A 57671-nucleotide genomic window follows, 5' to 3' on the forward strand; every position below is an offset into this window, starting at 1 on the left:
TTGCCTGGCGGCCATAGCGAAGTGGAACCACCTGACTCCATTCCGAACTCAGACGTGAAACGCTTCCGCGCCGATGGTAGTGTGGGGATTCCCCATGTGAGAGTAGGTCACTGCCAGGCTCCTATCCCAATCCCTCGTCCTTACGGACGGGGGATTTTTTATTGCCTGTTCGGTATTGCCATAATTCGCTAACTTTTAGCCAATTTCACTTGTGGTGCGCCGTCAGTTAGCTCTTCTGAGATCATCTCAAGTTTATCCGTAAACAGATTTAATCGCGTAAAATCAATGTGTTATTAAAAACAACACGATCTTGGCACGATACTTGTATTAATTCTAGTGAGATAGGCGCAAATGACAGTGGCGCTACATTGATCACATGAGGTAAATACAATGGGAATTTTTAATCGTGCTAGTGACATCATTCAAGCTAACTTGAATGCATTACTTGATAAGGCAGAGCAGCCTGAAAAAATGATTCGTTTAGTCATTCAAGAGATGGAGGAAGCCGTAGTCGAATTGCGCGGCCTTGCGGCCAATCATATTGCTGAGCAGAAACGCCTTGAACGCGAAGCGAAGCAGCTGCATAAGTCGATCGAGAGTTGGCAGGTGAAAGCAGAGCTTGCGCTTGATAAAGGGCGCGAAGATCTCGCTAAAGTTGCTTTGCAAAACAAATTGAAAGCAGCAGAAGAACTCGAAAAGAATGCTGAAATCAGCGCTCAAGTCGAGCAACAAGTAGAGCCGATTCGTAGCGATATCGAACGTTTGCAAAGCAAACTTGATGAAGCAAAACAACGTGAACGTCAGCTTCATCAACGCCTCGATTCGGTTGCCATACGTTTGCAGAGCGAGAAAATAAAAGCATCGAGCAAAGTCAATGATGCCATGCAGAAATATGAGAACTATGAGCGTCGCGTTGAAGATTTGGAAGCTAAGCTAGAAGCCTATGATATCGGTCAAAGCTCCAATCCAAGCCTTGACCAACAGTTCAAAGATCTTGAAGACGAAGGCAAAGTTGATGCTGAACTCGAACAGTTAAAAGTAAAACGGTCTGGTGCACCAGCCTAAGGAACTATGATGAAATCGTCGCATAAGTTTTGGTGGATTGTTGCAGCTGTTATCGGGTTAATGCTGTTTGGTGATGAGATCCTTGGCGCATTAGCTGAGATTGTTGGCACCATTATCGGTATAGGTGTAAGTGGCTTGGTCATGATTGCCATCGCTATCGGCGCCTTTGTGTTAGTCACCATGATCGGTGGCAGTATTGCCCTCGCGTTATTAGTTGCAGCAGGCGCAACCCTGTTTACCTTGTTTAGTTGGTTGTGGCCGTTCATTTTATTAGCCGCAATCATCTATTTTATGGTACGCAAACGACCAAAAGCTGTGTAAACTCGAGCTTATTATTAGCTTTGAGGAAAACAAGTCATGACGAAATTATTCACAGCAATGCTAACAGTTGGGATGGTGTTATGGGGTTCCGCGGTAAACGCGGCATCGGCGCAAGTAGAAATCGTCAACGCTTGGGTGAAAGAATCTATCCCGGGTGCAATGAACGGTGCGGGTTACCTTGAATTAACCAATACCGGTGACAGCGAAATGGTCTTAATTGGCGTTAAAACGCCAGCAGCGGGACGCAGTGAGGTGCATGAACATGTTATGGCGAATGGCATGATGAAGATGCAGCACGTCCACCATTTAGCCATTCCTGCACGCGAGACTGTAGTGTTTCAACCGGGTGGTTATCACTTGATGATGTTTGGCGTGAAACAGCCGCTGCGCGCTGGTGATACCGTGCCATTTGTGCTTGAGTTCGCCGATGGTGCAACCGTCGAGTTTGGTGCGAAAGTTGTTAAAATCCAATAATAAGGACACCCTAAAAGATGAAATTTAAGCCTCTTGCTTTAGTTGTCAGTTTAGGACTTATGACCGCGCAACCGGCCGTTGCCGATACTGTTTTTGGTGTTTATGCCGGTGCTCAAGGCTGGCAGACCGATGTTAGTGGCCGGTATGGTAGCCAACAAGATACTATGCAAGCCTTCAATTTCGACTCAGAACAGCAGACCAGTTTTTATGTTGCGCTCGAGCATCCTATTCCTTTGGTTCCAAACTTCAAAGTTCGGCAAAATGATCTCGCGACAGTTGGGTTAATTACCTTAGGCAGTGATTTCGTCTTTAATGGTGAGTTTTATGCAAGTGGCACCTCACTACAAAGTGCGGTTGATTTAAGCCATACCGATTATACGCTGTATTATGAACTGTTTGATAACGATCTCATTAGCTTTGATTTAGGTTTGACCGCGAAGGACGTCGATGCATTTGTTGCAGTAACCGATGCCGTTGGTCGCAATGAGTTGCGGGGGAGTGGCTACGTACCAACCGCGTATGGCCAGTTACGCGTGGGAATCCCAGCAACTGACTGGACCTTTTATGCGCTTGCTAACGCAGTCAGCATTGATGATAGTGAAATCCGCGACTTTGAACTTGGCGCTGAATATCGCTTGATCGAAAATGCACTCGTTGATTTCAATCTGCAGCTGGGTTACCGCAGTATCGTCATTGAGCTCGATGATATTGACTCGATCTCGAGTGATTTAGACTTCAGCGGCCCTTATCTCGGACTCGAATTTCACTTCTAATCTACTTAGTAGTAAGACGTAACCGTTGCGGCTTCCATCGCGTAGCCGACAACGGCGAGTTCGCCCTCGATACGCTGCACCCGAATGGTTCCTTCAACCCATACCGCATCGAAGGTATCTTCGTATTTAACGCCTTCAGGAAAGTCCACTAAGATGATTTGATTTGGTGGCGGCGGTGGCACATGTACACAAGCCCCGAAATATGGAACTAACAAGAATTGTGTGACTTTTTCAGCATCACCTTCTAGTTGCACGATATAACCCGGAATTTTCACTTTCTTTTGGTCGAGAGCTTCAACCATAGGCGCACCAATATCCGGTTGGCCAAATTGATCCGGGTTCGCATCGTAGTAGGCTTGGCTGCGAATCGGCGGTGGCGAATACCCCTCAGGGATTAATTCCTTCCAATCCGTTGGCTTATATTCAGATGCCTGTAGCATCGGAGCAAAAGCAACGAGCGCCAATAATATTGTGCTGAGTAAGATAAAACGTTTGATCATAATTTAACGGTTAACCCATCTGCGAGAGCATTGCGATAAGCACGCCATGCCGGAATCAGGCTCAAGCTTATCGCTGCGATTAAGACACTGCCCATTATTGTCCATTCAGTCGGGGATAATAAAGAGGCCCGTAATTGGAAACCAATACTCATTTGAATTGGCTCAGCAAAACCGAACAAAAGTCCATAGAGCATACCCACACCAACCGCGATTCCCATAATCGTCAGCAGTAAGGCTTCACTTACTAATAAGGTAAAGATGGTCACAGGACCTGCTCCGATGGAGCGCAGCACGGCAATTTCGCGACGTCTTTCGCGAAGGCTTGCGAGCAAGGTTGTGAGCATCACCAGTAAACCGGTCGCCACAACCAGGCTCGAAATCGCCAGTAAAGCGCGGTCAAATAATTGCAGTGAACGCCAAAACTCTTGCAGGGCGAAGCCTGGTAAGATTGCTGTCAATGGCTCCCCGGTGTACGTATTAATTTGGCGCTGTAGACGCAAGGCGAGCGGTTTTATCTCAAGCCCAATTAAAACGGCACTTAAGGTATAAACAGGTGGTGCCTGCTTGGCGTGATCATGATGAACGGCATGGTCATGGCCATGCTCGTGATCGTCCCCATGGTCGTGCTCTTCTCCGTGCTCTTCCTCATGCACATACTCGCCGTGGACCAGGCCTAACCCCTCAAGCGGGATGTAGATGGCTTGATCAACGGGTGTTCCGGTTGCTTGCAGAATTCCTTGAACTCGAAATGGGTGGTCATCATGGTCACTGAAACTGACGCCACCGGCGCCATGCGAGACCGTTAGTTCATCACCAACCTGCAGTCCCAGTTTAGTTGCCGCCTCTGCCCCCATTACTGCGTGATCAAGTTGAGCAAATGCTTGTCCTTCGGCGAAGCGCAGGGGTTGTCGGTTGCCGTATTTAAAATGGCTAAATAAATCAGCTGTGGTTGCGACCACAGGAAGGCCGCGAACGCTATCCCCCATGGCCATAGGAATGGTCCAACTTACCCGCGGTAGGGTCTGTAGATACTCATAACTTTGCCAACTTAAGGTTTGATTTAACGAGCCGATATGGAAAACACTTGCCAATAGCAGTTGGGTACTCCCGGTCCTGCCACCGACAATAATGTCTGTTCCAGAGATAGTATTGGCAAAGTTTTCTTGCGCTTGCACCCGGATCCGTTCAACCCCGAGCAACAGCATGACGCTGATAGCAATCGCGAGCACCGTCAAGATAGCGCTTGCTTTACGGTTCCAGAGACTTGCGAGCGCGAGTTTAAACATGCGTTGACTCCGCGGCTTGGTTGAGCTGCTCCAGTTCGACTACACGCGAAAAGTAGGGAGCCAAAGTCGCATCATGGGTCACGAATAACAAGGTACTTTGTTGCGCATCGCACTCTTGGAACAGCAGCTTCAGGAAATTATCACGATGCGCCTCATCAAGAGCCGAAGTCGGCTCATCGGCAATAATCAAAGCGGGCGCGCCAAGCAGTGCGCGAGCTGCGGCGACACGCTGTTGTTGTCCGACACTAAGGTGCTGAGCCAATTGCTGCTGGCTGTTGTGATCGAGACCCAAATGTTGCAACAGTTGTTGTGCTGCGGCGCGAACGGAAACACCGCGTTGCGCAAGTCGGGCCCGACGCGCAGGCGCAAACTTCACGGCTAATTCAACATTACCTACCGCCGTCAGGTATGGCAGCAGATTAAATTGCTGGAAAATATAGCCAATTTCGTTGGCTCTGAGCCGATCTAATTGGCGTTGTGAGAGCTTGCCGAGGTCATGCCCATGGACATTGATTTGACCTGGTTTAGATTTATGAATACCGGCGAGCAGGCTTAACAAGGTCGATTTACCACTGCCGCTTGGACCGCGCAGTAATACGCGTTCGCCGGTATCGATCTGGAGCTGAGGAATATCGAGTTGTAACCGCTGCGCACCCGGCCAACTGAACTTGAGTTGGTTGAGGGTGACGCAGGCGTTACTCATGTGCTGATTTAGCCTTGTGCACGCTGGAACGAAGAAATGATTTCTTCTTTGGCTTCAGCCGCTGTGCCCCAACCTTCTACTTTAACCCACTTGCCTTTTTCGAGTTCTTTGTAACGCTCGAAGAAGTGAGTGATTTGAGCTTTCAGTAATTCCGGCAGGTCAGCAATGCACTGCACATGCTCGTATTCTTTGGTGAGCTTGCTCACAGGTACGGCAATGACCTTGGCATCTTCGCCACTTTCATCGGTCATTTTCAATACCCCAACTGGGCGACAGGTAATCACAGAACCAGGCTGTAATGGATAAGGCGTAGGCACCAGAACATCAACAGGATCGCCATCAAGTGAGAGGGTTTCGTTCACATAGCCGTAGTTACATGGATAAAACATCGGCGTTGACATGAACCGGTCAACCCAGAGCGCACCTGAATCTTTGTCAACTTCATACTTAATCGGAGCCGCATTGGCTGGGATTTCGATGATAACGTTAACTTCTTCTGGGATGTTTTTTCCTGCAGAGACCGCGTTTAAACTCATTTTCGTGTCCTAAATGTAAAGTGCTCAATTGAGCAGATTTAAAGTTGATATTTTGCTCGGTATTATTTGCTCGATATTATACGAGCCTTTAGGCCGTTTGCGAACCCTCGAGATAATTCAAGCAGGCCGCAACCTCATTCTTAGAGCCCAGAATAACTGAGATGCGCTGATGAATATCATCGGGTTGAATATCGAGTATAGCTTCTTGCCCTGTGTGAGCGATGCCACCTGCCTGCTCAACCAACAGCGCCATCGGGTTGCCCTCATACAGCAGGCGCAGTTTATAGGGTTTTGAATGACTGCGGCCGTCCCAAGGATAGGTGAATAAACCGCCACGGCAGAGCACGCGATGAACATCAGCCACCATTGCTGCGATCCAACGCATATTAAAGTTTTTCCCACGTGGGCCATCTTTACCAAGTAGCAGGTCATCGATATAACGCCGCATTTCTGGCCGCCAGTGCCGATGATTCGACATATTAATTGCGAACTCTTCGGTATCTAGAGGAATCTGTACGTCCGCATCGGTGAGTAAGAATTCACCCACGGTTTGATCGAGAGTAAACATTTTAACACCGCGCCCCGTGGTGAATACCAGCATGGTGCGTGGACCATATAAAATGTAGCCAGCAGCGACTTGTTGGCGACCTGGCTGAAGAAACATACTGGCGTCGCCAGAGTTGTCAGCAGGGGTCGGTAAAATCGAAAATATCGTTCCGACCATACTATTAATATCAATATTAGAGCTACCATCAAGCGGGTCGAAGGCGACTAAATATTGACCTTCCGCTGCGCCAGTAACAATTCCATCCTCTTCTTCAGATGCCACCGCTCGAACGTGCGTAGACTCCAATAGAATATCCTTGAGTAGTTGATTCGAAAGGACATCTAATTTCTTTTGGGTTTCGCCCTGAATATTTTCATCTAAGGTTGAGCCGAGTACACCCGCGAGGTCGCCTTGTCCGACCCGAAACGAAATTTCTTTTGCACAAATAGAGAGCGAATTTAAAACTGAAATCAGTGCTTCATCGACTTGGTCGTTGCGCAAAGTAGGTATCAGACGTTGCATGCAATCCTCGATAGATGTTGGTTCGGTAGTAGCTGTTGAGAATGGCGCTAAGTTTACCGTAATTTTGAACAAAATGCCTGCACCTAGCGGTAATCGTTTGCAGAAGCATGATAAACTGCAACCGAGATAATGAATTGGTAAGGAAGTCAGCGTCATGCATCTACACATCCTGGGAATTTGCGGCACCTTTATGGGTGGAATTGCCGCGTTAGCGAAGGCTTTAGGGCATCAAGTGAGCGGGAGCGATGCGCAGGTTTATCCGCCGATGAGCGACCAATTACAGCAACTTGGGATCGATTTGTATGAGGGCTATGATGCTGAGCAGTTGGAGCCAAGGCCTGATCTGGTCATTATTGGTAACGCATTAAGCCGTGGTAATCCTGCGGTTGAGGCCGTGTTATCGCAACGTATTCCTTATACGTCAGGGGCGCAGTGGTTACACGATAATATTCTTCAAGATAAATGGGTGTTAGCGGTTGCGGGAACGCATGGCAAAACCACCACCGCGAGTATTTTGACTTGGATTTTAGAAGATGCCGGGCTTAATCCAAGCTTCTTAGTTGGCGGTGTTTTGCCGCAATTCGCAGCATCGGCAGCTTTGACCGACAGTAACTTTTTTGTGATCGAGGCCGATGAATATGACACCGCATTTTTCGATAAGCGCTCGAAGTTTGTGCATTACTGCCCGTCAACCTTGATTCTTAATAATCTGGAATTCGATCACGCCGATATTTTTCCTGACCTCGCTGCGATTCAGCGCCAATTTCATCATCTATTGCGGATTGTGCCGGAGCATGGCCGAGTGCTTTATCCAGCCACCGACCAGGCTATTAGCGAGGTTTTAGCACAAGGGTGTTGGAGCGAGACTGAAACAGTTGGTGCGGCGAGCGAATGGCAGGCGCAACTCATGCAACCAGCGGGGACTGCGTTTAAAGTTTTGCACCGTGATATCGAAGTAGGCCAAGTGGAATGGGCATTACTGGGCCAGCACAATGTGCATAATGCATTGATGGCTATTGCGGCCGCACATCACGTGGGTGTTCCCGTCCAAGTGAGTTGTGAGGCATTACGTAAATACACTGCCCCCAAACGCCGCCTTGAACATATAGAGCAGGTTGCGGGGATTGATTTATATGATGATTTTGCGCATCATCCCACCGCAATCAAAACAACCCTGGCAGGATTGCGCGCAGCGGTTGGTAATAAACGCATCGTGGCGGTATTGGAGCCACGCTCGAATACCATGAAGCAGGGCGTTCATAAAGATTCACTCGGCAGTGCGTTGGCCCTGGCCGATGAAATTGTCCTGTTGCAACCTGAGCAATCGAGTTGGTCATTAGCTGAGGCAGTACCTAAGGCCTATGTCGGCACGCAAACCAGTGAACTCATTGCGCATTTAGTGAGTATTCTCAAACCTGGAGATCAGGTCGTGATTATGAGTAACGGCGGCTTTGATAATATTCATCAGCGGCTCCTTACTGAATTACGCGCACTTCACTTAGGGGAGTCATAACATGCAAACTGCACAGCCTGCGATCACTTTGGCCCTGACCGGTGCTTCCGGTGCTCCTTATGGCATGCGGCTGCTGGAATGTTTATTAGCGCAGCAGCAACAAGTTCATTTACTGCTCTCGAGCGCTGCACGGGTGGTGTTGGCAACGGAGCTGAATTGGCAGTTACCGGCAAATCCCCAGGCTTGTGCAGAGCGCCTGCGCGAACACTATAACGTTAGCGCCGAGCAGCTTTTGGTGTATGGCAAGGAAGAATGGTTCTCGCCCGTTGCATCAGGGTCAGCCGCACCGCGCAAAATGGTGGTGTGTCCTTGCTCTACCGGAACGCTCTCGGCTATTGCTCAGGGCGCAAGTGATAACTTAATTGAGCGCGCTGCGGATGTGGTCATTAAAGAGCGAGGTGAACTTATTTTAGTTCCACGCGAGATGCCACTTTCGGCGATTCATCTTGAGAATATGCTCAAGCTTGCTCGACTCGGTGTCACCATTATGCCTGCTGCGCCAGGGTTTTATCAGCAGCCACAATCCATTCAAGACATAGTGGATTTTGTGGTTGCACGCATTCTTGATCATCTCGGCCTCGAACAACAGCTGGTTCCGCGCTGGGGCTACACACAGGAGACGTCAGCAAAATGAGTACTGCGTTAGCCATTAAAGGGTTAAAGAAAACATATAAAGGCGGCTTTGAAGCATTAAAAGGAATCGACCTTGAAGTGCAAGAAGGAGACTTTTTTGCCTTATTGGGTCCAAATGGTGCGGGCAAATCGACCACTATTGGGGTGATATCTTCATTAGTGAATAAAACCGCAGGCCAAGTCACTGTTTTTGGGTATGACCTAGATACCCAGTTGGTTGAGCTGAAAAAGCAAATCGGACTGGTCCCGCAAGAGTTTAATTTCAATCAATTTGAGACGGTTCGCCAAATCGTTGTTAACCAAGCAGGGTACTACGGTGTGCCGCGTGCGGTTGCGATGCAGCGCTCAGAGCACTATCTAAAGCAATTGGGGCTGTGGGATAAACGCAACAGTCCAGCGCGGATGCTCTCCGGTGGGATGAAGCGACGGTTGATGATCGCGCGCGCATTGTTACACGAACCTAAGTTATTGATCCTCGATGAGCCAACAGCCGGAGTCGATATTGAGTTGCGGCGGAGTATGTGGGATTACCTTGAGCAAATTAATAAACAGGGAATCACCATCATCCTGACGACGCATTACCTTGAAGAAGCGGAATCACTTTGTCGCAATATCGCCATTATCGATCATGGCCGAATTATTGAAAATACCAGTATCAAGCGACTCTTAGCGACCCTTAATATGGAAACCTTCATTCTCGACCTTGATCCTGAGTCGGTGCTGGAGAAACAAGTCGAAATCAGTGGATTTCAGTGGCGCCAAATTGATGAGCATACGGTCGAGGTCGATGTTGAAAAGAGCCAAGGTTTGAACCGAGTATTTGAGCAACTATCGAGCCAGCAGGTCCGAGTCTTATCGATGCGAAACAAAGCGAATCGTTTGGAAGAGCTATTCGTTAACTTAGTCGGAAAAGGAGCGTAAGCATGAGCACGTCGTATAACTTTACCGCTCTAAAAACCATTTGGATTAAGGAATGTACGCGGTTCTTACGAATTTGGGTGCAAACGCTGGTTCCTCCGGCGATCACTATGACGCTCTACTTTGTCATTTTTGGCAGCATTGTAGGGGAGCGCATTGGGGAAATGGGCGGTCGGCCGTATATGGAATTTATCGTGCCTGGGCTGATTATGATGTCGATTATTACGAACTCATATTCGAACGTTGCCAGTTCCTTCTTTAGTGCCAAGTTTCAACGCAATATCGAAGAGATGTTGGTGGCGCCAGTTTCGACTTCAGTGATTATTGCGGGTTATATCGGAGGCGGCCTGGCCCGCGCGCTAATCGTTGCGGTAATCGTCACTGTTGTCTCGTTTTACTTTGTCGAATCAGTAACCATCCATCACGGCCTCATTTTAGTTCTGACCGTCATTTTGACGTCAACTTTGTTCTCGTTGGCTGGCTTGATCAATGCGGTGTTTGCGAAGACATTTGATGATATCTCGATTGTGCCCACGTTCGTGCTGACCCCGCTGACTTATCTTGGTGGTGTGTTCTTTAGTATCAGCTTATTGCCGGGCATATGGGAAACAATTGCTCAATTTAACCCAGTGCTCTATATGGTGAATGCGTTCCGCTATGGGTTCTTGGGAATTTCCGATGTGGATGTTGGTGTCGCCATGGGTGTCATCGTGGTGTTTAACTTGGTGTTTTTCATCACCGCTTATCGACTATTACAAACAGGTCGAGGGATTCGTTCGTGACGGAATCGAAGCCGGTTACGACCAACCAACACGGCAATCATGACGATCTTGTCAGTGTGGTCATGCGTCATTTACGCTCGCCGTTTCAAAAGCCGATACAAGCACATAATCGTGAGGCTTTTGAGCAGGTGCAAGAGGAAGTCAAACAGTGGCAGGGACCAGTTATTTTGGATTCTTGCTGCGGTGTTGGTGAGAGTACGGCTTGGCTGGCGCAAGAATATCCCGATGCTTTAGTCATAGGGGTCGACAAGTCAGCGCATCGACTGAGTCGGCATGCCCATTATCAAACCGCGACCGCAGGTCAGCGTTATCTTTTGGTTCGTGCGGATCTGCAAGATTTCTGGCGTTTAGCGCTGGAAGCGGACTGGCAGCTATATAAGCATTTTATTTTGTATCCTAACCCTTGGCCAAAAGCTGCACATTTTGGTCGTCGTTGGCATGGCAGTCCGGTTTGGCCGCATGTGCTGGCGTTAGGCGGTGAGTTAGTGATGCGTTCTAACTGGCCGATTTATTTAACCGAAGTGGCCAGTAGCTTGGTACTCGTTAACTGTGCTGCAACGATAGAACCCTTATTGCTGTTGCATGAGCCGATCACGCCATTTGAGCGCAAATATCAACGCAGCAAGCAGCAGCTGTGGCAATTACGTGCGCAGTTACCAGATGATGTTCGCTATTTGCCGGCAATCGAGGCAGAATAGGCGGTCGTTATGTGCACTCGAGGAGAGATTGTTTGAGCGAGCAAGTTTTTGCTGAGGTAAGTCAAGAAGCGCTACTGAAGATTTTTACCTTACCGGAAGCGCCGGATTCAACCTTAGGAAAAATTGAGAAACACCTATCCGAAAACCTCATGGGGTTTTTGGGTGAGCATATTGTTGCCCGCGAAAAACCTCTGCACGAAATCGAACAAAACTTTTGTAGTAGTGCGATACCAGAGCAACCGCGCTATGTTTCGGACCATACTGAATTTTTGCTCAACAACTTGGTGGCCCACTCAGTTCATACCTCGTCGCCACGTTTCATTGGGCACATGACCTCGGCGCTGCCGTATTTCTTATTACCCCTCGCTAAGCTTATGGTTGGGTTAAACCAAAACTTAGTGAAGATCGAAACCTCGAAGGCTTTTACTCCGCTCGAGCGGAATGTCTTGGGGATGCTTCATCACCTTGTTTATGGTCAAGATGAGAGTTTTTACAAGCGTTGGATGCACAGTGCGCAACACTCGCTTGGGGCGATGTGCTCCGGCGGCACCGTTGCCAACATCACCGCGCTATGGGTGGCGCGTAACTTAGCTTTACCCGCCAGCAAAGGCTTCAGCGGTGCGGCCAATGAAGGTCTTGCTGCTGGGCTAGCACATTATGGCTATCAGCGTTTAACGATTATGGTCTCTGAGCGCGGTCATTATTCCTTGAGTAAGGCGGCGGATGTCCTTGGCATTGGTCGGCGCAATATTATTGCGATTCCCACGGATAGTCATAACCGTATTCGCACCGATAAGCTGCTTGAAGCTTGCACCGAAGTGGCTGAAACAGGGGGTAAGGTGCTTGCGATTGTGGGCGTCGGAGGGGCAACGGAAACTGGTCACATTGATCCGCTTAATGAGCTTGCCGATATTGCCGAGCAAGTAGGTGCTCACTTCCATGTTGATGCTGCTTGGGGTGGTGCGACTTTGCTATCGAAAAAGTACCGTTCATTGCTAGCAGGCGTTGAGCGAGCTGACAGTGTAACGATTGACGCGCATAAGCAAATGTATGTGCCAATGGGCGCGGGAATGGTGTTATTTAAAGATCCGAGTATGGTGCGGGCGATTGAACATCATGCCGAGTATGTTATCCGCCAAGGCTCTAAAGATCTGGGTGCCCACACAATGGAGGGCTCACGACCTGGAATGGCGATGCTGGTTTACTCAGCGTTGCATGTGATGGGGCGCAGTGGTTATGAGTTACTCATTGATCAAAGCATAGAAAAAGCGCAGCAATTTGCTGAGATGATTGCAGCGCAAGACGATTTTGAAGTGGTCACTGAGCCGGAACTGTGTATTTTAACCTATCGGTTTGTCCCAGCTCGTCTGAAAGCGGCCATTCAAGCTGCGAGCCCTGAACAGACGAAACGTTTAGTACCGCACCTTAATGCACTCACGCGGTTCATTCAGAAGCGCCAACGCGAGACTGGGAATTCATTTGTATCGCGGACCAAAATCAAACCGGATCAGTACCACCGAGAGCCAACAGTGGTCTTCCGAGTGGTGCTCGCCAATCCTCTCACAACCCCTGAAATGCTCGCGGAAATTCTGCAAGAACAACGTGACATTGCCAATCAAGCCATGAGCCTGCGGGCGGCGCTATTTACTGAAATGCGTGAACTTGGGTTAGTTCACGCTGTAGGTTAAGTGGCTAACGCTCACTTTCGTGTGAAGGCGAGATTATCAATTAGACGGGTACTGCCAAGCCGAGCTGCTGCTAATATCACAAGTTCACTATCGCTGGCGCTGATGGGCGCTAAATCGAGTTGTCTGCGAACGCTTAAATAATCAACCTCAAAGCCAGCTTGAGTGAGGGTCTTGGTTGCTGCGGCAAGCTCTGCATCAACTTCCTTGCCGGCACGGATGCGTTCTGCCAGTTGTTGTAATACCTGATACAAACGTGGCGCAGTAGCGCGCTCGTTTGCGTTAAGGTAGCCGTTGCGCGAACTCAATGCCAAGCCATCATCTGCCCGTTGAGTAGGAACGCCAATGATGTCCACAGGCATGCTCAAATCAGCCACCATGAGTTTAATGACTTGTAATTGCTGATAGTCCTTCTGCCCAAAAACAGCCACGTCAGGCTGCACCATATTGAACAGCTTGCAGACGACGGTCGCGACCCCAATAAAATGTCCCGGCCGACTCGCGCCACAGAGAATATCGGAGATATGCGGAACTTGAACTGTGGTTTGTTCGGTTAAGCCACGTGGATACATGTCGGCAACGGTCGGAGCAAAAACAGCAGCTACCCCGAGTTGTTCGAGCGCTGTGCAATCTTCTGCAAAAGTGCGCGGATAGGCGTCAAGGTCCTCGTTTTGACCAAATTGCATCGGATTAACGAAAATACTAACAACCACTTGGTCTGCGTGCTGCTGTGCAACCTTAACTAATTCGAGATGACCTTGATGGAGATTCCCCATGGTTGGCACAAAACCAATACGCGCAGTCTGTTGCTGCCGCCAAGCCCGAAATGAAGCAAGGTCTGTGAATACTAACATGGTTTCAGTGCGCCTCTTGGGTTACTTAAAAATATGCTCTGCAGCCGGGAAGGTTTGTTGCTTAACAGCCTTAATATAGGCTGTTACCGCCGCTTCGATCGAGTCGGCATCGTGCATAAAGTTTTTCACGAATTTGGGCAGGTAATCCGTGTTAAGGCCCAGCATATCGTGCATCACTAAGATTTGACCATCGGTTTCTTTGCCGGCACCAATACCTATCACTGGAATATCGAGTTGCGCAGTAATTTGCGCGGCGAGTTCGACCGGTACGCACTCCAAGACTAATAACTGAGCGCCTGCTTGTTGCAGAGTTAGCGCGTGCTCTAAGGTGCGTTGCGCGGCACTTTGCTCACGCCCTTGTACTTTATAGCCACCGAGAACATTAACCGACTGGGGCAGTAAACCTAAATGAGCGCAGACGGGAATACCGCGTTGGAAAAGCCCTTGAATCGTCTCAACAAGCCAGTCGCCGCCTTCGAGCTTGACCATATTTGCACCTGCTTGCATCAGCTGTGCGGCATTTGCATAGGCTTGCTCTGGGGTTGCGTAGCTCATAAAGGGCATATCGGCGATCACAAACGCGTGTGGCGCACCATTGCGAACGCAGCGGGTGTGATAGGCAATATCGTCAGTTGTTACGGGAACAGTAGAAGAGGCGCCTTGGATGACATTGCCAAGTGAGTCGCCAACCAGCATAAAGTCCATTCCACAGGCTGCAAAAAGCTTTGCGAAGGTCGCGTCATAAGCCGTTATAGAGGCTATTTTCTCACCATTTGCCTTGAGTTTATTTAAATGTGCGATAGTTGTCGCGACCATAGCAGTACCTTATCTGTGAAAGGGCTTATTAAGCTAAAACATGGCTCGATTGTATCAGTTAATTCGGACTAAATCATGATGGGTCAGCTTGCTTTGATAGGCACTCAGTTGCTCTCCATCAGGTAAGCGAGCTGTAGGCCAAATTTCAAGCAGGGGCAGTAGCACAAAATCACGCTCGAGTAGGCCGGGATGAGGCACGCTCAAACGCTCTGTACTGATGGTATCGTGACCAAACAAAATCAGATCTAAATCCAAGGTGCGTTCGCCCCAACGGCGCCCCCGAATGCGCCCCGCTTGGTGCTCCAAATGTTGCAATAGGTCAAGCAAAGTATGGGCATCTAAGCTTGTTTCAGCGGTCGCAACAGCATTGATGTAATCGGGCTGATCAGCCGGACCCATCGGGCTGCTTCGATACCACGATGAACATTGCACTGAATCAATTTGAGGGTGCTCCGATAGACCTTGCAGAGCTTGCTGAAACTGCGCAATAGGATCGCCTAAATTGCCTCCAAGAGCGATGGCTACTTTGGTCATGTCGCCTTATTCCGCGAGCTTGCCGAACGCTTCCGCCCGCCGCGACGACCGCGCCGTTTTTTCGTCGCAGCAGCTGGTTGCGCTGGCGCAGTGCCAGTTTGCTGCTGTTGCGTCCAGAACTGCGCTAATTTGCTCAGCTCTGCCTGTTCTGCAGCCGGCGCTGTTTTACTACGTAGCAATAAGAAATCATAGCCAGCGCGGAAGCGTGGATGGCCGAGCAATTGCTCGACACGACGGCCTTTAGCGCGGGCCAGACGTTGCTGCAACTGCCAGATTTCGCGGGCAGGAATACTAAAGCGTTTCGGGATTGCGATCGTTTGCACTTGTTTGCCAATGACATCTGCGGCGGCAATATTCATCGCGTCAACTGGCGGTAAGCCACTCTCCGCCATCAGCTGTTCCATCCGCGCTTGCAGTGGCCACCATAACAGCGCTGCATAAAGATATGCAGGGGTGATCCGCTGCTGATTACGAATTCTCTCATCAGTATCTTGAAAGGTTTGACGCACCATCTGGTAAGGTGCGGCATCGGTCAGTTTCAGATCATTTTTCAGGATCGGAAATAACTGCTGAAAGAGTTGATATTCACTCAGCATTTCAAAGTTTGCGACAGCTTTGCCAGCGGTAAATAGTTTTAACGATTCCTCGAACAGTCGTGCTGCAGGAATATGTTGCAATAGCGGTGCGAGTTCACGAATCGGTTGCGCAACATCGTCGGCGAGCCGCATTCCAAGTTTGGTTGCAAAGCGGACCGCACGCAACATCCGTACCGGGTCTTCTCGGTAGCGCTGCTGTGGTTCACCAATCATGCGCAAGATACCTTGCTCAAGGTCAGCAACACCGTTGGCAAAGTCATAGACCGCAAAGTCAGCAATATTGTAATACAGCGCATTACAGGTGAAGTCGCGGCGCTCCGCATCTTCTTCAATGGTGCCGTAAACATTGTCACGGACCAGCATACCTTTGGCATCCGCTTTGGCAATCTTGTCGTTGCTTTGTTGCGCTTCGTCATGATGACCACGGAAGGTCGCTACTTCGATGATTTCACGGCCAAAAACAATATGGGCCAGACGGAAGCGACGACCGACTAAGCGACAGTTACGGAATAATCCGCGCACTTGTTCGGGAGTGGCGTTGGTTGCAACATCAAAGTCTTTAGGTTCAATCCCAAGCATGAGATCACGAACACAGCCACCCACTAAGTAGGCTTCAAAACCGGCATCTTTGAGTCGATATAAAACCTTAAGCGCAGTTTGCGGTATGGCTTTGCGAGTAATCGGGTGCTTTGCCCGCGGAATAATGATGGGCTTTGACAAAATGTTGTTCGGACGGTCACTGCCAGAAGGCTTGCTAAGCGCGCGTTTTGCCATTGCTTTGAGCTGCTTGATAATAGTCAATTTCTCCAAGTTAAACTGCTGCTATTGTAGCCTGACTAAGAGGTATTAGAAAGATACTTTAAACGCCAGGCATCAATTGCCAGAGCCAAGGTGGCTGGGACTGATTGCTGCGCACTAAATGTGAGCCCAAGAAACTGACAGGCATCGTGTAATTGCGGCAGTACATGCTCTGCTTGTAGCGCTGGCGCATGATTTTGCTTACTCAATTTCTGTCCGCGTTCATCAAGTGCCAGCGGGATATGGGCAAAACGCGGAGGGGTGTGCCCGAGTAAACCATAGAGCTGCAATTGCCAACTGGTCGGTTCAAGTAAGTCAGCACCTCGAACTACATCAGTGATACCTTGTTGAATATCATCGACAACAACACTGAGCTGATATGTGAACAAGCCATCGCGGCGACGCAGCACGAAGTCTTCACGCGCACTTTCAGGAGCAATATCAACCCGGCCCAAAATTCGGTCATTAAAATGATAGATGGGGGCACGGTTACATAGCCTTATGGCATGACCGCTGCTGGGGCTTTGATCGAGTTGCCGCTGGCGGCAGTGCCCATCATAGTGTGGACCACGCGCTTTAATTTGGCGTCGGGTGCAGTCGCAGGCATAGGTATGCTGGTGCTGTTGGAGCTCGGTGAGGGCCTGTTGATACGCAGCTTTATGCTCAGTTTGGATACGAATGTCACCGTCCCAGCATAATCCGTGCTGTTGCAGTTGCGCTAAGATAAGGTCTTGGGCGCCGGGTTGACTGCGCGGCTCGTCAATGTCATCGATCCTTACTAGCCACTGACCGTGGTGTGCTTTAGCATCGAGATAGCTCGCGAGCGCTGCAACGAGCGAACCAAAATGGAGAGGCCCCGACGGAGTCGGGGCAAATCGACCAACATAGGCTGCCATCTTAGGCGCCGTTGATTTGCTTCTCTTTTATCTCTGCTAGAGTTTTACAGTCAACGCAGAGATCTGCGGTTGGCCGCGCCTCGAGGCGACGGATACCGATTTCGATGCCACAGGTATCGCAGAAGCCAAAATCATCAGCCTCAATTTTCTGTAGCGTCTTCTCAATTTTCTTGATCAGCTTACGCTCACGGTCACGCGTCCGTAATTCCAGACTAAACTCTTCTTCTTGCGCGGCACGGTCAACTGGATCAGGAAAATTTGCTGCTTCGTCTTTCATGTGATGAACAGTACGATCAACTTCTTCCCTGAGCTGATTGCGCCACGCTTCAAGAATCTTCTTAAAGTGAGCGCGTTGGTTCTCATTCATATACTCTTCGCCGGCTTTCTCTTGATACGGCTCGAGACCGGCAAGTGCCAGAATGCCATGGGTCTTCTTCGGCGTTCCTTGAGGCATTTTGGTTCTCCTTAATGAGACATGATTAAAAAAGGGGGCTACATATACCAGAATCAGAAAAACTGCGCAATTTTTAATTCATCAATTTTTATTTTAGTTTAACTAATTCACCAGCTGTGATGCCCTGTGAGTCAATACGACAAGGTAAAAAGTAAAACTGAACCCCGGCCATTTCTGCTTGCCCCGCTAATTGAGCGTATTTAGGGTCGATTTGTGCAGCTGCCTGCACTCGTTTAATACCCGTATGGAAGCCGCAATAGATCACCCAGGCTTGCTGCGCATCGCGCACTTGCTCGATCAACGCTTGGAGATGCTGTTGGGCTCGGACGCTCTGAGTATCGGGAAATAACCCAAGATCGCTTTGCGGCTCTTTTAAGGTCACGCTTTTGACTTCGATAAAAACGCGCTGCCCAGACGCCGTGCTCGCCAGCCAGTCAATACGCTTATTATCGGCATAACGCTGTTCAGCTTGTAACTCTGTTAATATCGATTGCTGCGCTAAACACTCTCCGACAACCTGGTTAGCGCGTTGCGTGTTGACGCAGATGTAATCTCCGTCAGCCGTTTGGGCAAGCTCCCAAGTGTAGCGATACTTGCGCTTAGGATTCGCAGCTTCACTCAGCCAGACGGTCATTCCAGGCTCGGCACAGCCCGTCATTGCCCCTGTGTTGGGGCAATGGACAGTGATTTGCTCGCCATCAGGGAATTGCACGTCAGCGAGAAAGCGTTTGTAACGTCGGATCAATGTTGCACAGCGCAACGGGTTGATAAACTTCATTGTCAGCCTTATCTCTAACAGCTAGTATTCAATCACTAACCCGCCAACATACTGGGAGTTGTTTAGCATGTCTAGCAGTTACACGGTTCAGCTTACTGAGTCAAAAGGGTCATCCGCCTGGAAGCCAAGCGCTATCTTAAACACCGCGGATAACGGTGCAACCATTACAACTGGTGCAAACGAAGCGGAAAACTTACGGCAAATTCAAAAGGCCGGCCGCCAATTAGATAACCTTGGTTTAAAGCAGGTCGACTTGCTTGGTGAAAATTGGTCTTTGGAACGCCAGTGGGCTTTTCATAAAGGTTTTATGGATACGCGCAGTACCAATCAAGTGAATTGGGCTAATCATGACGCTGAGGCCTTAGCACGATTACAACAGTTGGCCGATGTCAGCAATTGGACCCGCGAATTGATTAATTTGCCGCCCAATGCAATTTACCCAGAATCGCTGGCGCAGCGGGTGATCGAAAAGCTGTCTGCGGTTGCCGGCGATGCCATCAATGCCACGATCATCAAAGGTGATGAGCTGCTTGAGCAGGGTTGGATTGGGATTCACAGCGTTGGTCGAGCCAGCCAAAAAGATCCGGTCATGTTGGTCTTGGACTACAATCCGTCAGGTGATGCCTCTGCGCCAACTGCTGCAGCCTTGGTGGGGAAAGGAATTACCTTCGATAGCGGTGGTTACAGCATCAAATCAAGCGAAGGCATGCTTGCAATGAAGTGTGATATGGGCGGAGCTGCGACTGTTGCCGGAGCAATGGCATTAGCGATTCAAGCTGGCTTGCAAAAACGCGTACAACTGATTTTATGTTGTGCAGAGAATTTAATTGATGGCTCTGCTTACAAACTCGGCGATATTTTGACCTATAAAAATGGTCTCACGGTTGAAATCGTGAATACCGATGCAGAGGGGCGTTTGGTGCTGGCGGATGGGTTACTCAAAGCTGGCGAGATCGGTGCTGAATTAATCATCGATGCAGCAACTCTCACAGGCGCTGCGCAGGTCGCCGTAGGGAACGAATATAATGCACTGTTTTCGGTTGATGATGAGTTAGCGACGCAAAGCTTACAGTTTGCAGCCGAGCATAACGAGCTGTTGTGGCGCTTACCGTTGCAAAACTGGCATAAAAAGAATTGTCCATCAGCGTTTGCGGATACCGCCAATAGTCGACCGCAAAAAGGTGGTGGGGCAGGTGGCGCAAGCAACGCTGCCGGCTTCTTGCTAAATTTTGCGCCGCGCGATGGTCAAGGTTGGTTGCATTTTGATATTGCCGCAGCCTATCACAATCAAGCCAATGCAATGTATGCAGCGGGGGCGACAGCACATGGTATTCGTACTATCGCCCAACACTTATTGACTATTTAGTCGCGGTAAATAATAGCGGCTACGGCTTGGTGGACGCAGCGCTAAAAGGTTTAGGGCTGGTCCAGTTACCCGACTATTATGTCCAGCAGCATCTCGCGCGAGGTGAGTTGGTAAGCCTGCTGGAAGCCTGGCAAACGAGCCCTGATGGCGTTTGGGCGGTGTACCCAACTCGGCGTCAATTTTCACCCAAGCTGAATGCTTTGGTTGAGTACCTTGAGCAACATTTGCGTCAGCAACAGGAGACCGCATAGTCATCATGTCAAACCGATTGAAGCAAGCGCTCCGCTATAGTTTTGTGACCCTCGTGAAAGTCGGCCTAGCCGCTGTAGTGGTGTTGACCTTCTATTTAATTTATCTCGATAGCGCCTTGACCAGCCGCTTTCAAATTGACCGTTCGGCGGCGCCGGCACTGGTGTATGGTCGGAGTTTAACGCTGCAACCGGGGCAAACTATTTCAGTGCGGGAACTCTGTCGGGAACTCGAACTGTTACGCTACCAAGCGGTCTCTGCGGTAAAAGATAGCGGACAATATCGCTGTGACAAGCAGACGGTTGAATTGTATCGGCGCCCCTTTGATTTTGCTGACGGCCCAGAAATGGCGCAACGTGTTGTGATTGAATTTAGCGCCGATATGGTGTCAGTGATTAACAGTTTACCAGACCAGCGCCCGCTTAATCGCTTACGCTTAGAGCCCCCATTAATTGGCCGACTCTCGGCACAAAACAACCAAGATCGTCTGCTGGTGGGACTCGAGTTGGTGCCAAACTTATTGATTGAGACACTGTTATTAGTCGAGGACCGTGAGTTTTATCATCATGCTGGTATCTCACTGACTTCGATTGCCCGAGCCGCACTTGCGAATCTTGCAGCAATGCGCACTGTACAAGGGGGCAGCACATTAACCCAGCAGCTGGTGAAAAACCTTTACCTGACCCGCGAGCGGTCGCTATGGCGCAAAGCGAATGAAGCATTAATGGCCTTAGTTCTTGATTTTCGCTTCAGTAAAAATGAGATACTCGAGGCGTATCTTAACGAAGTTTATTTTGGTCAAGATCGGGGGCATGCTATTCATGGTGTGGGTCTTGCCAGCCGTTTTTATTTTGGCAAGCAAGTCCAAGAATTGCACTCCGATGAGATTGCCTTGCTGGTCGCGCTCATTAAAGGCCCGAGCTATTATGATCCGCGCCGTTATCCTGAGCGGGCGTTGGAGCGTCGTGATTTGATTCTGCAACTGATGGTGGCTCAGGGTCTAATTAGCCAAACGCAGTATGTCAACGCAGTGAATCAAAGCTTAGCGATCAATCGTGACCAACGTCTCATAAGTGAACAAATTCCTCATTATTTAGAGCTCGTTAAGGCCGAGCTGCAACAGCGCACCTTAGGCTTTGCGCGAGGTCATAACGGTTTGCGTGTGTTTACTTACTTCGACCCATGGCAACAACAGGCTGCCGAGCAAGCATTACAGCAGCAATTACCGCAAGTAAGCCAAGATCCGGAGCTGCAAGGAGCCGTTGTGGTGAGTGATTATCGCCAGGCTAAGCTGGTTGCGGTTGTTGGCGACCGCGAGCGGAATCGCCAAGGTTTTAATCGTGCCGTTGCTGCCTTGCGCCCGATTGGCTCACTGATCAAGCCGGTCATTTATGGGGTGGCGATGGACGAACTCGGGCTCGAGCTACAATCTATCCTAGATGATAGCCCGCTCACCGTGCCATTACCTGAGCAACAGGGCAGTTGGCAGCCGGAAAACTTCGATGGTCAGTATCGAGGCTCGTTATTGCTTTATCACGCACTGGTACAGTCGCGCAATATCCCCGCAGTGCGGGTTGGCCTTGCGGTCGGAATTGATGAGCTTATCGCAGCGCTACAGCGAGCAGGCGTGAACTCTCCATTGGAAGCCTATCCTGCACTCACTTTAGGGGCAGTTTCACTCGCTCCTATCACAGTGAATGAGCTGTATAGCAGTATCGCCAACCAAGGTCGCCATCGTCCTTTACAAACCATCGCAAGTATTACTGACCACGATGGCCTCACGGTTTATGAGCGCCAACTCGGCAGCGGCGAAAAACTCTTTAGTCCGGCAGCTGCAAGCTTGATCGATTTTGGTTTACGCGGGGTGGTGAATGAAGGCACCGGTAAAGTTCTCGCGCAAGCATTTGGGAGTAACCTGATTGCGGGTAAGAGCGGGACCAGCAATGATTTTCGCGACAGTTGGTTTAGTGCTTATGATGGTCGCTACGCGATCACCGTGTGGCTGGGTCGTGACGATAATCAACCCATTTTCTTAAGTGGTTCGGGTGGCGCTTTGGCGGTTGTCCGAGCTTGGTTTAAAGCGGTTGGCGTTGATTCGCAGCAGATGCCTGCTCGCGCTGATCTAGCAATCCAGACGTTTCATCCGCTGCGCGGGGTGCGTATTCCAGCCGCATGCTCGAATGGAGTGCGACTCCTCGCTCCGCCACGCCCTCTACCTGAGCGCCAGAACTGTGCTGGCGAGCAGGATGAGGAACCATGGTGGAAACGAATTTTTTAAGCGGTTAGCCGAGCTTTGCCAACTGCGCAAAAGCAACTTCAGCAGCGGCTAAGGTTGCATCAATATCCGCGTCGGTGTGGGCGCCAGACATAAAGCCCGCTTCAAAAGCGGAAGGTGCTAAATACACCCCTTGATCCAGCATACTGTGATAGAAGGCTTTAAAGTGCTCCATGTTGCATTCGGTCGCCTGTTGGTAAGTGGTCACTTTCTCTGCAGTGGTAAAGAAGAAACCAAACATAGAACCCGCGCGGTTGGTGGTTAGCGGAATTCCCGCTGCGTCTGCTCGGGCTTGTAAGCCGTCGAGTAGCTTCTCAACTCGCGCAAAAATGCGCGGATATAACTCCGGATCGCTAAGCTCGGTCAGCGCCGCATAACCAGCGGCCATGGCTACCGGGTTACCAGAAAGCGTTCCGGCTTGATAGACCGGCCCAACTGGCGCGATGTAATCCATGATTTCTTTTTTACCGCCAAAGGCACCCACGGGCATACCGCCACCAATAACTTTTCCTAAGGTGGTTAAATCAGGGGTTACGCCGTAATGCTCTTGGGCTCCGCCACGTGAGACTCGGAAGCCGGTCATGACTTCGTCAAAAATCAACACGCTACCGTACTCATCACAGACGTCTCGTAGTCCTTCTAAAAAGCCTGGAACAGGTGGGATACAGTTCATATTACCGGCAACAGGTTCCACAATAATCGCCGCGATTTCATCACCGAGTTCGGCGAAGATCGAACGAACTGAGTCAATATCGTTATAAGTCACCGTTAGCGTGTGTTTGGCGAAGTCTTCAGGAATTCCCGGCGAGTTCGGGACGCCAAGAGTCAACAGCCCCGAGCCTGCTTTGACTAATAAAGAATCAGCGTGGCCGTGGTAGTTCCCCTCAAACTTCAAGATTTTGTCACGCCCAGTGTAACCGCGGGCTAGTCGAATTGCGGTCATGGTGGCTTCGGTTCCCGAGTTAACCATTCGGACTTTTTCAATCGACGGGACGATATCTTTAATTTTTTCCGCCATCGTGACTTCCATCGCGGTCGGGGTTCCAAAGCTTAGACCTCGGTCTACCGCTTGGTGAGTTGCTTTCGCAATAGCGGGGTGGTTATGCCCCAAAATCATAGGCCCCCATGAACCGATGTAGTCGATATAACGCTTGCCATCAGCATCGAACATGTAGGCACCATCGGCGCTCTCGATGAAAATTGGCGAGCCACCCACACCGTTGAATGCTCGTACTGGCGAGTTAACACCGCCGGGAATTGACAATTGAGCTTGGGCAAATAAATCTTCAGAACGAGACATCGTGTTCCTCTTTTGGTCGAGTTAAGGCGTGGTTTTGTGGCTGACCCAAGTCACTTCAGCTTCGTGTTTCTCGACTTGGTCGGCAACGCCTAGAGTAAGCGCAAACAGCGCCATACGAATTAATACACCGTTATCTGCTTGACGGAATATGGCCAAATTTGGATTTTGGTTCAGGTCATTATCCAACTCATTGGCTTCGGCTCGCGAGTCACGCGGGAGCGGATGCATGATGACGGTATTGGGTTTGAAATGCTTGGTGTAAATCTCACTATTGAGGCGGAATTTGCCACGATAAAGATCCGCTTCTTGAGCGTCGCTAAAACGCTCTTGCTGAATACGTGTCTGATACACAATATCCGCATCAACTTGGGCCGAAAATTGATCCGTTAGGGTGACTTGGTGACCGGCATTGGTCAGCACATCTAACACGCTATCTGGCATGGCTAGCTCGCGCGGGGCAATCAAGGTAAAGCGTATCCCTGGGAACAGTGCGAGCAACTTCGAAAGCGAGTGCACGGTACGGCCGAATTTTAAATCGCCCATCATACAAATGTGCATGCCGGCAATGGACTGGCCATGATGAGCCAGCTCTTTTTGAATGGTATATAAGTCGAGTAAGGCTTGGGTTGGGTGCTCGTTGGCACCATCACCGCCATTGATAACAGGGACTCGACTGCCTTCAGCGAATTCAGCTACCGAGCCTGCTCGCGGGTGGCGCATGGCGATGACATCACTGTAACTGCTTAGCACGCGTGCCGTATCGAATAGCGACTCACCCTTCGCCAGTGCTGAACTCTCCATTCCAGTAGTTTCGCGAACATGCCCGCCGAGCAAGTTGAAGGCGGTACCAAAGCTAACACGAGTACGGGTCGAAGGTTCAAAGAACAAATTACCAAGAATGGCACCATCGAGGACCCGTGTACGCTTATGCCGGTGGGCATATGGCATCATACGATCGGCCACCCGAAAAATATGGTGAATACTGTCGCGATCGAATTGCGCGACCGAAAGAATGTTTGAACCGGTAAAGTCCATTAACGTCAGCCTTACAGTGAGATGCACTGAGGGCTAATTCTAGCAGGTTTTAATGAGCGGTTGAATGGCTCAAAAAGGTTTTAATATGGCCAAAATAACGATCGCGAATAATGCCAGTACAGGGACCTCATTGAACACGCGATAAAACTTGTGACTGCGCCGGTTACGGTCGTGTTTAAAGTCAGCCAAGAGTTTAAAGCAATAGCCATGATACCCGTACAGTAGGGCGACTAACACCAGCTTGACATGCATCCAACCGCTAAATTTGAACCAGGCACTGCCATATTCATAAATTAATAGGAGGCCGAATACGAGGGTTAAAATCGCAAAGGGAGTCACGAAGTAGAGTAAGCGTCGTTCCATAATTTTGAGCTGATCATGAACAATCGGCTCGTTACTTTGAGCATGATAGACAAACAAGCGAGGCAAATAAAAAATCCCGGCGAACCAAGACACCATGAAAATGATATGTAAGGCTTTGTACCATAGAATTGCCATCGCGACGTTTTCCCTTTAAGTTAGCGTCTCAAGTTTAAGGCATGCGGGAACTGAATGAAAGATAAAGGCAAAGCGTTGCAGGTGATTGATTATGTCCGCCTAAACCGGCAGGTGACCGTATTGGTCATCATTGTAGCGGTGATACTCGGTGCGGGGTGTGGTTATCTGTTGGGCCACTGGCATAGTTTTGTCCAGCAACAAAGGATTGCCGCGCTCGAAGCGCAAGTCGAGCAGTTGTATCAACGGGCAGAAACATTTGATTATCAGCAGCACATCGCTCAGGTCGAACTTGGGATCGAGAAAGCTGCGACGGAGAGTTTGCAGAGCGAACTTTTGAGTGTGCAGGATGAGAATTTTGCGTTGCGTCGGGAGATTGCCTTCTATCAAAAAATTATGGCCCCTGAGTTAGAAGCCGGCGGGGTAAGTATTGACTCACTCGAATTGCAGCCACACCCGCGGCCGGGGCACTTTCATTTCCGCCTCGCAATTGTACAGCTCGAGCGAGACCGAGCGCTAACCAAAGGCCGAGTCAGTATGCGGCTTTATGGTCGAGTTGGCGAGCAAGGCCAGCATTATGACTTGCATGAATTGGCGAATATCAGTGCTGAAGATGCGGCGTTTAGTATGCGCTACTTTACCGTGCAGGCGGGTGACTTTATTCTCCCAGATGGGTTTATTCCTGAGCGGATTGATGTCGCAATTGAGGTTTCTGGCCGCAACCAAGAGAACCTCGCGCGAAGCTTCTACTGGGCGCAATTGGTGGACAATACTTGACCCTTTTAGTCAGGTAAGAGAAAATATCTACCTTATCACTAGGAGGTACGGTGACATCATGACAGCAGTTGAACAAGCGATGCCGATCCAATTTACGGAAGCTGCGGCGAATAAAGTGAAGACGCTTATTGCCGATGAGGAAAATCCGAATTTAAAGCTCCGTGTTTATGTCACAGGTGGCGGTTGTTCAGGTTTCCAATATGGCTTCACTTTTGACGAAAAAGTGAACGCAGGCGATATGGAAATTGAACGCAATGGCGTTACTTTGGTGGTCGATCCGATGAGTTTACAATACCTTGTCGGTGGCACGGTCAATTATGAAGAAGGCCTGCAAGGCGCCCGCTTTTTTGTCGATAATCCGAATGCTACGACCACCTGTGGTTGTGGTGCAAGCTTCTCAATCTAATCCCAAAAGGTGTTTTATGACTTTGTATGCGGACCATATTGCAACGGTTCGGGCGCGCTTTGATCAAGCGTTAGCTGCCACTGGCTATGACTCGGTGTTGATTTACTCTGGTCAGCCACGGGTTGCGTTTCTCGACGATAATCCAGCGCCATACAAGGTTAATCCGCTGTTTAAATATTGGCTACCGGTCACGCAAAGCCCCAAAAGTGCAGTATTTTACAAAGCTGGGCAGAAGCCAGTGGTCTATCTGCATAAGCCACGAGATTTCTGGCATGCCGATATCCATGTCGAACTCGAGCCATGGCAGCAATACGTTGATTTACGGATCGTTGCTGATGTTGCAGATATCGCCCGTGACTTGGGTGCGGAGCTTCAGCAAGCCGCATTTATTGGCGAGCATTTTGCCGAACCTGTCGCGCAATGGCCGGTTGCAGCGCACAATCCAGAAGCACTGATTCATCATCTGCATTTTCACCGAGCGAAAAAGACAGCGTGGGAAATTGACAATATGCGCGCAGCGAACTTGCGCGCAGCAACAGCACATAATGCGGCACGTGATGCATTCTTTGCGGGGGCGTCTGAGCTGGAAATTCATCATGCTTATCTGGCGGCCATTGACTGCCGCGAGCAAGAGCTACCTTACAACAGCATTGTGGCGCTAAACGAGCATGGCGCAGCACTGCACTATGATGTGCTTGCGACGCAGCGGCCTGAGTCATCGCGCTCGTTTTTGATTGATGCAGGCGCGCTCTATAATGGCTATTGCGCGGACATTACCCGTACCTATGCTCGTTCAAGTGATACGCTGTATGCTGAGTTAGTACAACGCGTCGATCAAGCGCAACAGGAACTGATTGCGAAGATTCAAGTGGGAATGAATTATCGCCAACTGCATGTTGAGCAACATCTCATGCTGGCGCAAATCCTTGCCGATTTGAATGTTGTCAAAGGCACCCCAGAATCGATTTATGAGCAAGGTTACTCAAGTGCGTTCTTCCCGCATGGACTAGGTCATTTCATTGGCTTGCAAGTGCATGATGTAGGCGGCTTCTTGCGTAATGAGCAAGGTGACCATTTTGATCGTGATACGCGTCATCCATTCCTACGATTATTGCGCGATATCGAAGCAAACCAAGTGTTTACTATCGAGCCAGGTCTTTACATTATCGATCAGTTGCTTGAGCCATTCGCGGACAACGCAGATTTTAATTGGCAGGTTATCGACGAGTTACGTCCATATGGTGGCGTCCGCATCGAGGATAGTATCGTCGTTAAAGCTGAGGGCCCACACGAAAACCTCAGCCGCAACGCATTTGCTCAATTAGGGTAAATAAACGCCACCAAGTATTGCTGCGCGCTGCGCTCCAGTCACCGCAGCAATACTGCCATTTGCTTTAGCGAGGCGTTGTTTCGCCAGCCAAGCAAAAGCAATCGCTTCAAGTTGTTCTGCGGCAAATCCAAATTGCTCGATAGGTACCAAGTTAATCGGCTTTAGCTGGCGCGCTAAACACTCGAGTAAAAACGTATTAAATCGCCCTCCACCTGCGACAATAACCTCAGCGACCGCGTTCGGTAGGTGGGTGTGAATGGCGCCAGTGATAGAGGTGCAGGTGAGCTCGACCAGTGTTCGTTGTACATCGGTAGCTTCAAGACCATTTGCATACTGCTCTAACCAGCCCAGATGAAAGTCCTCACGGCCAGTACTTTTAGGTGGTTTGAGACTAAAAAACGGATGCTTGAGGAGCGCGCTCAGTAGCGCTTCATTGACTCGCCCGCGGCGAGCAAAAGCACCGTCTTTATCATATTTTTGCGGGGCATTGGGATTGTGCCGTAAGAACCACTGATCCAATAAAGTGTTCGCAGGCCCGGTATCAAACCCTAGAATTTCGTTCGAGCCGGCTGGCAGCCAGGTGACATTGGCGATACCGCCAAGATTCAGAATCAGTCGATGCTTTTGCGGGTGGCGAAGGATTTCGCTATGGAATGCCGGAACCAAGGGAGCTCCTTGCCCGCCGAGTGCGACGTCCTTGCGCCGAAAGTCGGCCACAACAGCAATGTTGGTCAGTGCCGCCAACCGGTTAGGGTCGCCAAGTTGCAGGGTATATGCAGGCTTTGCATTCGGAAAATGAGCGATCGTTTGGCCATGACTGCCAATTGCGGCAATTTGCTCTGGTTCAAGTTCACACACGTCGAGCAATTGAGTCACAGCCTGTGCAGCCCATTCAGCCCAAAGTTGATCAAGTCGGGCATAGTCGTCCAAGCTGGCATTGCGGTGTTGGCTAATCAGCTGCTGCAGTTGCTGTTGTTGCTCAGGTTCGAATGGTTGTTGAAAATGGCCTAATACACGCAGTTGTTGATCATCTGCAAACTCAACCGCCACCGCATCGATACCATCAACGCTAGTTCCCGACATCAGGCCAAGGTAAATTTGCGGATCAGGCATTAGCGCAAGGCAATAAGGATACGACGGTTATCGTTGAGAATTGCTAAGCGCTGTTCAGCCAGCCGGGTAAAGCGAGGTAACTCGCTTTGTGCAAGCGATTCAGCTTGAGGCAATTCCACGGTACGTGGATTACGGTGCACGCCATCCACTAAAAATTCGTAATGAAGGTGTGCTCCGGTCACTCGTCCAGTGGCACCAACACGGCCGATCGTTTGTCCCTGCTTAACACGGTCGCCTGTGCGAACATGGCGTTTACTCAAATGGAGATATTTGGTCACGTACCGTTCACCATGTTGGATGAAGACATAATGACCATTGAGATTATTGTAGGCGCTGGCAATCACTTTACCGTCGCCCGATGACATGACTGGAGTGCCAACACTGGCAACATAGTCGATGCCATTGTGCGGGCGAACACGTCCGGTCACAGGGTGCAATCGACGCGGGTTAAAGTTCGAACTGATATAGGTAAAGTTAACCGGTGAACGCAAGAATGACTTGCGCATCGCACGACCTTCAGCGGTGTAGTACTCGCCATTATCATGCAGAATTGCTTGGTATGCGTTACCACGATTAATAAATTCTGCCGCAAGAATACGGCCGTAGCCAATAAACTCGCCATCGACGTAATTTTTTTCAAACAGCACACTAAATTCATCGCCTTCACGAATGTCGAGGGCAAAGTCAATGTCCCAGCCAAACATGTCGGCAATGCTCATGATTTGATTTTCGGCAAGTCCAGCACTAATCGCCGCATTCCAGAAGCTACTGGTGATCTCAGCGTGGGCAAAGCTTTCGCGGGTCTCAACCGCTTTTTGCTCGATTTCGCTGACATAGCCTGTTGCTGTTTTCGAGATAATTAAGGTATCGGTTGCATTGAGACTATAAGCAAGCTGAAGCAGGTCACCTTCGCTGTTGCGGGCAAAGCGTAACGTATCGCCCGGGTGAATTTTCCGCAGCAACTGATCACCCTGCTTATCGCGGGTCACTTGATAGAGTTGTTGTGGGGTAAGCCCCATGCGATCAAAAATTAGCGCTAGGCTATCTCCGCTTTTGACTTCATAGCCACTCCAACGGATGTCATCTAACGGAGCTTGTTCGCTGATGTCTTCAGTTTGACTGATATTTAGCGGCAATTGATAGCGTTGACCGAGAATCAGTTCTTGCGCATCAAGTTTGGGTTTTTGTGCATTTTGGGAAGCACTTGCTGGCTCTGATGGGAGTAGCGTCACCAGTAGCGTTAGCGCGCACACCGAGGACAGCAAAACCTGATGGCGTCGCGGCAAGTTTTGAAAAGCTCGAGCAAGCGCTCGAGAGATTCGAATTGGAATGTACTTCATAGGCATCCGTAGTTGCGCACAAAATCTTATGATTATCTCAGCAGAATAATACGAACTGTGCTGATTTTCCAGTCGCTTTACCCTACAATGACGGGTTTGTAGACGAATTTATCATTGCCGGAGAGTTGCCAGAATGAATCAAGCTGTTGCTGAAGCCCTTGCTGAAATAGAGCGTGGTACAGAAGAAATTTTGCTAACCGATGAGTTACGCGAAAAATTAGCAACTGGGAAGCCCCTAACGATTAAAGCGGGGTTTGATCCAACAGCGCCTGATCTCCACTTAGGCCATACAGTCCTCATTAATAAAATGAAGGTTTTTCAAGACCTTGGTCATAAAGTTGTGTTCTTAATTGGGGACTTCACCGGAATGATTGGAGACCCAACTGGGAAAAACGTGACACGTAAGCCGCTCACCCCAGAAGAAGTTCTCGCTAACGCGCAAACGTATAAAGAGCAAGTCTTTAAGATTTTGGATCCGGCTAAAACTGAAATTCGCTTTAACTCTGAATGGATGAGTAAAGTCGGTGCGGACGGCATGATCAAGCTTGCGGCGCGGCAAACTGTCGCACGGATGCTGGAGCGAGATGATTTCAAAAAGCGCTACAGCAGCGGGCAGCCGATTGCGATTCATGAATTTTTGTACCCATTAGTCCAAGGTTGGGATTCAGTCGCATTGCAAGCGGACGTCGAGCTAGGCGGAACTGACCAAAGATTCAACCTGCTGATGGGTCGAGAACTGCAAAAAGAAGAAGGGCAACGCCCACAGACTGTGGTGATGATGCCCTTATTAGAAGGTCTGGATGGCGTTCAAAAAATGTCGAAGTCACTGGGGAATTATATCGGTATTACCGATACCCCCAATGATATGTTTGGCAAAGTTATGTCAATTTCAGATGAGTTGATGTGGCGTTACTATGAGCTTCTGAGTTTCCGTCCGCTCGCTGAAGTCGATGAATTTAAACAAGCGATTAGTGATGGTGCAAATCCGCGCGATTATAAAATCCTGCTTGCCAAAGAGTTAATTGCGCGTTTCCATGATGACGCATCGGCTGATGCGGCTGAACAAGACTTTATTCAACGCTTCAGTAAAAACGCAATTCCAGATGAAATGCCGGAACTGGAGCTAGATGCTGCAGGGGCTCCGATGTTGATTGCGAATCTTTTAAAAGCGGCCAACTTAGTCGCATCGACCTCTGATGCGATGCGGATGATCAAGCAAGGTGCGGTCAAAATTGATGGTGAGAAAGTGACTGACACCAAACTGGAAATTGCGCCATCGACCACCGCAGTATATCAAGTCGGTAAGCGTAAATTCGCGCGCGTTAGTTTGCTCTAACGATTGCTTCAGCTTGGTAGCGCTGGCCATCTGGCCAGCGCATAAAAGTGAGCTGTTGCCCCCAAACGCAACCAGTATCAAGCCCAATCACGTCATCTCGTAGTGTCTCTCCGTGCAATGCAGCCCAATGGCCAAACACTAACGTTTGTTCCGTAACCGGCCAGAGTTCAAACCAAGGTACAAGCTGCTGAGGCCGATGACGGCTAGGCGGTGGACCTTTAAAACTGAAATTTAGCGCACCGTCCGCCTCAACATAACGCATACGAGTGAAGGCATTAATAATAAAACGGGTTCGCTCAACTCCAGTTAAGTCATCATCCCATCTGTTCGGCGTATTGCCATACATCTTCTCAAACAGTTCGGTTAGCTCGGCGTGGTCGGCTTGCTGCAACTGGTTTTCGACTTCTTGCGCTAAGGCTTGGGCTTTTGCTATCGACCACCATGGATAAATTCCTGCATGGCTGATAACCAAATTTTGATGCTGGCGCATCAGTGGTTGTTGGCGGAGCCAATCGAGCCACTCCAATTGCTCGGTTTTAGGGAGATCCAAAATGGCCTGTAAGCGGTCACTTGGATGGGCGCTGCGAACGCCTAATATAACCGCGAGTAAATTTAAATCATGGTTCCCGAGCACGACCTTGGCCGCATTGCCTAAGTCGCGAATAACCTGCAAACACTCAAGGGAGGCAGGGCCTCGGGCGACGAGGTCACCGACACACCATAAGCTGTCGAGTTTAGGATTGAAGTTGACTTGCGCGAGCAACTGTTTCAGCTCGGTGGCACAACCCTGTAAATCTCCAACGATATAGTGCGCCATGCTAAATCGCCTCGGGTTAGTGAACGATATTTGGCAGTGCGAGGAGAAAAGATGGGATCGGCACGTCAAACTCCTCCCCATCGGCACCCACAAAAGTATAGTGCCCTTGCATTGTGCCAACAGGGGTGGTGATTACGGTTCCTGAGGTGTAACTGTAATCTGCGTCTGGCTCAATTTTGGGTTGTTGCCCGACCACGCCATCGCCCGCTACTTTCGTGACTTTTTGCTCTGCATCGGTGATTTCCCAAGCGCGGCGCAACAATTGCACCGGCTCATTGCTATGATTAGCAATGGTAATGGTATAAGCAAAAACAAACTGATTCTGCTCAGGCACTGACTGGGCCTCGAGATACTCAGTAACAACTGCTATTTGAATATCATGCATAATTTTCAGTGTACCAATTTGCGAGTTTGCAAAAAGCTTCAACTTCGAGGGTTTCGGGTCGCGCTGTTGGGTCGATACCGAGCGCCTCGAGTTGTTGCTCAGAAATAATGTCCTTTAAATTATTGCGGAGTGTCTTGCGGCGTTGCTGAAAGGCCAATTGTGTCACTTTCTTCAGATGCTCGCGGCTGGCAACTGGGTAGGGTGGTTCAGCATAGGGAACCAAGCGCACGACCGCAGACTCAACTTTGGGCGGTGGTGTAAAGGCTCCAGCCGGAACGCGTAATACCGGCTCAACACGACAACACTGCTGTACACTGACACTCACTCGACCATAGGCTTTGCTATTAGGTTCAGCCGCTAGCCGATCGACCACTTCCTTTTGCAACATAAAATGCATGTCCGCAATCACTTCAATATGGTCGAGCAAATGGAAAATCAAGGGGGTCGAAATGTTGTAAGGAAGGTTACCAAAGACCCGCAACTTTTCATCTGCTTGCTGAAACTGGCGGAAATCAGTCTTCAAGGCATCACCCCGATAAACGGTCAGTTTTGGGGCAAGGAATGGATGATGTTCAAGTCGATCAGCAAGATCACGGTCGAGTTCGACCACGGTTAAATGATCGATTTGCTCAGCGACGGGTTCGGTCAGCGCGGCAAGTCCTGGACCGATTTCGATAAGATTTTGTCCCTCCATGGGGCCAATCGCTGCGACAATATCATCGATGACTTGCTCATCATGTAAGAAATTTTGGCCGAAGCGTTTGCGCGCACGGTGACCTAAATGTGTTTTGTTCATACTTGGCTCATTTCTATAGCGGTTTGCAGTGCGAGTTTGGCACTGCCTACATGGATTTCCGCAGTGCCCGCCCGATCAAGGGCAGTCCCGTGATCAACTGACGTACGAATAAAAGGAAGGCCGAGGGTGATGTTTATGGCATCTCCAAAGCCTTTGTACTTGAGCACGGGTAATCCTTGATCATGATACATTGCAATGACGCAATCCGCTTGGCGCAGGTAATCTGGCTGAAAAATCGTATCCGCGGGCCAGGGTCCAGTCACCGCAATGCCTGCTCGCTGGGCTTGCTCGATAGCAGGGGTGATTACCTCCAGTTCTTCGCGTCCTAGGTGTCCTTGCTCACCCGCATGCGGATTTAGCCCAGTGACCAGAATGCGCGGTTGCTGCAGTCCAAAGCGTTGTTGTAGTTCGCTAGCGACGATGTCGATAGTTTCGGTTACCGCTGCTGGCGTAATGGCATCTGCAACGTCTCGAAGAGGTAAGTGAGTAGTCACTAATGCAACGCGCAATCCGGTCGTCGCCAGCATCATCACAACGCGCGGAGTTTTGCTGATGTGCGCAAAAAACTCGGTGTGTCCGCTAAATGTGATGCCTGCTTCGTTAATGACCCCTTTGTGAACAGGCCCCGTGACGATAGCGGAGAATTCACCACTCAAAGCGCCTTGCGCCGCCCGTTCTAAACTGGCAACAACGGCGCGACTATTAAGGCTATCAAGCCGACCTGGGTGCACCGGTGTGGCGCTCGGGCAATCAATCACAGTGAGGTGTTGTGCTTGATGTGGCACAGCCGCTTGGCTGGGGTCATAAGCACTGATGGTTAACGGCAACCCGAGTTGGGTTGCGCGTTCTAGTAAGACATTTCGATCGGCTAAACCGATTAATTGAACGGGCCAATCTTGCTGCGCAAGCTTGACCAGTAGATCAGGACCAATACCTGCTGGCTCCCCAGCAGTGAATGCGATCCGTGCGACCATTAGTCGACCCGTTCAATGTAAGCTTGGTCACGGATTTCTTGTTGCCAATTTTCTAATTCTTCTTGGTATTTACGGCTGTAAATCAGCTGATAAGCACGATTTTGATTGCTGCGCTCGGTTGCATCTTGAGTACGACGCTCTTGTACCTCAAGAATATGCCAACCAAACTCAGAGCGGAATGGCATGCTGATTTCACCAATGTCAGAACGGGCAATGGCTTGCTGGAATGCTTCGGCATAGACGTTGGGTTCTGACCAACCGAGTTCACCACCTTGACCTGCAGAGCCGGGATCCGCTGAATATTCAAGGGCAGCCTCTTTGAAGCTAATTTCACCATTCAAGATCTGGGTTCTAATCTCAGTCAGCATCTCTTTGGCGCGATTGTCAGACAAGATAATCGATGGCGTGATCAGAATATGGCGCACTTTAACTTCTTCGATTTCAACAGTTTCAATACCGCGCACATCGGAGACTTTTAAGATGTGAAAGCCAATCCCACTTTTAATTGGACCAATCAGTTCACCTTTGCGCTTATCGCGCACTGCTTCAGCGAATAGAGTGGGCATCGCGTTAATATTCATCCAGCCCAAATCACCCCCCTCCAGCGCCCGAGAACCAGATGAAGAGGTCAGGGCCGTCTCAGCAAAGTCGGCGCCATCGCGAAGACGTGTCAGAACTTCTTCCGCTAAGCGGCGCGAGCGCTGAACTTGCTCGGGGTTATTACTATCAGTGATGCCAATTAGAATCTGACTGAGGCGATACTCAACTTCATTCTGGGTCATTTCGGCCATCATTTCAGTGAGATTCGAAATCTCTTGCGGCGAGATGTAAACACGACGTCGCACAGCATTACGCTGAACTTCACCGGTGACCATTTCACGGCGCACGCTCTCGAGATACGTTTCCCAGTCCATTCCGCTATTGAGAATCGTTTGTCGGAAGGCTTCTAGCCCCATACCTTCTTCAGCAGCAATACTTTCGATGGTCATTTGTAATTGGGCATCACTCACCTCGATCCCCATACGTTGGGCCATTTGCAACTGCAACTCACGCAGGACCAGACGGTCAATCGCTTGTTCACGCAATACTTCATCGTCAGGTAGTCGCAAGCCCTGGGTCTGGGCATTGAGTTTTACTTGCCGAATCATTTGTTCAATTTCACTATCGAGGACAACGCCATCATTGACGACCACCGCGACTTTATCGAGGACTTCTTGGGCGCTTGCGACGAAACTGGTGAAACTGACACTTATCGCACAAACTATTGCTAAAACTTGTCTCATGAAAACTACCTAATTACTCAAATGAAAAGGGTGTCGATAACCGAATAAACTTTGCTCGAGTAAGTCGATCAAGCTGCGATTATCACTACCCAAACCTTTTATCATTAATTGCACACTAAATCCGTTATCAAACTCGGGGGTTCCGAGCAACGGAGTGTTTTGCTGTAACTCTAGATTTCGATTAATCCGCCGATAGAAGCCAAACCTCAAAGCCCAGCAGCAGTCACTATACTGCAGGGCCAAGAGCGCATCATTGGTGCGGCGGTTTTCGATATCATAGTACCAGTTCCCCGCTAATTGCCATTGCGGGGTAAGCTCCGCGATAGCCTGCATCCCGATCTGTTCGATATCATCATCAAGTAAATTAATCGCGTTACGATGACTAATTTGGAACAGGTTGTTTGGATCTTTTCGATACTCTAACGCGGTCTGACTCTTTTGAGTTCGATTGAGTTCCATATCGTATTGAAGATCACTGGCAAAAGACCAGTTATCGCTCAGCTGAAAGCGCACCTCAGCGGCCAAGTCAGAGTTATTATTTAGAATCGCGCTGCTACTATCGAACAGTTGGGTTCGACTCTCTTTGAAGTAATGAATTTGCGCAATACTGAAGCGCGCAACCTCACGCGCTTGCGCAGTTGCAAAGCTGGTGGTTGCCCCAATCGTGACCTGATTAGCGTCAGCGATACGGTCAAGCCCTGAGAAACGCCGCTCGCGGAATAGTCCACGGTAGTCATCTTGCATCAAGGTTGAATCATAAATCCCGATCCCACTTTGGTCGCGATAAGGGCGGTATAAATACTGAATCTGTGGTTGCAGGGTTTGCAAGTACGTGCGCTCACCCCAAGTAAACTGTCGTTCGAGGTTTAAGCGTCCACGCCAGCGGAAGCTCGGTAGCGCTCGGTCGGGGTCCTCACTACGGCCATCGAGAAGGTTGGCATCTTGTTGGTAGCGAGTATACGAGTAGCTAAGGTTTGCTTCCCAATCATAAGCAGGGCGCTCAACCTGATAGCTCAGCTCAGGCTCAAGATGAAATCGCGTTACGGTATCGCTACTGAGTTCTTGATTTTGAAAGCGGGTGAGCTCGGTGTAAACACGATAATCAAGCCCGAGCTCGCCCGTACCTTGGTAGGTAAGGTTCAACTGCGGTAATGTCCGATAGGCAGCCCGATAGCTCCCGAGTAACTCAAAATCCTCAATGCGCAGCATCGCGCTTAACGCATCAGCGTGATAATCAAGTTGCGCATGGCGATATAATTGAGCGTCCGCACGGCCGGCAAAGTCACTGCCAAAATCATTGATATAATCATCATCACTGATCACCAACGCGTTAATATAGCTGCGCCAATTCGGCGACCATTGTTGCTGTTGCTCGAGTCGCCAAAAGAATCGCGATTGCTCACTCTCTAGGCTGGCATCATCGTTGAGATAACCAAAATTCACTTGGCCATTTCCAGCTTCGCTTAAATAGCGATACTCGGCTTGCAGCATGGTGCCCCGCTTCGCCATGTAACGAGGCGTGATAGTTGCATCCATATTGTTGGCAAGGTTCAGGTAGTAGGGTAGCTCAAGCTCAAAACCATGGCGCTGAGAGGAACGTACGGTCGGGAATAAAAATCCAGATTTACGCTCATCACTGACTGGAAAATTCAAGTAAGGCAGGTATAAAACGGGAACTCCAAACAGTTCAATTTTGGCATGACGTGCTTCGCCAAAAGCCTCATCTTCATTGATGGTGATTTGTTCCGCACTCATCCGCCATGCTGGGTTCTCGGTCGGGCAGGTGGTAAAGGTGGCCCCTTCTAAGCGCACTTGCGCCTCGGAGAGTGACAAGATGTCCGCTTCACCGCGGGCACCATTGGTTCGCATCTGATAAGTTGCGCCACTCAGATACGCGCGGTTTTCCCCTGAGTTGAGGCGAAAGTTTTCACTGGCGACCTCAACATAACCATCGGTAAAAAGAGTTTCACCACTGGCATTGATATTGCCGCTGAGTTGATTGACCTGGGCCTGTTCCGTAAACAGTGTTTGTTGACCAAACTGGACCTCAACATCGCCAAAGAACGAGGCAATCTGGGTTTCAGAGTCGATATCAGCGCGGCTCGAACGCACCCCAATTGCGCCCTCTTGAAGGTTGGCTATAGGCTCTAGTGGACGTTGGATCAAAGCTTGTGGGATCGGACATAGGCCAGTTGCAATAGGCTCTTCCGCTGCCCCGGCAGAATTCGCCATAACTGGGCTAGTAAGCGGGCTGACAAGCGCCACAACTGCTAACCAAGCATGTTTTCTGCCTGTTTTGACCATCTCGTTTGGATTCCAATTTTAATCTGTCTCGTGTGCAAGGTATGATAAAGCAATTTTGCTTGACCTGCCAGAAAGGATGTCGTTTGAAAAACAATCGAAAACTAGCATTACAGGCTTGGTGTGAGGCCCGTATCGGCATGCAGCCGAATGGACTAGAGTCAGTCTCAGGGGATGCCAGCTTTCGGCGCTATTTTAGGGCCTATCAAGACCATCGCAGTGTGATTGCTGTGGACGCCCCACCGCCGCAAGAATCTTTGCAGCCATTTATGGCGATTGCCAAGGCTTATGCTGCGGCAGGAATTCAAGTGCCCGCTGTGATCGATTTTGATGAGGAGCAAGGCTTTATGCTATTGAGCGACTTCGGCTCAACCCTCCTCCTCGCAGAGCTTACTGAAGCAAATGCGCCACGTTATTATCAGCAAGCGCTGGCGACGCTCCCGCAAATTATGCAAGTGACTGCAACCGAGCTGGGACCCTTACCGCGTTATGATGAAGCCCTACTGCGACGTGAACTAAATTTATTCTACGACTGGCTCGTAACGGTGCATTTGGGCTTAGATCTGAGCCCTGAGCAGAACCAAATTTGGCAGAACTTTGCCGGGCAGCTGATTGATAATGCCTTAGAGCAGCCACAAGTCGGAGTGCATCGTGACTATCATGCTCGAAATTTGATGGTGACATCTGACTCAGAGCTGGGTTGCATTGACTTTCAAGATGCCGTAGTTGGACCGATAACCTACGACGCAGTCAGTTTGTTACGGGATTGCTATGTCCGCTGGCCGGAAACCTTAGTCGATGAGTTATGTCACTCCTTTTATCAACAATTACAGCAAACTGAATTGCTCGCAGCGAATGTGTCATGGCAGCAATTTCAGCGTTGGTTTGATTTGATGGGGTTACAACGCCACAGTAAAGCGGCAGGTATTTTTGCACGACTCTATCACCGCGATGGGAAAGCGGGCTATCTGCAGGATATTCCGAATACCTTAAATTATATGCTCAGCGTGAGCGACAAATATCCGCAGTTCAGCGACTTCCATACATTGCTCGCCGATGTTGTGCTGCCCGCTTGGGAGCAAATGCAATGAAAGCAATGATTCTGGCCGCCGGGCGCGGTGAGCGGATGCGACCGCTTACCGATGTGCAGCCTAAGCCTTTGTTGCAGGTTGGCGGAAAGCCACTGCTCGCTCACCACTTGCATAAGTTGGCTGAGCAAGGCATTGAACAGGTGGTGATTAATCATGCTTGGTTGGGCGAGCAGATTGAACAAGAGTTTGGTTCAGGCGAGCGTTTTGGCGTCTCAATCAGCTATTCTGCCGAACCTGCGGGCGGCCTCGAAACAGCGGGCGGAATTATTCGGGCGTTACCGCTGCTGGGCGAGCAGCCGTTTTGGTTGATCAACGGAGATATTTTCACCGAATTCCCATTCGCCGAATTTCCGCGTGAGTTACCGCAAGAAACTGATATGCATCTGCTTTTAGTCAGCAATCCAGCACATAATGCGAGCGGCGATTTTAGTCTGCAAGGTGACCAATTAGTCGCCCCCGAAGCGGTGACATATACCTATAGCGGCATGGCACTGATTCACCCACGGTTATTTGCAAATTATCAAGCTGGCGCTGAATATTTTCTCCCGTTGCGACCCTTTATCGAGCAAGCGATTGCGCAGCATCGAGCCATGGGGAGTGTGATTGGTCAGCCGTGGACGGATGTGGGCACACCGCAACGATTACAACAACTTCGCGAGGTACATGATTGATGTGGGGTAAGATTCTAGGCGCCCTGTTTGGGTTTATGCTCGGTCGTTTCGTCGGCATGATCGTCGGCTTGGCGATTGGTCATTGGTTCGATCAAAGCTTTCGCCGAGCATTTGAATCACAGACTGAGACACGCTCGAGTCATGCACTATTCTCTGAGACCTTATTCGCGGTACTGGGTCATATGGCAAAGAGTAAAGGCCGCGTAACCGAGCAAGATATTCAGTATGCGCAGCAGTTGATGCAACAGCTGCGCTTAGATCAAGCCGCGATGACCGCCGCGAAAGCTGCATTTGCCGCAGGTAAGGCGGCTGATTTCCCACTGGAGCAGCGCGTTAAGGTATTCCGTCGCCAATTTTTCTGGCGGCGTGACATTCTCCAGTTTTTCATGCAACAGGTTCTCATCTTGGCCCTTCATGATGGGGTGCTCGAAGCCGGTGAAAAACAAGTTATTCTGCGCGTTGGCCAAGCACTTGGCTTTAATGCCGCGCAAATTAATGCGTGGCTAAATATGGCGCAGGCAGGACAGCGTTTTACCAACGACCAACACGGTTCACGCCGCGCCAGTGCGGCGGAGCATTTAGCCGATGCTTATGCCGTGCTTGGGGTTGATGCTTCCGCGAGTTCAGCGGAAGTTAAGAAAGCCTATCGCAAATTGATGGCGAAGCATCACCCCGATAAACTTGCAGCGCAAGGCTTACCGCCGGAAATGCGAGAGTCCGCGCAACAAAAAGCGCAACAAATCCAAGCAGCTTATGAGTTGATTAAAAAGCAGCGGGGAGATTGAACGAGAGCCATTGCTCTGTTTCTGGGTGATAAAAACCGAGCTCCTCAGCGTGCAAGCAAAGCCGTGAACTCGCGGCAAAGGCAGCTGGATGAGCGTAGAATTTGTCTCCTAAAATGGGTGTTCCTAAACTTTGCATATGCACGCGTAACTGATGAGAACGCCCAGTATAAGGCGTCAACAAAACCTCAGTTTGAACGGCTCCAGCCACTGTCTGTACCTGCACTGTTTGATAATGCGTGCAAGCAAACTTGCCCAAGCTTAGGTCTACCATCTGCCGTGGTCGATTGGGCCAGTCGCAACGCAGCGGAAGTTCAATTGTTCCTGCTCGTGCCGGCAGCTGACCCGCAACTAAGGCGCGATAGCGCTTGTGCACTTGGCGGCGTTCGAATTGCCGTTGTAAATGCGCTTGTGCCGATTTGTACAAGGCAAACACCAACAATCCGGAGGTTGCCATATCAAGCCGATGGATAATTCGGGTGCTCGGCCAGACGCGCGCTAAGCGGCTGCTAAGGGCATCATAGTGGGCCGGGTCTTTACCTGGCACACTCAATAACCCTGGCGGCTTATTGGCCACAATAATTGCCTCATCTTGATGCAAAATATCAAGATAAGGGTCAAGTGGAGGCTGATAAGTTAATAGCGTCATTGCGGCACATTCACTATCACACGAATACTATCTAATTGTAGCACCGGAGCTGTTAACGCTTGCATTAACGTGTGCTGGCGCCGGCGTACCTGCTCGATATCTTCAGCAGTAACGGCTGGATTGCGGGTGCTTAGGTAGCGCAGGCGCTCTATTTGCTGCCCCAGTTGAGTTTGTAGCCGTTGTTGCGCTCGCTCAATCAAGGGTTGCTGCAATTGCTCCGCTGGTTCCCACGTACTGCCCAGTAATTGCTGAATGGGACTCCGTAGTTGTTTGAGAATCAGCCGCGCTTGCTTTTTATCGACATGCCGAAGCTGTGCTTCAAGCGCCTCTGCAGCAACGCGTTCGCTGAGGTTTCGACCGGTGCTATCGACAAATACACGCAACAATTGCGGAGGATAAAACTCTTGTCCGGCAAGATGTGCTGGTGCCAGAATTTCTGTTTTGAAATTCACTTCAAGGAACCAAGTGCCCGCTGCTAACGCACGATTATTCAGCAAGCCCACGCAAGTGCTGCCAAATGGCTCGCGCGCAAAAAGTTCAAGTGCTTCTTGCACATGGGGATGATCCCAGGTTAGGTACACCACATCCTCATGATTTAAAGCATAGTTGCGGTCGAACGTGACGGTCAGTCCTTCATCGTTAATTCCGCTAAGCGGAACACGCAGGTGTTCAGTCGGGCGTAACCAGCCGGTAAGTTGGTCTAAACTGTCATATTCAAGGCCAAAATGTTCCCAAAACTGGAGCAGGAATTTGCGCAGTGGGAGCTGTTCCGTAATTGCCTCTATGCTGTTAACAAGTTGCTCGGCTGCAGCTGGACGACACGCATTTAATTCTTGTAAACGATCTCTGCCCTGTGCGACTTGCTCGCGAAGTTCTTGTGCGGCAGTTTGAGTTGCAGTTGCTAATGTCTGTAGCGGGCCATGCTCAGGTGAGCTAAGTTGCTCGAGTGCGGCAACCTGGTCGCGGAATTGCGCAAACAAGCCCGAACCAATGGCATTTGGCTGGGCAAACGCCGCCATTGCTTGGTACCAAGTGAAACGAACCTGATCTTGCCAACCCAGCAATGGCACATGAAGGTGAACTTCACTCGCTTGACCGATACGGTCTAGGCGACCAATGCGTTGTTCCAGAGTATCCGGGTGTGCAGGGAGATCGAATAGAATCAGATGTTGAACGAACTGAAAATTTCGACCTTCACTGCCAAGTTCCGAACAAATTAGAATCGGGCAAGCTTCTTCTGGATTGGCAAAATAAGCGGCTGCTCGATCGCGCTCGATCAAGGTCTGTTGCTCATGAAAAAGTGCCGCGTAGATACCCGCTTTCACTCGCAGGAACTCTGCAAGCTCTAATGCCAAGCTACTGCTTGCACAAATCAGCACAAATTTTTCACCACGCTGCTGCTTCAGTAGTTGCAATAGCCAATCTGCTTTGCTGTCGGAAGTGAGCGGATAGTCATGCAAAATCCGTTTTGGGAAGCCACCGACGTGGCTTCGGCTATTGCGAAACATCACTCGCCCAGTGGCGTGGCGATCGAGCAACTCGGTCAGCAAGTGATGGCGCTGTTCGGATGTCTCCGTAGCGAACTCTTGCTGGCCTAATTTTTCGGTTAGCACATCGATTTGACTGGTGCTAAGGGAGTGATCGGTAGCAAGGGTCGCGGCGATGTCCGCCAGTTGATGATAGTCCTCTTGTTCGCGACAAAACGCCGGATAATCATGAAAACGTTGTGGATCCAATACCGTTAGCCAATCAAAGTGTGCTCGTAAGCCGGCTTGTTCAGGCGTCGCAGTCAACAGGATAAGACCTGTCTCGGCGGGGCAAAGTTGGCGTATTTTGAGCCCAGCTGCACTGGTTGGATTAAGCTGATGCGCCTCATCAATGATGACGAGATCCCAGTTGACCTCGGTTAATTCATCGCTCCAGAGCGGATGCTGCAATAGGGATTGAGGGATTAACACCCGTTGCTCTGTTGAAAATACCGCTTGCTCACCACTTAAGCTTTGCTCACATCGCTGTTCATCAAATAGGCTCACAGTGAGTCCAAAGCGTCGTTGTAATTCAACTAACCATTGATGGCAAAGTGCATCCGGAACAATAATAAGCAAGCGCTTACTACGCCCCGTTAACAGCCTACGTTGGATGATATAGCCTGCTTCAATGGTTTTGCCAAGGCCAACTTCATCGGCCAACATCACTCGCGGCAGCGCGCGATTGGCCACTTGATCAGCGACGTAAAGCTGATGAGGTAACAATTCAGCTCTTGCACCGAGCAGTCCAACGACGCCAGATTGCTGCCACTGCCCAAAGTACTTGAGCGCTTGCTGGCGCAGTCGGTAGAGATCAAGGCGATGGACTTTACCGGCAAGGATCCGAGTCAGAGGATGACTCGTCGCCACATTTGCAGCTAACTGTGTCTCGATAACGGTAACGGCTTCACCGCTATCTTGGCGAGTCCCGAAATAGTGGTGCACACCTTGTTTAGTTTCTATCTTTTCAACGCGAAAATTCCATCCTGCTTGATGGCTGCCGATATCATCGACAAAAAGTTGGTAACGCGCCAATGGGGCGGCGTCCATGGCGTAGTGGCGGATTTCTTCGGTTGCAGGAAATAAGAGGGTTAGCATCCGTCCTTCAATTTGCGTCAGTAGACCGAGTCCTTGCTCAGTTTCCGTTTCGCTTAACCAACGCTGGCCGACAGCGAATTGAGAGGCGTCATGTATGCTCAAAATCCTAGATCCTATAAGCTTGTTTGAAAGGGCGCACATGGTAACGAAAATCGTTACAGAAAAAAATTTCAATCTTCACACAAATTTCCCTAATTCTGCGCTAGGCTAGAACTAAGGGTTAAAACAAAACTGCCGTTAAAATAATGACAAAAGCCCCGTGAAAAGGTGACACATGACCGCTACACAACCTAAGTATTACCTCCTCGATACCAATATCTTATTGCACGAACCTCTCGCATTCCTAAATTTTGAAGAAAATAACGTCATCATCCCGATGGTCGTATTAGAAGAACTGGATAATATTAAGGACCGCAAAAAGGATGTGAGTCGCGAAGCTCGGGTGGCGATCCGTTCACTTGAAAATGCGCTAAAAGACGCAACTCCTGAAGAAATCGTTGCAGGTGTTCCGCTAAGTAATGTGACGGGTGAGCACAATGCAGGTGGGCATTTGGCAATCTTTCCTGACTACCAGCTAAAGCAGACCGAAGCCGCACTCAACTTATCGGAAAACGACCATCGGATTATTCAGTCGGCTTTGGCACTGCAAACGCGCTATAGCGATAGCAAAGTGGTGTTGGTGACCAAAGACATCAATATGCGTCTCAAAGCGAAAGGTGCGGGTGTGAAGTATGTCGAGGATTACCGTACTGACCAACTGATTGATGATATTCGCTTTTTATCCAAAGGTTTCATTGAACTTGAAGGTGATTTTTGGTCTGGCGTAGGCGAGGTCACCAGTGTTCAAGAGGGCCGCGAGACTTATCATGAAGTCGCTCGTGATACTTTGCCGGCGGTATTTCGCAATCAATATGTGATTGATGAGAGTGATCAGTTTGCTGCAAAAGTTGTCGGCTATGATAGCAGTTATGTGCGGCTCCAAGACCTCGGTCAAGACCGCATGATGGCCGCTCGCGCTTGGGGAATTCAGCCGAAGAACATGTATCAAGCGATGGCGATGAACGCCTTACTCGACCCAGCCATCGACTTGGTGATTTTAACGGGTCCTGCTGGCAGTGGTAAGACGTTGTTAGCGCTAGCGGCGGCGCTCGAACAAGTGGTTGAACTTGGCATCTATGAAAAAATTATTGTAACTCGGAATACTCCAGAAATTGCTGAATCAATCGGTTATTTGCCAGGTACTGAAGAAGAAAAAATGGCTCCTTGGTTAGCAGCGATTACCGACAGCCTGGAGGTCCTGCACAAGCATGATGAAAGCATGGAATCAAGCATGGAATACATCATGAAGAAAGCCAATATTCAGTTGAAATCATTAAACTTTATGCGCGGACGTAGTATTCAAAATGCGTTTGTGATTTTGGATGAGTCACAAAACCTAACGGCTTCGCAATTAAAGACAATCATCACTCGATGTGGCACTGGAACGAAAATTATTTGTACCGGTAACCTCGCTCAGATTGACAGCTATTACCTGACCGCAGTGACGTCAGGTTTAACCTATATTGTGGAGCGCTTCAAAGATTACCCAGGCAGTGCGACGGTCAATCTGAACGGTGTGGTCCGTAGCAGTCTGGCAGAGTACGCCGAGGAAAATCTCTAGCTTGAGCTTTGCAGGTAATCTTCGAGGATGAGTTGAGCCGCCGCGCTATCGATATTGCCTTTGCTGAGATTTCGATAGCCGCCGCTGGAGAATAATTCCTCCTTCGCAGCAACCGTGGTGAGGCGTTCATCCTGTAAGTCCACCGGGAGACCGAAGCGACCATGAAGGCGCTGGGCAAATTTACGAGCTTTCGTTGTGAGCTCTTGTTCAGTGCCATCCATGTTGAGCGGCAGGCCGACCACCAAACGCTCGGGCTGCCACTCTTTGATGAGCCGTTCAACTAAGTGCCAATCGGGTTGCCCTTCTTTGGCTCTGAGAGCAGCGAGGGCACGCGCACTGCGGGTGATGGTTTGACCCACTGCAACACCAATACTATGCGTGCCAAAGTCGAATCCGAGTAAGGTGCTCATGACTGTTTCCCGTTATGCATGCCCGGCCCCGGGAGCGAGTTGCCATACATCAATCCCCAACATTGCTGCGGCTTTTTGCCAACGTTCAGCCGCGGTTGTGTTGAACAGCACCTCCGCATCGGCAGCGCAGGTCAGCCAACTATTATCGGCAAGCTCCTGTTCTAGTTGACCGGCTTCCCAACCGGCATAACCGAGAGTAATAAGATAATCTTGCTCGAAGTCTCCTGCTGCGATGTCCTCAAGAACATCAGTCGATGTGGTAATCACCACTTCTGGACTAATTTGCAGTGAGCTGCGCCAAGTCTTTTCGCTCGGCCGATGGAGGACAAATCCGCGGTCACGTGCTAACGGGCCACCTGCATAGACATGTTGTTGCAAGGCAGGGGTATCATGACTGGCAATTTTAATTTCAAGTTGCTGCAATAAGTCAGCAACTTGTACATCAATCGGGTGATTAATGACCACACCCATCGCACCCTCATCATTATGCTCGCAGATATATGTGACCGAGCGCTGAAAGAATGGATCTTCCAAGTTCGGCATGGCGATAATGAAATGATTTTGCAAACTTTCCATTTTGCTCATGAGGCGTTTCGTTCCGCTACTTTTTGTTCAACCGCGGTAAATACCTTCTCGGCAATATTTAAGCCGAACTCGTCTTCGATTTCACGCATACAGGTTGGGCTGGTGACATTAATTTCAGTGACCCGATCGCCAATAACATCGAGTCCAACAATGACTAGGCCACGACGTTTTAACTCGGGGCCAATAGCGTTAGCAATCGCCCAGTCTGAATCACTTAGCGGTTGCGGGCGACCACTGCCACCGGCTGCTAAATTACCGCGCGTTTCTCCGCCGGCCGGGATCCGAGCCAAGCTATAGGGCATCGGTTCACCATCAATAATCAAGATGCGCTTATCACCTGCGGTTATTTCAGGGATGTAACGCTGCACCATGCAGTAGCGTTGACCATGCTCAGTCAGTGTCTCGATAATGACCGAAAGGTTTTGGGCGGCTTCGTCAACCCGGAAAATGGAGGCCCCACCCATCCCATCGAGTGGTTTTAGAATCACATCACGGTGCTCTGTATGAAATGCTTTGATTGCAGTTTTATCGCGGCTCACCAGCGTTGCTGGGGTCCATTGTGGGAACCATGCGGTGAAGAGCTTTTCATTACAATCGCGCAAACTCTGAGGGCGATTGATAACCACCGTGCCAGCTTGCTCGGCCAACTCGAGCATATAGGTCGCGTAGACATATTCTGTGTCAAATGGAGGATCTTTACGCATAAAAATAGCGGCAAAATCGCTTAGTTTGAAATCTTCAGCTTCCCCGAGAGTATAGAAATCCATGGCTTGGTCACGCACAGTGACAGCTCGTGCACGACCATAGGGAATGCCATCTCGGATCGATAAATCAGCCATTTCGAGGTAGTAGCATTGATGCCCGCGAGCTTGTGCTTCAAGCAACAGTCGAAAACTCGTGTCTTTATGGGGTTTAACTGTTGCAATTGGATCCATGATCATGGCTATTTTCATCGTATACCTCAGCTTAAATCGCCAAATTGATATTGTAGTACGGTTAGCGCTGCAAGCGCGGCTGTTTCTGTTCTCAGAACCCTTGGTCCGAGTCGAATGGGGTGAAAGTTATAGGTTGTTGTTAAGGTAACCTCAGGCTCACTAAAGCCGCCCTCAGGACCAATCACTAGTTGGATTTGCTCTGCAGTTACTTGTTGTTGAGCCAATGGCGTTGCTGCACCTGGGTCGAGGGTCAGGCGCAGGGCCTGCGGTAATTTCTGTAGCCAATGCTCAAGGCTGAGTGCTGGGTGAACCACAGGAACGTGACTGCGTCCAGATTGTTCACAGGCACTGATGACTATTTTTTGCCACTGTTCAGTTTTTTTGAGAAGACGCTCACCGCTTAACTTTACCCCACAGCGTTCGGTGAATAGCGGAGTGATTTCGGTCACCCCTAATTCGACCGATTTCTGTAATACGAAATCCATTCGGTCGCCCCGAGAGATAGCTTGACCAAGATGGATTTTAACATTCGATTCACTTGGATTTGAGCGTTGCGCTTTGATTTGAACCACCACCTTGCGCTTGTCGGCTTGCATGATGACCGCGGGATAATTGTGTCCATCGCCGCAGAACAACTCGAGCGCTTGGTCAACTTGCATACGCAATACTCGACCAACATGGTTGGCCGCCTCGGCGCTCAATTCAACGGTCTGCCCAATACTTAAGCTGCTGGTTGGGTGATAGATTCTAGGGATCCGCATGGATTGCCACTCATACTCCAAGTTCGATAGAGCTTGCAGTTTAGCAGACCCCATGCGTTGCACAAAAGCATTTGACCTGAACGCCTTCGGCCGTGATCATGGGGTATCAGATGATTAGAAGGAAAAGCCACGATGAAACGTTTTTTAAGCGTCCTGCTGGTATTGCTTTGGAGCGCTACTGCAACGGCGCAAGACCAGCATAGTTATGCGCAATTAGAGCGCATCAGTACGCCCCACCTGGAACTCGACTTAGTTGTCGACTTTGAGCAAAAGCAGGTACGGGGGACAGCTGAGTACCGCCTGCAGCGACATCAAGCCGCAACTGCACTGACCCTCGATACGAGTGAGCTCACGGTCACGGCGGCTGAAATAAAGGTTGCAGGAAAGTGGCAAGCGACAACCTTCACCCTTGCCGAAGCGCATCCAAGCCTTGGCTCCAAGCTTACTATCGAGGTTGGCACTGAGGCAACGGAGGTGCGGATTCACTATGCTAGTGCGCCAACTGCAAGTGGTCTGCAGTGGTTGAGTCCAGCGCAGACTGCGGGCAAGCAGCACCCCTTTATGTTTAGCCAATCGCAGCCTATTCATGCGCGTAGCTGGATTCCAATTCAAGACACTCCTGCTTTACGGCTGACCTATAATGCTAAGGTCCGAACTAAACCGGGTTTGCGGGTGGTAATGAGCGCGGATAATAGTCTCGAGCCTGAGCCCAGCGGGAGTTATGAATTTTCGATGCCGCAACCGATCCCACCTTATCTTATTGCGATTGCCGCCGGTGATCTTGAGGTGAAAAGTATCAGCGCTAACGTTGCGGTATTTGCCGAAGCTTACATCTTAGCTGACGCAGCCTGGGAGTTTGCTGATACTCCGGCGATGATCGAAACGACCGAGGCCATGTATGGACCATACCGCTGGGATCGCTACGACTTGTTAATTCTGCCACCAAGCTTTCCGTTTGGCGGCATGGAAAACCCCCGTTTGAGCTTTATCACGCCAACGGTTATTGCGAAAGACCGTTCGCTGGTCAACCTGATCGCACATGAACTTGCTCATTCTTGGTCTGGCAACTTAGTGACCAATGCGACCTGGCGCGACCTGTGGATTAATGAAGGGTTCACCAGTTATGTTGAAAACCGCATTATGGAGGAGTTGTTTGGGGTCGAGCGAGCACAAATGGAACTGGCGCTGGGATATCAGGATTTACTGGCAGACCTCGAGAGTCTGGACCCTGCTGATACCATTATGCACATCGATATTGGCTTGCGGCATCCTGATGAGGTGTTTTCGCAAGTGCCTTATGTGAAAGGCCAGTTGTTTTTGGTTTATCTTGAACAACAGTTTGGACGCCAGTTATTTGATCAATTTTTAAAGCAGTATTTCGCTGATTGGGCGTTCAAGAGTATTACCACAGCGCAAATTCGAGCGTATCTAATTGAACACTTACTTGAGCCGAATCCAGGTAAGGTCAGTGTGGCAAAATTGGATGAGTGGTTATATCAACCAGGCTTGCCTACTGACGCGCCGCAACCAAGCTCAGATGCGTTTGAACAAGTCGAGCGGCAGATGCAAATTTGGTTAAAAGGTGGACAACTGCGCACCGCAGATTGGACGACCCATGAATGGTTGCATTTTATCAATAACTTGCCGCTGGATATCTCAGCGGTCAATATGGCTCGGCTCGACCGAGAGTTTGGTTTAACCCAAAGCAACAATAATGAAATTGCGCATGCTTGGTTAAAACTCTCGATTATTAAGAAGTATCAGCCTGCCCGGGAACGCTTGCGCGATTACTTGTTGACGATTGGTCGGAATAAGCTGGTTGCGCCCCTCTATCGCGAATTGGCGAAGAACCCAGCTGATCTGAGTTGGGCAAGAGCCGTATATGAACAGGCGAAAACAGGCTATCACCCCCTGACACAAACTGTGAATCAGGCCATTTTATATCCACAAGGAGAAGCACAATGAGTAAAGCTGTAGGTTACGCTGCGAAAGCGGCGGATCAAGAACTCGAGTACTTTGAATTTGAGCGTCGTGAGCCAACCGCTGATGATGTTGAAATTGAAATTCTCTATTGCGGTGTCTGTCATTCTGACTTACACCAGGCGCGCAACGAGTGGGGTGGTACTGTATTCCCGTGTGTGCCAGGCCACGAAATTGTAGGTCGGGTAACAGCTGTTGGCAGCAAGGTCAGTAAGTTTAAAGTCGGTGACCATGTTGGTGTCGGCTGCATGGTTGATTCGTGTCGTACCTGTCATAGTTGCTCGGAAGGGCATGAACAGTACTGTGAAAACGGTTTTGTCGGAACCTATAACGGTGCCGACAAACACTCCGGCGGCGTCACTTTTGGTGGCTATTCAAATCGTATCGTCGTCACGCAAGATTTCGTCTTGAAAGTCGCCCAAGATCAAGACTTAGCAGGGGTAGCTCCGCTCTTGTGTGCGGGTATCACCACCTATTCACCCTTGCGCCATTGGGGCGTTGGCCCGGGCCATAAAGTGGGAGTCGTAGGACTCGGTGGGCTAGGTCACATGGCGGTGAAAATTGCTAAAGCAATGGGAGCAGAAGTGACTTTGTTTACCCATTCACCGAGCAAGGTTGAAGATGCCAAACGTTTGGGCGCAGATCAGGTTGTCATTTCTTCTGATCCTGAGCAAATGAAAGCTTGTAACAACTCACTTGATTTCATTATCAATACGGTTGCTGCTCCGCATCAACTGGATGATTACATGACTTTACTACGCCTCAATGGAACCATGACCTTGGTCGGCTTACCGTCTGAGCCACATCCAACCCCAAACATTGGTAACTTCATTTTTAAGCGTCGTAGTCTTGCCGGTTCATTGATTGGCGGCATCGCTGAGACTCAAGAAATGCTCGATTTCTGTGCTCAACACAATATCACTGCAGATATTGAGTTGATTGCCATGGATGAAATCAACGATGCATTCGAGCGGATGCTACAGAGTGATGTGAAGTATCGATTTGTGATCGATATGGCAACTTTGGCAGTAAATTAAAATTAAGCCAATACAGCTGTAAAGACTTTTAGACGTCTAAAACTGGAAAGGTGGGCGAGTTTTGTATAAACTACGCCCACTTTTTTTGATTGATCGCAAATTCGATATAGGTAGGACGATATGGCACGTCATCTTTTCACCTCTGAGTCGGTTTCAGAGGGACACCCAGATAAAATTGCAGACCAAATTTCTGATGCAGTCCTTGATGCGATTTTAGCGCAAGACAAACATGCGCGGGTAGCTTGTGAGACTTTCGTCAAGACCGGTATGGTGCTGGTTGGGGGTGAAATTTCGACCTCAGCTTGGGTTGATATTGAAGAATTGACGCGAAAAGTAGTGAACGATATCGGCTATACCAGCTCGGATATGGGCTTTGATGGCGATTCATGTGCCGTGCTTAACGCGATCGGCAAGCAATCCCCTGACATTAATCAAGGGGTCGACCGTGGCCTGCCTGAAGTTCAGGGAGCTGGAGACCAAGGTTTGATGTTTGGCTACGCCTCGAACGAAACCGACGTTTTAATGCCAGCACCCATTACCTATGCGCACCGCTTAGTTGAGCAGCAAGCGAAAGTAAGAAAGGAAGGTATCTTGCCTTGGTTACGTCCTGATGCGAAAAGTCAGTTAACGTTCGTGTATGAAGATGGTCGCCCCGTAGGAATCGATGCAGTTGTCTTGTCGACTCAACACAGCGAAGCAGTGAGCCAAAAGGATCTGCACGAGGCTGTGCTTGAGCACATCATTAAGCCAGTATTGCCGGCTGAGTGGATGCCAACTGCAAAGGACCGCATTTTCATTAATCCGACCGGTAAGTTTGTCATTGGCGGACCTATGGGTGATTGTGGACTTACTGGGCGAAAAATTATCGTTGATACCTATGGCGGGATGGCCCGTCATGGTGGCGGAGCTTTCTCGGGGAAAGATCCATCAAAAGTAGACCGCAGTGCCGCTTACGCAGCGCGTTATGTTGCAAAGAACATCGTTGCTGCGGGCCTTGCAGAGCGTTGTGAAATTCAAATTTCGTATGCGATCGGTGTCGCTGAGCCGACTTCGATCAGCTTAGAAACCTTTGGGACTTCGAAATATTCTGAAGAACAATTGATCGCGCTGATTCGTAAGCACTTTGATCTGCGCCCCTACGGTTTGATCAAGATGCTTGACCTAGAACGCCCGATTTATCAACAGACGGCAGCTTATGGTCACTTTGGTCGCGACTCGTTCCCATGGGAGCAAACAGACAAAGTTGAGGCTTTGTTAAGCGATATCTAATTTGCTTCAAGACCCCGAAATGTGGACAATACGCGCTTTAATTATGCAACTTCTGCACCTTCTCAGTTCCATTTCGGGGTTTTGTTATGACAGCAACACATTCGGATCGTAAACATCTTGCCAATGCTATTCGTGCGTTAAGCATGGATGCGGTGCAACAAGCGAACTCGGGACATCCCGGGGCGCCTATGGGCATGGCAGATATTGCCGAAGTGCTTTGGCGCGACTATCTCAAGCATAACCCTCGCAATCCTACCTGGGCCGACCGCGACCGCTTCGTGTTATCGAATGGTCATGGTTCAATGCTGATTTATTCATTATTGCACTTGAGCGGATACGACCTCAGTATCGATGATCTTAAAGCGTTCCGACAGTTGCATTCTAAAACTCCAGGACACCCTGAGTTCGGTTATGCACCAGGAGTTGAAACAACCACTGGACCACTCGGTCAGGGGATCACCAATGCTGTGGGTATGGCGCTAGCCGAGAAGGTTCTAGCGGCTCAGTTTAATCGCAGCGGGCATGAAATCATTGACCATTATACCTATTGCTTTTTAGGCGATGGCTGTCTCATGGAAGGGATTTCGCATGAAGCCTGCTCACTCGCCGGGACGCTTGGTCTGGGTAAGTTGATTGCGTTTTATGACGACAATGGCATTTCGATTGATGGTGAAGTCGAAGGTTGGTTTACCGATGACACTGCGGCACGCTTCCGCGCTTATGACTGGCATGTCATCGAAGCGGTTGATGGTCATGATGCAGCAGCGATTCAACAAGCGATCGAAACTGCTCGGGCAGTGACGGATAAGCCAACCTTGATTATTTGTAAAACCATTATCGGCTTTGGTGCGCCAAATAAACAAGGCACTGAAAGCTGTCATGGAGCACCGCTTGGTGCGGATGAAATCGCCGCTGCACGGGCGCAACTTGGCTGGGAATATGGGCCATTTGAGATTCCAGCTGATGTCTATGAACAATGGTCAGCAGTGGATGCCGGACGCGCAGCTGAAGACGATTGGCAGCAACGTTTTAGCGCCTACCGCAGCGCTCATCCAGAGCTTGCGGATGAACTCATGCGCCGTTTAAGTGGCGAGCTGCCAGAAAGTTTCGAGCAACAAGCGCAAGCGTATATTGAGCAATTACAAGCAAACCCAGCGAGCATTGCGAGTCGCAAAGCTTCACAAAATGCATTGAATGCCTATGGTCCGTTGTTACCCGAGTTACTCGGAGGATCTGCGGACCTTGCGGGCTCAAACCTCACCCTTTGGAGCGGCTCAAAAGGTGTCAGCAAGGATGCCGCAGCCGGGAATTATATCTTCTACGGAGTGCGTGAGTTTGGCATGTCGGCGATTATGAATGGTATTGCCTTGCACGGTGGCTTTGTTCCTTATGGCGCAACCTTTTTGATGTTTATGGAGTATGCTCGCAATGCCGTGCGGATGGCCGCACTGATGCAACAACGTAGCATTTTTGTCTACACCCATGACTCGATTGGTTTGGGTGAAGATGGCCCAACGCATCAGCCGGTAGAGCAAATTGCAAGCTTGCGCATGACGCCAAATATGAGTACTTGGAGACCTGCGGATCAAGTTGAATCGGCGGTTGCTTGGAAGCTCGCGTTGCAGCGTAAACACGGCCCAAGCTCACTTATTTTTAGCCGTCAGAATCTACCGCAACAGGAGCGCAGCGCAGACCAACTCGCGAATATTGAGCGCGGTGGCTATGTCTTATTCGATAGTCCGGCTCACCAGCCGGAGCTGATTCTGATTGCAACTGGCTCTGAAGTTGATTTAGCGATGCAAGCCGCACCCCAAATTGAAGCGATGGGCGTTGCTGTACGGGTCGTTTCTATGCCATCGACAGATACCTTCGATGCACAACCTCAGTCTTATCGCGACACTGTCTTGCCCCCAACTGTTACCAAGCGAATCGCAGTTGAAGCAGGTATTGCCGACTACTGGTATAAGTATGTTGGTCTATCCGGCAAAATTATCGGAATGCAGAGCTTTGGCGAATCAGCCCCGGCTGGCGATCTGTTTAAGCACTTTGGCTTTACGGTTGAGAATGTGGTTCGTCAAGCACAGGAGTTACTGCACGGATGAGTCCCCAACGCCGCGCTAGAATTGGCATAAATGGATTTGGCCGGATTGGTCGCAGTGTCCTGCGAGCTTTCTATGAGCGCGGTTATGCCGATCAGTTTGAAATCGTCGCGATTAATGAGCTGGCGCCGGTCGCCAGTATGGCGCATTTATTAAAGTATGACAGTTCCCACGCACGGTTTGAGCAGCCCGTGGTTGCCCACAGTGATCGCTTGCAGGTGGGCCAAGATCAGATTCAAGTGTCTGCTGCGCAAACCATTGCTGAGTTACCGTGGCGCGGGTTAGCACTCGATATAGTGCTTGATTGCACGGGTGTATTTGGTGATGCAGCAGCTGGTCAAGCCTATCAGCAACTCGGTGTACCACGCGTCTTGTTCTCCCATCCGGGAAAACCGGATGTCGATTTTACCGCGATTTACGGGGTTAATGATGAGCAACTGACTGCAGCGCATCGGGTGGTGTCAAATGGCTCGTGTACGACGAACTGCATCGTCCCGGTGATAGCGGTCCTCGATCAAGCGTTTGCGATAGATAGTGGTGCGATCACGACGATTCATGCGGCGATGCATGATCAACAAGTGATCGATGCTTATCATCCTGATCTGCGTTTGGCGCGTGCAGCGGGACGTTCGATTATTCCGGTTGATACCCGACTCGCAGCGGGGATTGAGCGGATTTTGCCTAAATTTGCAGGTCGCTTTGAAGCGATTCAAGTGCGGGTTCCAACGACCAATGTGACCGCCATGGATTTAAGTGTCACGGTTGAACGAGAAGTCTCAATTGCGGACGTGAATCAGGTTCTCGCTGAAGCCGCGCGTGGGCCACTGGCCAAAGTCTTGGGCTTTGTTGATGAACCTTTGGTGTCGATTGATTTCAACCATGACTCGCGCTCGAGTATTGTCGATGGCACCCAAACCCGAGTCGCTGATAAGCGTCTGATTAAAGTATTATGTTGGTGTGATAACGAATGGGGCTTTGCCAACCGAATGTTGGATACCGCAACCGTTATGACACGTTTTGAATTGGCTTGATTGGATTTAAATAAGGATACAACCATGTCTGTAATTACTATGGCCGACTTGGATCTTGCAGGACTGCGCGTGTTGATTCGTGAAGACCTTAATGTCCCGGTGAAAGACGGCAAAGTGCAATCGGATGCGCGCCTCAGAGCAGCCTTACCGACCATTCAAGCAGCGCTCGCTGAAGGCGCGAAAGTTATGGTGATGTCTCACCTGGGCCGCCCAGAAGAAGGGGTCTATGCCGAGGAGTTCTCGTTGCAACCGGTGGTGGACTGGTTGAATGAAAATCTTCCTGTGCCAGTTCGCTTAGAACGTGATTATTTGAATGGTGTCGAACTTGCCGATGACGCTGTTGTAGTGTTCGAGAATGTTCGTTTCAACAAAGGCGAAAAGAGCAACGATGATGGCTTAGCACAACAACTCGCCAGTTTGTGCGATGTTTTTGTTATGGATGCCTTTGGCACCGCCCATCGTGCCCAAGCATCGACCCATGGGGTGGCGAAATATGCCGATGTTGCATGCGCCGGCCCATTGCTTGCCGCCGAACTAGATGCGCTGGGTAAAGCGCTAGAAAACCCAGCGCGGCCATTGGTGGCTATTGTTGGTGGCTCGAAAGTGTCGACCAAGCTGACGGTGTTGGACTCCCTCTCAAATGTGGTTGACCAACTTATCGTTGGCGGTGGTATTGCCAACACCTTTATTGCGGCGGCAGGTCACGATGTGGGTAAATCTCTTTACGAAGCTGATTTAGTTCCTGAAGCGCAGCGGCTGGTCGCAGCGGCCCAAGCTAAAGGTGGCGATATTCCGTTACCCTCAGATGTGGTGACAGGGGTAGAGTTCAGTGAATCAGCAGCCGCGACAACCAAGTCTGTCGAGGCGATTGCAGCGGATGATATGGTATTTGATATTGGACCAGAAACAGCCGCGAAATTTGCTAAGATTTTGGCAACTGCTGGAACCATTGTTTGGAATGGCCCGGTAGGGGTATTTGAATTTGATCAATTTGGCGCTGGGACGAAAGCCTTAGCAGAGGCGATTGCGAATAGCTCAGCGTTTAGTATCGCTGGCGGTGGTGATACCCTAGCGGCCATTGATAAGTACGATATCGCTGATAAAATCAGTTATATTTCTACCGGCGGTGGAGCTTTCCTTGAGTTTTTAGAAGGCAAAAAACTTCCCGCTGTAGCGATTCTGGAAGAACGCGCATTAAACGGCTAAGGCCGTCAGATTAGGATAATCAGGAGATTTTTATGGCTTTAATTTCATTACGCCAATTACTCGATCACGCAGCTGAGCATGGCTACGGCGTGCCGGCATTTAACGTGAACAACCTTGAGCAAATGCGCGCTATTATGGAAGCGGCAGATGCAACGGATAGCCCAGTTATCGTTCAGGCTTCAGCAGGAGCGCGCAGTTATGCCGGTGCTCCATTTTTACGCCATTTGATTTTAGCTGCCATTGAAGAATGGCCGCATATCCCAGTGGTAATGCATCAAGACCATGGTACTTCACCAGCGGTTTGTCAGCGCTCTATTCAATTAGGCTTTAGCTCGGTGATGATGGATGGTTCATTACACGAAGACGGCAAAACCCCAGCTGATTACGATTACAACGTGCGAGTGACTCAGCAAGCGGTTGCGATGGCGCACGCATGTGGTGTTTCAGTAGAGGGCGAGCTCGGTTGCTTGGGCTCACTCGAGACCGGCGAAGCTGGAGAAGAAGATGGCATTGGTGCTGAAGGTAAATTGACGCACGATCAGTTGTTAACTGATCCAGAGGAAGCGGCACAATTTGTTGCGGCGACCAATGTTGATGCCTTAGCGATCGCTTGTGGTACCT

Annotated in this window: 57 protein-coding genes and 1 rRNA gene (1 of these 58 running past the window's edge); 29 read left to right on the top strand and 29 right to left on the bottom strand. The window is 49.8% G+C overall.

Translation table 11 applies throughout. The features are described from left to right. Positions 1–3: 3 nt before the first annotated feature. The 5 genes from rrf to CWI83_RS09240 all read left to right on the top strand — a co-directional run bounded on the left by rrf (position 4) and on the right by CWI83_RS09240 (position 2633). Positions 4–119: ribosomal RNA gene (gene rrf / locus CWI83_RS09220) — 5S ribosomal RNA — on the top strand. 271 nt (positions 120–390) lie between these two features. Further along, the gene (locus tag CWI83_RS09225) at positions 391–1065 is read left to right on the top strand and encodes a PspA/IM30 family protein (protein ID WP_126828348.1); all 675 of its coding nucleotides are present in this window, start codon (positions 391–393) and stop codon (positions 1063–1065) included. A 9-nt stretch (positions 1066–1074) separates the two neighbouring features. Continuing rightward, entirely contained in the window at positions 1075–1386 is a 312-nt protein-coding gene (locus CWI83_RS09230; RefSeq protein ID WP_126828350.1) for a hypothetical protein, read from the top strand. A 36-nt stretch (positions 1387–1422) separates the two neighbouring features. Further along, positions 1423–1860 carry a copper chaperone PCu(A)C gene (locus CWI83_RS09235; protein WP_126828352.1) on the top strand — a complete coding sequence of 146 codons (438 nt, stop codon included), beginning with the start codon at positions 1423–1425 and terminating at the stop codon, positions 1858–1860. Between the two features lie 17 nt (positions 1861–1877). After that, positions 1878–2633, top strand: a complete 756-nt coding sequence (locus CWI83_RS09240; protein WP_126828354.1) for a TIGR04219 family outer membrane beta-barrel protein — start codon at positions 1878–1880, stop codon at positions 2631–2633. Between the two features lie 5 nt (positions 2634–2638). On the opposite strand, the gene CWI83_RS09245 is transcribed toward CWI83_RS09240, so the two are convergent. The 5 genes from CWI83_RS09245 to CWI83_RS09265 form a co-directional block, all read right to left on the bottom strand. Further along, the gene (locus CWI83_RS09245; RefSeq protein WP_198677283.1) at positions 2639–3133 is read right to left on the bottom strand and encodes a DUF3299 domain-containing protein; all 495 of its coding nucleotides are present in this window, start codon (positions 3131–3133) and stop codon (positions 2639–2641) included. Beyond that, entirely contained in the window at positions 3130–4419 is a 1290-nt protein-coding gene (locus CWI83_RS09250; protein ID WP_126828356.1) for an ABC transporter permease, read from the bottom strand. The genes CWI83_RS09245 and CWI83_RS09250 overlap by 4 nt, the downstream gene beginning before the upstream one ends. Then, positions 4412–5122: an ABC transporter ATP-binding protein gene (locus CWI83_RS09255; RefSeq protein WP_126828358.1), complete on the bottom strand. Its 711-nt coding sequence runs from the start codon at positions 5120–5122 to the stop codon at positions 4412–4414. Before CWI83_RS09255 ends, CWI83_RS09250 begins: the two co-directional genes overlap by 8 nt. 8 nt (positions 5123–5130) lie before the next feature. After that, positions 5131–5658 (bottom strand): inorganic diphosphatase, encoded by a 528-nt coding sequence (gene ppa, locus CWI83_RS09260; RefSeq protein ID WP_126828360.1) that lies wholly within the window; start codon positions 5656–5658, stop codon positions 5131–5133. Between the two features lie 88 nt (positions 5659–5746). Then, positions 5747–6727 carry a class 1 fructose-bisphosphatase gene (locus CWI83_RS09265; RefSeq protein ID WP_126828361.1) on the bottom strand — a complete coding sequence of 327 codons (981 nt, stop codon included), beginning with the start codon at positions 6725–6727 and terminating at the stop codon, positions 5747–5749. Between the two features lie 154 nt (positions 6728–6881). Here CWI83_RS09265 and mpl point away from each other — a divergent pair, with 154 nt between their 5' ends. From mpl to panP, 6 genes are read left to right on the top strand one after another with little or no spacing between them, the layout of a single operon-like run. Continuing rightward, entirely contained in the window at positions 6882–8240 is a 1359-nt protein-coding gene (gene mpl, locus CWI83_RS09270) for a UDP-N-acetylmuramate:L-alanyl-gamma-D-glutamyl-meso-diaminopimelate ligase (protein WP_126828363.1), read from the top strand. A 1-nt stretch (position 8241) separates the two neighbouring features. Continuing rightward, entirely contained in the window at positions 8242–8874 is a 633-nt protein-coding gene (locus tag CWI83_RS09275; RefSeq protein ID WP_126828365.1) for a flavin prenyltransferase UbiX, read from the top strand. Continuing rightward, entirely contained in the window at positions 8871–9794 is a 924-nt protein-coding gene (locus CWI83_RS09280) for an ABC transporter ATP-binding protein (protein WP_126828366.1), read from the top strand. The genes CWI83_RS09275 and CWI83_RS09280 overlap by 4 nt, the downstream gene beginning before the upstream one ends. Positions 9795–9796: 2 nt before the next feature. Beyond that, the gene (locus tag CWI83_RS09285; RefSeq protein ID WP_126828368.1) at positions 9797–10573 is read left to right on the top strand and encodes an ABC transporter permease; all 777 of its coding nucleotides are present in this window, start codon (positions 9797–9799) and stop codon (positions 10571–10573) included. After that, positions 10570–11271 (top strand): tRNA (guanine(46)-N(7))-methyltransferase TrmB, encoded by a 702-nt coding sequence (gene trmB / locus CWI83_RS09290; protein WP_126828370.1) that lies wholly within the window; start codon positions 10570–10572, stop codon positions 11269–11271. Before CWI83_RS09285 ends, trmB begins: the two co-directional genes overlap by 4 nt. 32 nt (positions 11272–11303) lie before the next feature. Next, positions 11304–12959, top strand: a complete 1656-nt coding sequence (panP, locus tag CWI83_RS09295) for a pyridoxal-dependent aspartate 1-decarboxylase PanP (RefSeq protein ID WP_126828371.1) — start codon at positions 11304–11306, stop codon at positions 12957–12959. A gap of 11 nt (positions 12960–12970) precedes the next feature. Here the strand turns inward: panP and panC are convergent, their stop codons facing one another. The 7 genes from panC to sfsA form a co-directional block, all read right to left on the bottom strand. Then, positions 12971–13810, bottom strand: coding sequence for a pantoate--beta-alanine ligase (gene panC / locus CWI83_RS09300; protein WP_126828373.1), 840 nt, complete (start codon positions 13808–13810; stop codon positions 12971–12973). Positions 13811–13831: 21 nt separating this feature from the next. Further along, positions 13832–14626, bottom strand: a complete 795-nt coding sequence (gene panB / locus CWI83_RS09305) for a 3-methyl-2-oxobutanoate hydroxymethyltransferase (RefSeq protein ID WP_126828375.1) — start codon at positions 14624–14626, stop codon at positions 13832–13834. Positions 14627–14680: 54 nt separating this feature from the next. Then, complete coding sequence (folK, locus tag CWI83_RS09310) at positions 14681–15160, bottom strand: 2-amino-4-hydroxy-6-hydroxymethyldihydropteridine diphosphokinase (protein WP_126828377.1); 480 nt, start codon at positions 15158–15160, stop codon at positions 14681–14683. Next, entirely contained in the window at positions 15157–16530 is a 1374-nt protein-coding gene (gene pcnB / locus CWI83_RS09315; protein WP_126828379.1) for a polynucleotide adenylyltransferase PcnB, read from the bottom strand. Before pcnB ends, folK begins: the two co-directional genes overlap by 4 nt. Positions 16531–16592: 62 nt before the next feature. Further along, entirely contained in the window at positions 16593–17450 is an 858-nt protein-coding gene (gene gluQRS / locus CWI83_RS09320; protein WP_126828381.1) for a tRNA glutamyl-Q(34) synthetase GluQRS, read from the bottom strand. A gap of 1 nt (position 17451) precedes the next feature. After that, entirely contained in the window at positions 17452–17904 is a 453-nt protein-coding gene (gene dksA / locus CWI83_RS09325; RefSeq protein ID WP_126828383.1) for an RNA polymerase-binding protein DksA, read from the bottom strand. An 88-nt stretch (positions 17905–17992) separates the two neighbouring features. Beyond that, a complete protein-coding gene (gene sfsA / locus CWI83_RS09330) occupies positions 17993–18682 on the bottom strand; it encodes a DNA/RNA nuclease SfsA (RefSeq protein ID WP_126828385.1) in 690 nt (229 codons plus the stop codon). Positions 18683–18749: 67 nt separating this feature from the next. Between sfsA and pepB the strand changes: the two genes are divergently transcribed. The 3 genes from pepB to mrcB are packed head-to-tail and all read left to right on the top strand — an operon-like array spanning position 18750 to position 22575. Then, complete coding sequence (pepB, locus tag CWI83_RS09335) at positions 18750–20048, top strand: aminopeptidase PepB (protein WP_126828387.1); 1299 nt, start codon at positions 18750–18752, stop codon at positions 20046–20048. Further along, positions 20036–20299 carry a LysR substrate-binding domain-containing protein gene (locus CWI83_RS09340; RefSeq protein ID WP_126828389.1) on the top strand — a complete coding sequence of 88 codons (264 nt, stop codon included), beginning with the start codon at positions 20036–20038 and terminating at the stop codon, positions 20297–20299. Before pepB ends, CWI83_RS09340 begins: the two co-directional genes overlap by 13 nt. 5 nt (positions 20300–20304) lie before the next feature. Next, on the top strand, positions 20305–22575 hold the full coding sequence (mrcB, locus tag CWI83_RS09345; RefSeq protein ID WP_126828391.1) for a penicillin-binding protein 1B: 2271 nt from the start codon (positions 20305–20307) through the stop codon (positions 22573–22575). A 4-nt stretch (positions 22576–22579) separates the two neighbouring features. Here the strand turns inward: mrcB and hemL are convergent, their stop codons facing one another. From hemL to hemJ, 3 genes are all read right to left on the bottom strand, one after another. Further along, complete coding sequence (gene hemL / locus CWI83_RS09350; protein ID WP_126828392.1) at positions 22580–23872, bottom strand: glutamate-1-semialdehyde 2,1-aminomutase; 1293 nt, start codon at positions 23870–23872, stop codon at positions 22580–22582. 21 nt (positions 23873–23893) lie between these two features. Further along, the gene (locus CWI83_RS09355; protein ID WP_126828394.1) at positions 23894–24907 is read right to left on the bottom strand and encodes an aspartate carbamoyltransferase; all 1014 of its coding nucleotides are present in this window, start codon (positions 24905–24907) and stop codon (positions 23894–23896) included. A 69-nt stretch (positions 24908–24976) separates the two neighbouring features. Beyond that, complete coding sequence (gene hemJ / locus CWI83_RS09360) at positions 24977–25405, bottom strand: protoporphyrinogen oxidase HemJ (protein WP_126828396.1); 429 nt, start codon at positions 25403–25405, stop codon at positions 24977–24979. Positions 25406–25459: 54 nt separating this feature from the next. Between hemJ and CWI83_RS09365 the strand changes: the two genes are divergently transcribed. Genes CWI83_RS09365 through pepQ form a run of 3 tightly spaced genes read left to right on the top strand, consistent with a single transcriptional unit; the run spans position 25460 to position 27915 of the window. Then, complete coding sequence (locus tag CWI83_RS09365; protein WP_126828397.1) at positions 25460–26179, top strand: DUF6776 family protein; 720 nt, start codon at positions 25460–25462, stop codon at positions 26177–26179. 58 nt (positions 26180–26237) lie between these two features. Then, positions 26238–26585, top strand: coding sequence for an iron-sulfur cluster insertion protein ErpA (gene erpA, locus CWI83_RS09370; RefSeq protein ID WP_126828399.1), 348 nt, complete (start codon positions 26238–26240; stop codon positions 26583–26585). Positions 26586–26601: 16 nt separating this feature from the next. Further along, entirely contained in the window at positions 26602–27915 is a 1314-nt protein-coding gene (gene pepQ / locus CWI83_RS09375) for a Xaa-Pro dipeptidase (protein ID WP_126828401.1), read from the top strand. Here the strand turns inward: pepQ and CWI83_RS09380 are convergent. Both CWI83_RS09380 and CWI83_RS09385 read right to left on the bottom strand, forming a co-directional pair. Next, positions 27907–29028, bottom strand: coding sequence for an anhydro-N-acetylmuramic acid kinase (locus CWI83_RS09380; protein ID WP_126828403.1), 1122 nt, complete (start codon positions 29026–29028; stop codon positions 27907–27909). The two genes, pepQ and CWI83_RS09380, sit on opposite strands and share 9 nt — an antisense overlap. After that, on the bottom strand, positions 29028–30368 hold the full coding sequence (locus CWI83_RS09385; RefSeq protein ID WP_198677284.1) for a peptidoglycan DD-metalloendopeptidase family protein: 1341 nt from the start codon (positions 30366–30368) through the stop codon (positions 29028–29030). Before CWI83_RS09385 ends, CWI83_RS09380 begins: the two co-directional genes overlap by 1 nt. A 133-nt stretch (positions 30369–30501) precedes the next feature. Between CWI83_RS09385 and tyrS the strand changes: the two genes are divergently transcribed. Continuing rightward, entirely contained in the window at positions 30502–31704 is a 1203-nt protein-coding gene (gene tyrS / locus CWI83_RS09390) for a tyrosine--tRNA ligase (protein WP_126828407.1), read from the top strand. Here the strand turns inward: tyrS and CWI83_RS09395 are convergent. The 6 genes from CWI83_RS09395 to CWI83_RS09420 are packed head-to-tail and all read right to left on the bottom strand — an operon-like array spanning position 31691 to position 38263. Beyond that, positions 31691–32521 (bottom strand): symmetrical bis(5'-nucleosyl)-tetraphosphatase, encoded by an 831-nt coding sequence (locus CWI83_RS09395; RefSeq protein WP_126828409.1) that lies wholly within the window; start codon positions 32519–32521, stop codon positions 31691–31693. The genes tyrS and CWI83_RS09395 overlap by 14 nt on opposite strands. Before the next feature lie 16 nt (positions 32522–32537). After that, on the bottom strand, positions 32538–32906 hold the full coding sequence (gene apaG / locus CWI83_RS09400) for a Co2+/Mg2+ efflux protein ApaG (protein ID WP_126828411.1): 369 nt from the start codon (positions 32904–32906) through the stop codon (positions 32538–32540). Continuing rightward, positions 32899–33702: a 16S rRNA (adenine(1518)-N(6)/adenine(1519)-N(6))-dimethyltransferase RsmA gene (gene rsmA / locus CWI83_RS09405; protein ID WP_126828413.1), complete on the bottom strand. Its 804-nt coding sequence runs from the start codon at positions 33700–33702 to the stop codon at positions 32899–32901. Before rsmA ends, apaG begins: the two co-directional genes overlap by 8 nt. Continuing rightward, entirely contained in the window at positions 33699–34676 is a 978-nt protein-coding gene (gene pdxA, locus CWI83_RS09410) for a 4-hydroxythreonine-4-phosphate dehydrogenase PdxA (RefSeq protein ID WP_126828415.1), read from the bottom strand. Before pdxA ends, rsmA begins: the two co-directional genes overlap by 4 nt. Continuing rightward, a complete protein-coding gene (gene surA, locus CWI83_RS09415; RefSeq protein ID WP_126828417.1) occupies positions 34676–35959 on the bottom strand; it encodes a peptidylprolyl isomerase SurA in 1284 nt (427 codons plus the stop codon). The genes pdxA and surA overlap by 1 nt, the downstream gene beginning before the upstream one ends. 9 nt (positions 35960–35968) lie before the next feature. Continuing rightward, positions 35969–38263, bottom strand: a complete 2295-nt coding sequence (locus tag CWI83_RS09420) for an LPS-assembly protein LptD (protein ID WP_126828419.1) — start codon at positions 38261–38263, stop codon at positions 35969–35971. A gap of 83 nt (positions 38264–38346) precedes the next feature. On the opposite strand from CWI83_RS09420, the gene CWI83_RS09425 reads away from it, so the two are divergent. The 3 genes from CWI83_RS09425 to djlA are packed head-to-tail and all read left to right on the top strand — an operon-like array spanning position 38347 to position 40807. Beyond that, positions 38347–39351, top strand: coding sequence for an aminoglycoside phosphotransferase family protein (locus CWI83_RS09425; protein ID WP_126828421.1), 1005 nt, complete (start codon positions 38347–38349; stop codon positions 39349–39351). Beyond that, positions 39348–40022, top strand: coding sequence for an N-acetylmuramate alpha-1-phosphate uridylyltransferase MurU (gene murU / locus CWI83_RS09430; protein ID WP_126828423.1), 675 nt, complete (start codon positions 39348–39350; stop codon positions 40020–40022). The genes CWI83_RS09425 and murU overlap by 4 nt, the downstream gene beginning before the upstream one ends. After that, a complete protein-coding gene (gene djlA / locus CWI83_RS09435; RefSeq protein ID WP_126828425.1) occupies positions 40019–40807 on the top strand; it encodes a co-chaperone DjlA in 789 nt (262 codons plus the stop codon). The genes murU and djlA overlap by 4 nt, the downstream gene beginning before the upstream one ends. Here the strand turns inward: djlA and CWI83_RS09440 are convergent. Then, positions 40785–41453: a pseudouridine synthase gene (locus tag CWI83_RS09440; RefSeq protein WP_126828427.1), complete on the bottom strand. Its 669-nt coding sequence runs from the start codon at positions 41451–41453 to the stop codon at positions 40785–40787. The two genes, djlA and CWI83_RS09440, sit on opposite strands and share 23 nt — an antisense overlap. Beyond that, entirely contained in the window at positions 41450–44179 is a 2730-nt protein-coding gene (locus CWI83_RS09445; RefSeq protein ID WP_198677285.1) for an SNF2-related protein, read from the bottom strand. Before CWI83_RS09445 ends, CWI83_RS09440 begins: the two co-directional genes overlap by 4 nt. Positions 44180–44351: 172 nt before the next feature. Between CWI83_RS09445 and CWI83_RS09450 the strand changes: the two genes are divergently transcribed. Next, positions 44352–45737: a PhoH family protein gene (locus CWI83_RS09450; RefSeq protein WP_126828429.1), complete on the top strand. Its 1386-nt coding sequence runs from the start codon at positions 44352–44354 to the stop codon at positions 45735–45737. Here CWI83_RS09450 and ruvX read toward each other — a convergent pair. Genes ruvX through rsmE form a run of 4 tightly spaced genes read right to left on the bottom strand, consistent with a single transcriptional unit; the run spans position 45734 to position 48428 of the window. Then, positions 45734–46147 carry a Holliday junction resolvase RuvX gene (gene ruvX, locus CWI83_RS09455; RefSeq protein WP_126828430.1) on the bottom strand — a complete coding sequence of 138 codons (414 nt, stop codon included), beginning with the start codon at positions 46145–46147 and terminating at the stop codon, positions 45734–45736. The two genes, CWI83_RS09450 and ruvX, sit on opposite strands and share 4 nt — an antisense overlap. A gap of 12 nt (positions 46148–46159) precedes the next feature. Next, on the bottom strand, positions 46160–46723 hold the full coding sequence (locus CWI83_RS09460) for a YqgE/AlgH family protein (protein ID WP_126828669.1): 564 nt from the start codon (positions 46721–46723) through the stop codon (positions 46160–46162). 5 nt (positions 46724–46728) lie between these two features. Next, positions 46729–47685 (bottom strand): glutathione synthase, encoded by a 957-nt coding sequence (gshB, locus tag CWI83_RS09465; RefSeq protein ID WP_126828431.1) that lies wholly within the window; start codon positions 47683–47685, stop codon positions 46729–46731. Positions 47686–47693: 8 nt separating this feature from the next. Further along, a complete protein-coding gene (rsmE, locus tag CWI83_RS09470) occupies positions 47694–48428 on the bottom strand; it encodes a 16S rRNA (uracil(1498)-N(3))-methyltransferase (RefSeq protein WP_126828671.1) in 735 nt (244 codons plus the stop codon). A 132-nt stretch (positions 48429–48560) separates the two neighbouring features. Here rsmE and CWI83_RS09475 point away from each other — a divergent pair, with 132 nt between their 5' ends. The 7 genes from CWI83_RS09475 to fba all read left to right on the top strand — a co-directional run. Beyond that, positions 48561–50393: a M1 family metallopeptidase gene (locus CWI83_RS09475; protein WP_126828432.1), complete on the top strand. Its 1833-nt coding sequence runs from the start codon at positions 48561–48563 to the stop codon at positions 50391–50393. Then, complete coding sequence (locus CWI83_RS09480; RefSeq protein WP_126828433.1) at positions 50390–51445, top strand: NAD(P)-dependent alcohol dehydrogenase; 1056 nt, start codon at positions 50390–50392, stop codon at positions 51443–51445. The genes CWI83_RS09475 and CWI83_RS09480 overlap by 4 nt, the downstream gene beginning before the upstream one ends. A 120-nt stretch (positions 51446–51565) precedes the next feature. Then, positions 51566–52714, top strand: coding sequence for a methionine adenosyltransferase (gene metK / locus CWI83_RS09485; protein WP_126828434.1), 1149 nt, complete (start codon positions 51566–51568; stop codon positions 52712–52714). 86 nt (positions 52715–52800) lie between these two features. Further along, entirely contained in the window at positions 52801–54816 is a 2016-nt protein-coding gene (gene tkt / locus CWI83_RS09490) for a transketolase (protein ID WP_126828435.1), read from the top strand. Further along, the gene (gene epd, locus CWI83_RS09495; RefSeq protein ID WP_126828436.1) at positions 54813–55844 is read left to right on the top strand and encodes an erythrose-4-phosphate dehydrogenase; all 1032 of its coding nucleotides are present in this window, start codon (positions 54813–54815) and stop codon (positions 55842–55844) included. The genes tkt and epd overlap by 4 nt, the downstream gene beginning before the upstream one ends. 24 nt (positions 55845–55868) lie before the next feature. Next, positions 55869–57050 (top strand): phosphoglycerate kinase, encoded by a 1182-nt coding sequence (locus CWI83_RS09500; RefSeq protein ID WP_126828438.1) that lies wholly within the window; start codon positions 55869–55871, stop codon positions 57048–57050. 32 nt (positions 57051–57082) lie between these two features. Further along, a protein-coding gene (fba, locus tag CWI83_RS09505; protein WP_126828440.1) for a class II fructose-bisphosphate aldolase crosses the window boundary here: on the top strand, positions 57083–57671 show its 5' portion. 476 nt of this gene lie beyond the right edge of the window; only the first 589 of its 1065 coding nucleotides appear in the window; its start codon is at positions 57083–57085; its stop codon lies off the right edge, out of view.

It is taken from the genome of Pseudidiomarina taiwanensis, assembly GCF_003987435.1.
Taxonomy (GTDB): Bacteria; Pseudomonadota; Gammaproteobacteria; order Enterobacterales; family Alteromonadaceae; genus Pseudidiomarina; species Pseudidiomarina taiwanensis.

Coding starts and splice junctions, on each gene's coding strand:
- pcnB (WP_126828379.1), bottom strand. CDS start 16,530: ATGGCAAAACGCGCGCTTAGCAAGCCTTCTGGCAGTGACCGTCCGAAC.
- hemL (WP_126828392.1), bottom strand. CDS start 23,872: ATGTCTCGTTCTGAAGATTTATTTGCCCAAGCTCAATTGTCAATTCCC.
- CWI83_RS09355 (WP_126828394.1), bottom strand. CDS start 24,907: ATGGACTTTACCGGTTCAAACATTCTTTCGGTCGCGCAATTCGATCGC.
- CWI83_RS09450 (WP_126828429.1), top strand. CDS start 44,352: ATGACCGCTACACAACCTAAGTATTACCTCCTCGATACCAATATCTTA.
- epd (WP_126828436.1), top strand. CDS start 54,813: ATGAGTCCCCAACGCCGCGCTAGAATTGGCATAAATGGATTTGGCCGG.
- CWI83_RS09365 (WP_126828397.1), top strand. CDS start 25,460: ATGAAAGATAAAGGCAAAGCGTTGCAGGTGATTGATTATGTCCGCCTA.
- CWI83_RS09380 (WP_126828403.1), bottom strand. CDS start 29,028: ATGCCTGATCCGCAAATTTACCTTGGCCTGATGTCGGGAACTAGCGTT.
- CWI83_RS09395 (WP_126828409.1), bottom strand. CDS start 32,521: ATGGCGCACTATATCGTTGGAGATTTACAGGGTTGTGCCACCGAGCTG.
- erpA (WP_126828399.1), top strand. CDS start 26,238: ATGACAGCAGTTGAACAAGCGATGCCGATCCAATTTACGGAAGCTGCG.
- CWI83_RS09385 (WP_198677284.1), bottom strand. CDS start 30,368: ATGAAGTACATTCCAATTCGAATCTCTCGAGCGCTTGCTCGAGCTTTT.
- rsmA (WP_126828413.1), bottom strand. CDS start 33,702: ATGAACAAAACACATTTAGGTCACCGTGCGCGCAAACGCTTCGGCCAA.
- apaG (WP_126828411.1), bottom strand. CDS start 32,906: ATGCATGATATTCAAATAGCAGTTGTTACTGAGTATCTCGAGGCCCAG.
- pepQ (WP_126828401.1), top strand. CDS start 26,602: ATGACTTTGTATGCGGACCATATTGCAACGGTTCGGGCGCGCTTTGAT.
- CWI83_RS09235 (WP_126828352.1), top strand. CDS start 1,423: ATGACGAAATTATTCACAGCAATGCTAACAGTTGGGATGGTGTTATGG.
- panB (WP_126828375.1), bottom strand. CDS start 14,626: ATGGTCGCGACAACTATCGCACATTTAAATAAACTCAAGGCAAATGGT.
- CWI83_RS09440 (WP_126828427.1), bottom strand. CDS start 41,453: ATGACGCTATTAACTTATCAGCCTCCACTTGACCCTTATCTTGATATT.
- murU (WP_126828423.1), top strand. CDS start 39,348: ATGAAAGCAATGATTCTGGCCGCCGGGCGCGGTGAGCGGATGCGACCG.
- CWI83_RS09460 (WP_126828669.1), bottom strand. CDS start 46,723: ATGGAAAGTTTGCAAAATCATTTCATTATCGCCATGCCGAACTTGGAA.
- panC (WP_126828373.1), bottom strand. CDS start 13,810: ATGTTAGTATTCACAGACCTTGCTTCATTTCGGGCTTGGCGGCAGCAA.
- CWI83_RS09420 (WP_126828419.1), bottom strand. CDS start 38,263: ATGGTCAAAACAGGCAGAAAACATGCTTGGTTAGCAGTTGTGGCGCTT.
- CWI83_RS09240 (WP_126828354.1), top strand. CDS start 1,878: ATGAAATTTAAGCCTCTTGCTTTAGTTGTCAGTTTAGGACTTATGACC.
- mrcB (WP_126828391.1), top strand. CDS start 20,305: ATGTCAAACCGATTGAAGCAAGCGCTCCGCTATAGTTTTGTGACCCTC.
- folK (WP_126828377.1), bottom strand. CDS start 15,160: ATGACCAAAGTAGCCATCGCTCTTGGAGGCAATTTAGGCGATCCTATT.
- CWI83_RS09480 (WP_126828433.1), top strand. CDS start 50,390: ATGAGTAAAGCTGTAGGTTACGCTGCGAAAGCGGCGGATCAAGAACTC.
- hemJ (WP_126828396.1), bottom strand. CDS start 25,405: ATGGCAATTCTATGGTACAAAGCCTTACATATCATTTTCATGGTGTCT.
- gluQRS (WP_126828381.1), bottom strand. CDS start 17,450: ATGGCAGCCTATGTTGGTCGATTTGCCCCGACTCCGTCGGGGCCTCTC.
- CWI83_RS09255 (WP_126828358.1), bottom strand. CDS start 5,122: ATGAGTAACGCCTGCGTCACCCTCAACCAACTCAAGTTCAGTTGGCCG.
- ruvX (WP_126828430.1), bottom strand. CDS start 46,147: ATGAGCACCTTACTCGGATTCGACTTTGGCACGCATAGTATTGGTGTT.
- CWI83_RS09500 (WP_126828438.1), top strand. CDS start 55,869: ATGTCTGTAATTACTATGGCCGACTTGGATCTTGCAGGACTGCGCGTG.
- CWI83_RS09275 (WP_126828365.1), top strand. CDS start 8,242: ATGCAAACTGCACAGCCTGCGATCACTTTGGCCCTGACCGGTGCTTCC.
- CWI83_RS09250 (WP_126828356.1), bottom strand. CDS start 4,419: ATGTTTAAACTCGCGCTCGCAAGTCTCTGGAACCGTAAAGCAAGCGCT.
- CWI83_RS09280 (WP_126828366.1), top strand. CDS start 8,871: ATGAGTACTGCGTTAGCCATTAAAGGGTTAAAGAAAACATATAAAGGC.
- ppa (WP_126828360.1), bottom strand. CDS start 5,658: ATGAGTTTAAACGCGGTCTCTGCAGGAAAAAACATCCCAGAAGAAGTT.
- tyrS (WP_126828407.1), top strand. CDS start 30,502: ATGAATCAAGCTGTTGCTGAAGCCCTTGCTGAAATAGAGCGTGGTACA.
- tkt (WP_126828435.1), top strand. CDS start 52,801: ATGACAGCAACACATTCGGATCGTAAACATCTTGCCAATGCTATTCGT.
- sfsA (WP_126828385.1), bottom strand. CDS start 18,682: ATGAAGTTTATCAACCCGTTGCGCTGTGCAACATTGATCCGACGTTAC.
- pdxA (WP_126828415.1), bottom strand. CDS start 34,676: ATGGTCGCACGGATCGCATTCACTGCTGGGGAGCCAGCAGGTATTGGT.
- metK (WP_126828434.1), top strand. CDS start 51,566: ATGGCACGTCATCTTTTCACCTCTGAGTCGGTTTCAGAGGGACACCCA.
- CWI83_RS09265 (WP_126828361.1), bottom strand. CDS start 6,727: ATGCAACGTCTGATACCTACTTTGCGCAACGACCAAGTCGATGAAGCA.
- mpl (WP_126828363.1), top strand. CDS start 6,882: ATGCATCTACACATCCTGGGAATTTGCGGCACCTTTATGGGTGGAATT.
- dksA (WP_126828383.1), bottom strand. CDS start 17,904: ATGCCTCAAGGAACGCCGAAGAAGACCCATGGCATTCTGGCACTTGCC.
- CWI83_RS09285 (WP_126828368.1), top strand. CDS start 9,797: ATGAGCACGTCGTATAACTTTACCGCTCTAAAAACCATTTGGATTAAG.
- CWI83_RS09245 (WP_198677283.1), bottom strand. CDS start 3,133: ATGATCAAACGTTTTATCTTACTCAGCACAATATTATTGGCGCTCGTT.
- rsmE (WP_126828671.1), bottom strand. CDS start 48,428: ATGCGGATCCCTAGAATCTATCACCCAACCAGCAGCTTAAGTATTGGG.
- gshB (WP_126828431.1), bottom strand. CDS start 47,685: ATGAAAATAGCCATGATCATGGATCCAATTGCAACAGTTAAACCCCAT.
- CWI83_RS09475 (WP_126828432.1), top strand. CDS start 48,561: ATGAAACGTTTTTTAAGCGTCCTGCTGGTATTGCTTTGGAGCGCTACT.
- CWI83_RS09225 (WP_126828348.1), top strand. CDS start 391: ATGGGAATTTTTAATCGTGCTAGTGACATCATTCAAGCTAACTTGAAT.
- pepB (WP_126828387.1), top strand. CDS start 18,750: ATGTCTAGCAGTTACACGGTTCAGCTTACTGAGTCAAAAGGGTCATCC.
- CWI83_RS09230 (WP_126828350.1), top strand. CDS start 1,075: ATGAAATCGTCGCATAAGTTTTGGTGGATTGTTGCAGCTGTTATCGGG.
- surA (WP_126828417.1), bottom strand. CDS start 35,959: ATGAGACAAGTTTTAGCAATAGTTTGTGCGATAAGTGTCAGTTTCACC.